Consider the following 57,431-nt stretch of genomic DNA (forward strand, 5'->3'; position numbering starts at 1 on the left):
GTTGTTCCTCAAAGGGACGCGGCGTCACAAGGATTGGCGTGAACCGAACACGGCGCTAGCCTTTTCGGAAAGACCGATTGGAGGGCGTTCAATGTCACTTTTCACTTCGACTGCGGCATGGGTCACTGATGAACACCGCATGTTCGCGGATATGGCGGGTCGGTTCATGGATGACGAACTGTCGCCCAATATCGAAACCTGGGTTGAAAACGGCGTTGTGGATCGCGATTTCTGGCGAAAGGCCGGCGAAACCGGGCTGATGGCGGGTGCGATCCCTGAAGAATATGGCGGCGTCGGCGGCGGCATGGGCTTTGACGCCATCACGGCCTACGAACAGGGCGCGCGGGGTGATGCGGGTTGGGGCTATGGCATTCAGTCGATCGTGACCCACTATCTCACCGCTTATGGCAGCGAAGATCAGAAGAAGAAGTGGTTGCCCAAACTGGCGTCGGGTGAATTGGTCGGCGCGCTGGCAATGACCGAACCCAGTACCGGTTCGGACGTACAGGCGGTGCGGACGACGGCCGAGAAGGACGGCAACTCCTACCGGTTGAACGGGTCTAAAATCTTCATCACGAACGGACAGACTGCGGATCTGATCATCGTGGCCGCCAAGACCGACAAGACCGCTGGTGCACGCGGCGTTTCGTTGATCGTGGTGGAAACTGACGGGTGTGAAGGTTTTCGCCGGGGGCGGAATCTTAAGAAACTGGGCATGAAAGGCAATGACACTGCCGAGCTGTTTTTCGAAGATGTCAAAGTGCCGATGACAAACCTGTTGGGCCCCGAGGAAGGGCAGGGTTTCTATCAGCTGATGAAACAGCTGCCGTGGGAACGGTTGAATATCGCGATCATGGCGCTGGGCGCGATCGATTTCGCCATCGGCGAAACCGTGAAATACGTGCAGGAACGCAAAGCCTTCGGGAAGCGGGTGATGGATTTTCAGAATACCCGGTTCAAACTGGCGGAATGCAAGACCAAGGCCGAGGTTCTGCGCAGTTTCATCAATGATTGTATCGGGAAACTGGAAACAGGCGAGTTGGACGCGGCAACTGCTTCGATGGCCAAATACTGGGGATCCGAGGTGCAAAACGAGATCATGCATGAATGCCTGCAATTGTTCGGCGGCTACGGGTTCATGATGGAATACCCGATTGCGCGTCTTTACGCGGATGCCAGGGTGCAGATGATCTATGGCGGCACCAACGAGGTCATGAAAGAGCTGATCGCGCGATCGCTCGACGTCTGAGCCCACCACGCGGGCTCTCCCGCCCGTCGTCTTCATTCCTCACGGAATGACTCCTCCGGTTGGGCCCGGCAGGCCCGGGCAAAGCCCGTTCCTGCCGGGCCTGTTTCGTTGCCGCAGCACGGGTCAAAAGGCCGCTTGCAAAGGGAGGGGCATCGGTATGATGATCCGCCGACAAGACTCAGAGGCCCGACGTGAACGATCCCGAACATGCACTTTGGCAGACCACTTGCACCGAGACAGTCCCCGCACCGCCCCTGACCGCTGACGCAGCGGTTGATCTGGCTGTCTTCGGAGGTGGCTACACCGGTTGTTCAGCGGCTTTGACCGCAGCCCGCGCCGGCGCGTCGGTCTGCCTGCTCGAGGCGCAGGAAATCGGGTTTGGCGGTTCGGGGCGCAATGTCGGTCTGGTCAATGCGGGGCTGTGGCTGCCGCCGGACGACATCCGTGCGCATATCGGTACTGAACCGGGGAACCGTTTGATCGACTTGCTGGCCAAGGCGCCGTCGGATGTGTTTGCCTTGATCGATGAATATGGCATTGCGTGTGAGCCCGTGCGCAACGGAACCCTGCATTGCGCTCATTCCGCGTCGGGTTTGAAGGACCTGCATACGCGTCATGCGCAGTTGAGCGAAGCCGGAGCGCCGGTTGAGCTGTTGTCGGCGGACCAGGCGGGTGAACGCACCGGCAGCCAGGCCTTTCAAGGTGCCTTGTTCGATCCACGGGCAGGAACCATTCAGCCTTTGGCCTATGCGGTGGGTTTGGCGCGCGCGGCGTCACAGGCCGGGGCGCGGATACACACGCAAAGCCCCGTGCAGACCATGACATATGAGGGCGGGCACTGGGTTCTGGTGACACCGGGCGGGACGGTTCGGGCAAGATCGGTCATTCAGGCGACGAATGCCTATCATCTTGCGCTGCCGGATACCGCGCCTGCCTATGTGCCGGTCTACTATTTCCAGTATGCCACGGCCCCGCTGACCGACAATTTGCGCGCCAGTATCCTGCCAAGGAAAGAAGGGTGCTGGGATACCGGGCTGATCATGACGTCATTCCGGCTGGATCAGGCGGGTCGGATGATCATTGGCGGCATGGGGGATCTGGGACATGCCGGCCGGGTTGCACATTCCGGTTGGGTCCGGCGCAAGCTGGCCGAGCTCTATCCGCAATTGGCCGACCAGCCGTTGGAACACGGGTGGCACGGGCGGATCGCAATGACATCGGATCATATTCCAAAGATCACGCAGATCGGCCCCAACGCTTTGGCCGCACACGGGTATTCCGGTCGCGGCATCGGCCCGGGCACTGTGTTCGGCCGCATGATGGCCGAAAGCCTTCTGGCCGATGATCCCTCGCTTCTGCCGGTTCCCGCCGTGTCGGAACACCGCGAAAACTGGACGCGCGTGCGCCGCGCCTTTTTTGAATCCGGCGCGGCGCTGACGCATCTTGTAAAGGCGCGGTTCTAAGCTCAGACAGACCGGGTGATACCGCCGTCCACCCGGATATTCTGTCCGGTGATGTAACCGCCGCCCTCCGAGGCGAGCAGAGCGACGACCGAGGCGATCTCGTCGTAGCTGCGCCCATAACGACCCATCGGAATGCGGCTGCGGAATTCTTCTTTCTCGGGCAGGCTGTCAATGAAGCCCGGAAGAATGTTGTTCATGCGGATATTCGCGGCGGCAAATTTGTCCGAGTACAGCTTGGTGAAGGCGGCCAGCCCGGCGCGGAACACGCCCGAGGTCGGGAAAACCGGATCCGGCTCGAACGCGGCAAAGGTCGAGATGTTGATGATCGAGCCTCCCCCCTGCGCCTGCATGATCGGGGTCACAAGCCGGGTTGGGCGCACCGCGTTCAGGAAATAGACATCCATGCCGGTGTGCCAATCCTCATCCGTCAGCTCGAGGATCGGGGCGCGGGGACCGTGACCGGCAGAATTGACCAGAACGTCAATACGCCCCCAATGGGCCATGGCGGCATCGACAAGTTTCTGCAAATCCTCGGTGGACTGGTTCGAGCCGGTAATGCCGACGCCGCCCAGCTCCTTTGCCAAAGCTTCCCCTTTGCCCGAGGAGGACAGAATGCCGACCTTGAACCCGTCCGCCGCCAGCCTCCGGGCGGAATCCGCCCCCATGCCGCTGCCGCCCGCCGTGATAAGTGCTACTTTTTCCATTTGACATCTCCGTTTTCAATTGATCCCAAGATGGCCGTCGGACAGTGGTTTGACCAATCAGTTCTGCTGCCTCTATTCTGTAGAAAATCTACAGGATAACAGCATGACCGCCCTTCCACCCCTAAACGCCTTGCGCGCTTTCGAGGCTTCTGGCCGTCACTTGAACTTTCGACTGGCCGCCGAGGAACTCGGCGTTACACAAGGTGCCGTCGCGCAGCAGGTGCGCGGGCTTGAAGCACGATTGGACGAGGTTCTGTTCGATCGCCTGCCGCGTGGGTTGCGACTGACCGAATCCGGGCGGCGGTTTCACGCGCCGCTGCGGCGTGCTTTCAGATTGATCGAAGAGGCCGTCGAAGACCTGTCTCCGGACCGGCGGATCACATTGTCGGTCACGCCCAGCTTTGCCTCGAAATGGTTGGTGCCGCGTTTGTCGGGCTTCACGGACCTGTATCCGGACATCTCGGTTCAGGTGGATGCGCGCGAGCGTCTGGCGGATTTCAGTTCGGATGGCGTCGATCTGGCTGTCAGGCAGGGTCGAGCGCCGTTTGCGGCGGAACTGGAAGCGGTGCCTTTGTTCTCGACCGAATTCATCCCGGTATGCAGCCCTGCCATGGCGAGGGAAGTCAGCACCCCTTCTGACTTGATGAAGCAGGTATTGCTGAACGATACCCACGGATTGTGGCCCTTGTTCCTTGAACGGGTGGGCGTAAGTGGAAAGCCCAGAATGATGAGCTTCAGCCAGACCAGCCTTGCGATCGATGCCGCAGTTTCGGGGCAGGGGATAGCACTGGCCAATGCGCCTCTTGTCGTGCCCGAGGTGGCCTCGGGCCGTCTTGTTCAGCCGCTTGCGGATGTCCTGCTTGCAGATCTGGGGTTTTACGTGGTTGCGCCCCGCAAGCCGCGCCAGCCGCAACTGGTCAGGATCATGCGCGACTGGCTGTTGTCTCAGGTCTGAAGAGACGCGGCGATCGCCTCGATCCGGGCCCGCAACCAGCGATGTGCCGGGTCATTGGCCGACCTCTGGTGCCAGACCATGTAGATCGACACCGACGCGCATTCGAACGGCAGTGGCGCGCAATCCAGCATGGCCAGCGGGCCCTGTTTCATCAGCGCCGTGTCGGTCGAGATCAGGTCGCTGCCCAGTATGAAGGCCGGGATGGCGTTGAAATGAGGCAGGGTCACCACCGCTGGCCTGATCTGGCTTTGATCGACGCCACGCATGACGGCGCGGGCATTGCGGCCATCGGCAAAGCGAACCTCGACATGATCGCAGTTGCAATAGGCGTCCCAACTGTCCGGGGGCGTGCGCTGTGTGGCGTCATAGAACAGCATCAGCGGGCTGGTCATCAGACGTTTTTGAAAGATATCCGGCCCGTCCGGCGGCAACGGGGTCAGCATCAACTGGCATCTGTCACTGCGCAGCAGCTCGGGGTCGGGCACGCCTGAAGGAATGAATTCCAGCCGCAGGCCTGCGCCTTCGGCACGTGTTTCTCGAAACAGCCGCGGAAAGATCAACTCGCGCGGCATGTCATTGGTGGCGATGCGGATCCTGATCTGTTCAGACTGCGGGTCGAACGGCCGCCCTTCGGTCAGCGCCCGCATTCCGTCCAGCACCTTTTGCGCGGGCTCCTTCAGGGACAAGGCGCGCTCGGTCGGGGTCAGGCCCTGACCGGAACGGACAAACAACGGGTCGCCCAGCACCAGCCGGAGCTTGGCCAGCGTGTGGCTGATGGCCGATTGCGTGACGCCCAGCCGATCCGCAGCTTTCGAAACCGAGCTTTCCTCGAGAATGGTCAGAAAGGTGCGCAGAACCCTGCCGTCGAGATCGGTGAAATCGATTTTCTTCATACCACTTATGATTATGCATGAATGGTTTCGCTGTCCATGACGGGGTAGGGGATGGATGGCAACAGGAGGCGCATAATGGGAATCCGCTTTTTCTCGGACAAGAACCGGCCCGTTCACATGGGGCGATACCCGTTGGAGCGTTTGACCCGACAAGATACCATGCCGGATTTGTCGCGCGTGCCCGCCATGGGCGAACTGAGCTTCCACCGGCCGGAACGGCCCGACAGCATCGTCAACGCCATGGGCGAGTTTCAGGCGATGCTGGACGCGATCCGCGACGGGTTGGTGAACCCGATTGCATCCGAGATCCCCTCAGATCCGCAGGAGCGCGCAAACCATCTGAAGGCATTTGGGTATTTCAACGACGCATCGATGATGGGCTGTGGGCCGTTGCCGTCGGATGCACTGCTGGACGAACCACGCCGCAACCCCGATATCGACCGGCTTGCCCACGCGCTGCGCACGCGCCAGACCAAAACGCTGGCCTCTGGGATCGATCTCATCATGGCCGATCTGAAAGACAGTATGGAGGCCGCGCCCAAGCCGATTAACGACCACCGTCACGCCATCGTCTTTCTTTACGAACATAACCGCGACCCTGACCCTTCCGAACCCGGTGCGGAGTGGATCATCGACGCGCAGGATCATCGTTCCTGCCTGCTGGCAACCGAGAATGCCGTGGTCGTCGCCAACTATATCCGACTACTGGGTTTTGACGCCCGCGCGCACAGCGTGATGTCGTCCGAAGTCGATCTGGGCAAGCTGGCCGTGGCCGCCGGTCTGGCCTCGGTCGAGGGCGGCAAGCTGGTTGCGCCGTGGCTGGGCACCCGGTTTGGCCTTGCAGCCGTGACGACCGAGATGCCCGTCGCGCATGACCGGCCGCTCAGGCCCATGGCGCAACAGCCGTGGTTTCGGACCCAAGGCCCGGCATGGTGGCTGGGCACGGGATTTGCCAAGAACACCCTCAACCGTGACCCATATGCCAAACGACGCTATGTGGACGGGGCCCATCCGTTCGAAAAACTCAAACGGGTCGAGGCTCCGACAACCTATATCGACGAAGAGAATGTTGCCCGCGTTCCCAAGCGCGCCGACATGTTCGCCCGCGCCCAGTTCGGCGACATGGGCAAGTCATTGCAGGACGCCGCGAAAGGCGGGTACTACGTGCGCAAAGCCGCGCCCAGCTTTGCCCAGCGTCGCGCGCTGGGTGCATTCGTTCTGTTGCAGGACGGTGAAAGCGCTGACCTGCGCAAGTCAACCGATGCCCGACGCAATGCGGCAAACATCAAGGCGGCGACCTATTTCCTTGGGGTCGATGCAGTGGGCCTCAGCCGCTGCCCGGAATGGGCGTGGTATTCTCATGACGCCACCGGCGAAGAAATCGTGCCGCCTCATGATCAGGCCATCAGCATGATCATCGATCAGGGCTATGAAACGATGGAAGGTGCCAGTGGTGACGACTGGATCAGTGTCGCCCAATCCATGCGCGCCTATCTGCGCTTTTCGCTGCTGGGAGGCGTGATCGCCCAGCAGATCCGCAACCTCGGTTACAAGGCCAAGGCGCATACGGTGATGGATGGCGAGGTGCTGCAACCGCCGCTTTTGTTGCTGTCCGGTCTGGGCGAGGTCAGCCGGATCGGAGAAGTTATCCTGAACCCCTATCTGGGCCCGCGCCTGAAATCAGGCGTGGTGACGACCGACATGCCGATGGCGCATGACAAACCCATCGATTTCGGCCTGCAAACCTTTTGTGGATCCTGCAACAAATGCGCCCGCGAATGTCCCTCGGGCGCGATCACCGCCGGACCGAAGCTGATGTTCAACGGTTATGAAATCTGGAAATCCGACAGTCAGAAATGCGCCACTTACCGTGTGACGACCCCGGGCGGTGCGATGTGCGGGCGCTGCATGAAGACCTGCCCGTGGAACCTCGAAGGCATCTTCGCCGAGCGCCCCTTCCGGTGGGCTGCGATGAACATCCCCGCCGCCGCGCCCGCGCTGGCCAGGCTGGACGATGCGATCGGCAATGGCGGGCTGAACGACATCAAGAAATGGTGGTGGGATATCGAGTTGCAGCCCGACGGCGCCTATCGCCCCACGACGCACCCGTTGAACCGGCGCGATCTGCAAAAGGATCTGGACCTGAAATATGAAGATCAGACCCTGGCCGTCTATCCCGCTTATCTGGCTCCGCACCCCTGGCCCTATCCCTTTGCAATGGACCGAGAAGCCGGGATTGCAGCCTATGAGGCCATGGTGACGGCCGACGAGTACAAGGCCCGCAAGGCAAGCGGGGACATGTCGATCATCCATCGCTATCAGATCGCCGGTGATGCACCTGTGATGCGGGTCGCCGTGACCAAGGTTGAAAAGATGACGACGGATGTCACGAAATACGAATTTGCATCGCTGGACGGTGCGCCCCTGCCGGGATGGACAGCGGGCGCACATCTGGACGTCCTGGTCGCGCCGGAATTTCTGCGGCAATATTCCATGTCGGGCGACCCGTCGGATCGTACGAAATATCAGATCGGCGTGCTGCGCGAGGATGACGGGCGTGGCGGGTCAGCGCTGTTGCATCGCATCTTCACCGAGGGCCGAAAGGTTTTCGTGTCCAAACCGATCAACCACTTTGAATTGGATGAAACGGCAACCAGAACATTCCTCATGGGCGGCGGCATCGGAATCACCCCGATGATCGCATTTGCCCATCGCCTGCATGCGCTGGGCCGCAAGTTCGAATTGCACTATTCGGCCAGCACACGGGGCGGGGCGGGGTATCTGGATGATCTGGCCGCCATGCCCTGGGCGGATCGCGTTCATTACCATTTCTCGGATGAAGGCACCCGCGCCGACCTGAATGTGATTCTGTCCGGCTACCGGGATGGATGGCATGTCTATACCTGCGGGCCGGATCGTTACATGAACGGCGTGATTCAGGCGGCCGAGCAGCAGGGCTTTCCCGAAGTGGCACGTCATCTGGAATATTTCTCGGTTCCTGAAACGCCTGAATATGAAAACCACGCGTTTGAACTCAAGCTTGCGCGTTCGGGCCGGACACTGCCCGTGCCCGCAGACAAGGACGCGGCGCAAGTTCTGAACGAAGCCGGTTTTCATGTGGATGTGAAATGCGCAGACGGCATCTGCGGCGTCTGTAAATGCGGTGTCATTTCGGGCGAGGTCGAGCATCGGGATTTCGTTTTGTCCCGCAAACAGCGCGAAGGCGCCATGATCCTGTGCCAAAGCCGCGCGGCGGAACCTGATGGGGTGATCGAAATCGATCTCTGAACCCTGTCCAAAAGCGACATTTGGAAGTTGAATTTTGGTCGCTCGGCCCATGGACGCCGGACGAGGTGTGAATTAACGTCGCCGCGAACCCAGATATTCCTGATCAACAGGTACGAGGTAGCTTCATGGATTATCACAGCCCCGCCAGCTTTGCCGAAGCTTCGGCTCTGGCCGCGAACGCGACGGGCATCACACGTTTTCTGGCGGGCGGTACGGATGTACTGGTGCAACTGCGCTCGGAACTGGTTACGCCCGACACGCTGATCGACATCAAGAAGATCGACGGCGTGCGTGACATCACCCGCAACGACGACGGCAGCTGGACGATCGGCGTGGCCGTCACGGGCGCCGAGATGAGCGAGCACCCCGACCTTGGCCGCGACTGGCCCGGTGTCGTCGAGGCGATGGACCTGATCGGTTCAACTCAGGTTCAGGGCCGCGCGACGCTGGCGGGCAACCTGTGCAATGGCTCTCCTGCGGCTGATTCCGTGCCCGCCATGGTGGCGGCTGGCGTGACCGTCACCGTAACCGGCCCCGATGGCACGCGTGACGTTGCGGTTGAGGACATCCCGACCGGGCCCGGCAAGACCTCGCTGGCGAAAGGCGAACTGATCTCGGCCATCAACATTCCGGCCCGAGGCAAGAATGGGGGCGACGCCTATCTGCGGTTCATCCCCCGTACCGAAATGGACATTGCGGTCGTGGGCGTTGGCGTGAACCTCCGTCTGGATGGTGACGTCATCACCGAGGCGCGCGTGTCGCTGGGTGCCGTGGCACCGACCGTTCTGTTGGTTGAAGACTGTGCCAACGCGATTATCGGCAGCACTTTGGAAGATGCCGCCCTTGACGCATTGGCCGCGGCCGCGTCGGCCGCCTGCAATCCGATCGACGACAAACGAGGCACGATCGCATTCCGCACCGAAGTCGCCGGCGTTCTGGCCAAGCGTGCCGCGAAGATCGCCTATGCCCGCGCGAAGGGAGAAAACGCATGAGCAAGCTCCACGTATCCACCACCGTAAACGGGGACGCAGTTGAATACCTCTGTGACCCGCGCGAAACCCTGCTGGACTGTCTGCGCGACAAGCTGAACCTGACCGGCTCCAAAGAGGGCTGCGGCACCGGTGATTGCGGCGCGTGTTCGGTCACCGTCGATGGCCGCCTTGTGTGCTCGTGCCTGATGCTGGGTGTCGAGGCCGAAGGAAAGCAGATCGAGACCGTCGAAGGGATTGCGGATGGTGACGTCCTGCACCCGTTGCAGAAGAAGATGATCGAATACGCCGCGCTTCAATGCGGCATCTGTACCCCGGGCATTCTGGTGGCGGCGAAGTCCCTGTTGGAGAAGAACCCCAATCCGACCGAGGAAGAAACGCGTTATTGGCTGGCGGGCAACCTGTGCCGCTGCACCGGCTATGACAAGATCATTCGCGCCGTGATGGACACGGCGGCTGAGATGCGGGAGGCGTCATAATGGCTCTGGACGATCGCAAAACTGATTTCACTTTCGTTGGCACCCGCCCCGATCGCCCTGACGGACTGGACAAGGTGACAGGCCGGGCCAAGTTCGGTGCGGATATCTCGGCCCCCGGCATGTTGCATGGCGCGATTCTGCGCTCACCCCACGCCCATGCCCGGATCGTCAGGATTGATACCTCGAAAGCCGAGGCATCGAAGGACGTCAAAGCCGTCGTGACCCGTGCCGATTTCGCCGATGTCCCGTTCAAGCCCGGGCTTGAAGGCGAATTCTGGAACGTGCTGGAAAACGTCATGGCGGGGGAAAAGGCGCTCTATGACGGGCACGCGGTTGCTGCGGTCGCGGCCACATCTGCCTTGGCGGCACGGGATGCGCTGAAACTCATCGAAGTCGAATACGAGGTGCTGCCGCACGTCACCGATGTGGACAAAGCGATGGCCCCGGACGCGCCGGTGATCCGGGAAGGTGCTGCGGATTATTCGGTGCCGGAAGGGATGCACCCGAACGTCGTGCGTTATCACGAAAGCGGGCACGGCGATGTCGAGGCTGGGTTTGCCGAGGCCGATCTGGTCATCGAAGACAGCTTTGTGACCGAGGCGACCCATCAGGGCTATATCGAACCGCACGCCTGTCTGGGCATGCTGGGCAATGACGGCAAGGGTGAGCTGTGGTGCACAACTCAGGGCCACTGGATCGCGCAGAAAACCTGTGCGGCGTTGCTGGGGATCGAAACCTCGCAACTGCGCGTGACTGCGTCTGAAATTGGCGGTGGTTTCGGCGGTAAGACCACGGTGTTCATCGAACCCGTTGCTCTGGCGCTAAGCCGCAAGGCAAACCGACCGGTCAAGATCGTGATGACCAGGTCCGAGGTTTTCCGGGCCACCGGGCCGACCTCTTCGGCGTCGATGGACGTGAAGATCGGCATGAAGAAAGACGGCACGATCACGGCGGCGCAGGGTGTCTTCCGCCTGCAAGGCGGGGCCTTCCCCGGCGCCCCGGGCGACATGACGGCCATGTGCGCCTTTGCGCCCTACAACCTGACCAACGTCAAGCAGATCGGTTACGACGTGATGTCGAACCGTCCGAAACAGGCCGCCTACCGCGCGCCGGGTGCACCCATGGGCGCCTTCGCCGTAGAATCCGTCATTGATGAGCTCTGCAACAAGCTGGGCCTCGATCCTATTGATGTGCGTCTGAAAAATGCCGCGCATGAAGGCACGAAGGCCAGCTATGGCCCGACCTACGAACGCATCGGTCTGGTCGAAACCCTTGAGGCTGCCAAAGCGCATCCCCATTACTCGGCACCGCTGAAGCCGGGGCAGGGGCGCGGGGTTTCCTGCGGTTTCTGGTTCAACCACGGGGGCGAGACCAGCGTTTCGCTGGCACTGTCCGAGGATGGTTCGGCGCAGTTGATGGTCGGAACACCCGACATCGGCGGGTCGCGCGCATCCATGGCTCTGATGGCGGCCGAGGTTCTGGGCATTCCGTATGAAAACATCCGCGTGACCATCGCCGACACGGCGACGCTGGGTTACAACGACGTGAGCCATGGTTCGCGCGTGACCTACGCGTCGGGCCTCGCGACGATCAAGGCCGCAAGACACGCGGTCGAGAAACTGTGCGAACGTGCGGCGGCCAAGTGGGGCATCCCGGTCGATGCGGTGAAATGGGAAGACGGCTGCGCGGTACCCTCGGGGCCCAATGCAGGGGATTTCGACCCGCTGCCTCTGGCCGATATCACGGCGGATATGGGATCGACCGGAGGCCCGATTTCGGGCCATTTCGAAGCCACCCCCGAAGGCGCGGGCGTATCCTTTGGCACCCACATCGTCGATGCCGAGGTCGATCCGGAAACCGGCAAGACATCGATCACCCGCTACACGGTCATTCAGGATGCCGGCAAGGCGATCCACCCGACCTATGTGGAAGGGCAGTATCAGGGTGGCGCCGCGCAGGGCATCGGCTGGGCACTGAACGAGGAATACATCTATGGCGAAGATGGCCGGTTGCAGAACTCGATCTTTCTTGACTACCGGATTCCCGTTGCCAGTGACCTGCCGATGATTGACACGGTGATCGTCGAAGTGCCCAACCCGGGCCACCCGTTCGGGGTGCGCGGCGTGGGCGAGACGGGCATCGTGCCGCCCCTGGCCGCCATCGCCAATGCGGTGTCCAATGCGGCGGGTGTTCGGATGAAGCAACTGCCGATGTCTCCGCCGCGCATTCTGGCGGCCCTGAAGGAAAATGGTTGAGGTCCACCTCTGGTCCGGCCTCCGGTCACTGACCGGGGGCCAGCAAGTGGTTGAGGTCGAGGCCAAAACCACCGGAGAGCTTTTGCGGGCTCTGGTCCGGGCCCACCCGCAGTTGCAGGCCCCCATTGACGCGGGGGTCTCCATCGCGATCGACGGGCGTGTCATTGCCACAGGGCTTACCGAGCCGATTCCCGAAGGCAGCGAAGTCTATCTGATGCAACGTCTCAGGGGCGGTTAGGCGTCAGGTGACCAGGGCTCGCGCCCGACCATCCGGTCAGCTTCTGCCGTGATGTCGTTCATGTGCTGCTCCAGGCTCAGGCGCAGGGTCTCGATTTCCTCTTCGCTGGCCTTGCGGGGCACCGTTTCAGTCCATTCCCGGCACAGAAACACGCCTTCATTTCGCCAGGGGCGGGGCATCAGAAGGTGATCCCAGGTTCCCGCTTCGCGACCATGTTTCGTGGAGAAGGTGATACCGAATACGCGCTTGCCCGAGGTGCGCGCCCATACCAGCGGAACCGTCGACAGAACCCGTTCCGGCCCGCGCGGTCCGTCTGCCGCGATCCCAATAGAGATACCCTGCTTCATCTTGCCCAGAACTTGACGTGACAAGGCGACGTGGCGTGTCTTGCTGGCCATGGCGATCGTGTCCATGCCAAACAGCTTTTGTACCCGGCCCACCATGCTGCCCGCCCGGGCAGAGGAGGTGATCGAACAGATGCGCCCCTTGTCCAGCGGGAAGAAATAGGGCGACTGCGCCAGCCGTTGATGCCACAGCACAACGATGACCGGCTCACCTTGTTCGGCCAGCTGATCCAGTTCTTCGTATCCGATGCGCTGCCAGCGTGTGTTTCGGTTGACCAATCGAATGTAAGTGGCAATCCGGCGGGCCACCCAGTTCAGCACGGCTTCGCTGTCTGCGATCTTCTTGCGGAGGTTCACACGGGGTTCCTTTTGCTGACCGGACCTTGTCTTAGCGCACTGCACATTTTGCGCAACTTGTTTGTCGGCTCAGATAGTGGTGTGGAATTCGAAAAAGCCTCTTGAGTCCGCCGCGCGGCTGTCATATCTGGGGCTCACCACAGGGGTATAGCTCAGTTGGTAGAGCGACGGTCTCCAAAACCGTAGGTCGCGGGTTCGAACCCTGCTGCCCCTGCCATCCGCATCAAAACACCAATCGGCAATCGTGCCTGGCGCGTTTCCAGCGCGTGCGTCTTTCGACTATGGCCGGGGCGAACCGGCAATCAGGACGCGTGCAGGTATTGTGAGCCGCAGTGCAACCAAACCCTATACGCCATCAAAAAATTCCGGCCCAGAGTGTGAACAGCGTCACTGACTGACATCGGGAAGTCTGGTTATCTGAGGATGTCAAAGAGTTGGCGTTCAGGTTCTGCACAGAACGCAGGTTTTCAGTTTCTCCCTTGTGACTGGGGCGCGCTTGTGGTCGAGCGCGCCCTTTCCGTTTCTGGTCAGCAACGCATACTGACGATATCAGAACGTGTAGAGATTCTGCCCAAAGCCGGTAATTGAGCAGAACCCGCAAAATCGGGCTTTGCACCAGAGAAAGGCGTGTGGCGGCCGGTCAGTCAGGCCAGCAGCGCCAGATCCCCGATATTTGTCTTGTGCCGGGTCGGCATCGTTTTTTCCGAATGGCCGTCGATCGTCAGGGCGAGGTCCTCATAAAACCCGCCGCTGTCGAACCACCAGCGATGCGACTTCATCATCTTGCGCTGTCCTTTGGGGACGTCTCGTTGATATTGGTGGTCACAGAAAATATCCCAATGACCTTTCGAGGTCAGCTTCGGCATCCCGACACGACCGGCGCGACGCCGACCGCCGTGAACAATCCCGCCGGCCAGGGCCAGCACCTTGTCTTTCCGGCTGTAGTAATTGGTGAATCGCTTGCACCGTTTTTTCAGGACCAGATCGCCCCATGCGCCCTTTTCCAGCCATTCTGAATCGATGTCCGCTGACGCGAACATGACCTGATCCGCCGACCATATCTTGTTGCCGGGCCCGGCCGAATCCCCGAAGTCAGAGAATGCGCGCAGTACCACCAACGCTCCCATGGAATGAGCGATCAGATGCACCTTGGGGCGCGGCGACATTCCCAACAGCGGCAAGATTCCGTCCCCCACTAGATGCGGTGCCACCGCCTTGGCATCGGAGCGGTCCGAGTCATAGGTGTGCACCGATCCGTCGCTGGGCCAGTCAAAGGCAACGACCGCGCCCTGATACCCGTTGCCCCTGAGATTGGTTTCTATTTTTCCCAGCCGGTCCAGCATGTCCTTCTGGCTGGTGTTGAACCCGTGAACATAGATCAGGACGGCCGAATCCCCGCCTTCCTGTCGCACGAGATCCAGCCATTTGGCTCTTTTGACAATACTTCCCTTACGAATTTTTCCACCGGGGCTTTGCTGGGTGATGTGAACATATCTGGTCTTTGCCGCCGGCTTTAACGTGAACTTTTTCTTCGGGGCGTTATAGGTGCGGCGTGAAAAAAACAGTGCCATTATTCAAACTCCATTCTAATCAATTCGTAAAATGTGCCATGAGCCGCTGTTTTCACAAAGCGTAATCTCCCGGCCCTTCTGATGCCAAAACGGGGATGTGCGATGAAGCCGGTATGCGCCAAGGTTGCATACAGGGGCATCCTGACGTCCAATGCCTGTTTCCTCTGCCGGTTTAATGCCCTAGTGTCCGCTGCAAACGAACACACGCACGAGGCCCCATGTCGCGTTTTGATGGATATTTCCTGCGGCAATTGCTGATTCTGTTTGGCTTTTTCACCCTGGTGCTTGTCGGTGTGTTCTGGATCACCCGGTCTGTCAGCCTGTTTGACAGGGTCATTAGCGGCGGGCAGTCGGCAATGGTCTTTCTGGAATTCACCGCGCTGACTTTGCCGACCCTGATCCGCACGGTCATGCCCATGGCCGTGTTTGCCGCCGCCGTCTATGCCACAAATCGCCTGAGCCGCGAAAGTGAACTGACGGTTATGCTGGCCACCGGATCCAGCCCTTGGCGGCTTGCCCGGGCTGTGCTGCTGTTCGGTGTGATTGCCGGGGTGATGATGGCGATCATCAGCGTGTTCCTGCGCCCGGCCTCGGTGGAACAGCTGGAAATCCGGCAAGCCGAAGTGGCCGGAGATGTGACGGCTCAACTGCTGAACGAAGGCGAGTTTCTGCACCCCGCCGAAGGTGTCACGGTTTACATAGGCAGCATTGATCTGGACGGCACACTCCACGAAGTTTTCGTGTCTGACCGCCGCGATCCTGAAAACGCGGTCAGCTATTCAAGCGTAACCGCCTATCTGGTCAATAATGATGCGGGCATCCACCTTGTGATGGTTGATGGGGTTGCATTGCGCCTGAACAAGGAAGGCAAGGTGTTGTCATCGACCCTGTTCCAGGACGCGTCCTACGACATCTCGGAGCTGACGAATACAAATCCGATGGCCCGGCGCAGCCTCGAAGCTATTCCAACGGCGGACCTGATCCGCAACCGGGATGAGGTTTCAGCCACGGAAGGGTTCAGCCAAGGCAAGCTGATCGAAGAGCTGCACCAGCGGTTCTCGTGGATCGCGATTTGCATCGCCGTGGCGCTGGCCGGGTATTCAACCCTGATGCTGGGCAGCTTTTCCCGGTTTGGATTGTGGCCGCAGATATTGGGTGCCTTCACCATTCTTGTGCTGCTTGAAGGTGTGCGCGGGTTTGTTTCCCCGGTGGTGATCGATGACCCGGAGCTTTGGTTTCTGCTGTACCTTCCCGCAATCATAGGGGTGCTGATCTCGGGCCTCTTCCTGCTTGTTGCTGGTCGGCCGCTGATGCGAAAACGGCAGCGCGCGTCCCAGATCATGCCGACGCCGGCCTGAGTTCTAGCCGCGAAGATCCACCAAACAGCTGTGAATGTCGTCAAATTCCTCGCGATCACCGCGGGTGACCAGATACATGGGCAGCGGCAAGCTGATACTGTCCTCGACCCGCTCCAGAGCACCCGAGGCCAGATGTTCGGAAATGACGTAATCGGGGAAATAGCCGTTTCCGCCTCGGTGCAGAACATATCGCAGCGCCATCATGCAATTGCCAAGAAACACTGTCTGACCCGACGCCCGTCGCGCAGCCGATCTGACATGGTCCTGATAGACCTCGCCCAGTTCAAGGTTGACGAAGATCATGTCATCGTCCGTGCCGTCAGTCTTTGGCGTCCGGACCAGGGACAAAAGCTCGGGTTCAAGCGCGTACCACGTGACACGCCGGTCCGCCGGCTTTTCATGTGTGATTGCCGCGTCCAGCACATGGGTTGCCACCGCTTCGACCATGTTCAGGTCGTGGTCATAGTTCAGCGTCAACAGCAACTTGCCAAAGCGCTGTTCAAACCGAACCGCCAGGTCCACCAGCAACGGATCCCAGATGCTGAGTTGGCCGCCCAACCGCAGCGCCGGGCGGTTCTGTGCCTGTACCGGCAGGTCGCGCGATGCAAAGCCCCAAAGGGACAACATCTGTTCCGCATAGGGTTTGAACTGCTGGCCGAACTCGGTCAGCGCCGTTCCGCCGGCACCGCGCGTGAACAGCGCCCTGCCGGTTTCCTCCTCGATCAGGCGAATACGCGCGCTGACAGCGGTCTGCGTCACATTCAACTTGCGGGCGGCGGCATGAAAGCCACCGGCTTCGGCCACGCAGAGAAAGGTTTCCAGAGCTTTGAATTGCATGTCGAAAGTATTTTTTGATCATTGTGATAAAATCAATTCATTTTTTTGGAGCTTGGTTTCGAACTACGCTTCCGTTCAGGACATATGCCAAAGGATCAGCCATGCTGGACAAAAGCCACAAACCCACCTGGACCAGTTTCGAAACAGCCACCAAGGCCGACTGGGACGCCGTGATGGAGTATGAAGAGGCGTATAATGCGGCCCTGCCAGATCGCATCCTCGATGCCATCCGCTCGTTGGACGAAGAATGGACGCCCTATCCGGTGAACCGCTACCAGCACAGCCTGCAAGCCGCGACACGTGCTTACGAGGACGGTGCGGATGAAGAACTGGTGGTGGCGGCGCTGATCCACGATACCGGCGATATCCTGTCCCCCTACAATCACGGAGAGCTGTCAGCGGCGATGATGAAGCCTTACGTCAGCGAAAAGACGTATTGGATTCTCAAGCATCATTGCGTGTTTCAGGGATATTACTACAACCACCATCTGGGCGGCGACCGCAACGCGCGCGACAAATATCGCGACAGTCCTTATTGGGAAGATTGTCGCTATTTCTGCCATGAATACGATCAGAAGGCATTCGACCCGAATTATCCGACCAAGCCGCTGGAGTTCTTCGAACCCATGTTGCGCCGCGTCCTGAACAGGGGCGAAGGCCATATGGAGCTGAACGAAACCGCCGATGACGGCAAAACCGGCTAGGAACCGGATCAGGCGGGCCAGCCCGGCCCGCCTGCCTGTTTAGCAGCTCGCCATCAGGCGATAGACGATCTGCGCCGCGGTGAAATCCCAGGCGGCATTGCCGTCGGGGGCCAGTTCGACCACGTCGAAGCCGACGCAGCGGCGGCCCTTCAGGGCGTGTTCGACGAGGCGAAGCGCCTGATAGTATCCCAGCCCGCCCGGAACGGGCGTGCCGGTCGCGGGCATCTGCGCCGGGTCCAGCCCATCAACGTCAAAGCTGACATAGACCAGTTCGGGGAAATCCTCGGGCAGGTCGACGGCATGGATGTTGCCGGTGACCAACTCTTCGGCATCCACGTGGAAGACGCGGTTCCTCAGGCGGCTTTTTGCTTCCTCGGTGGAAAAGGCGCGCACGCCGAACTGGGCCAGTGGGATACCTTCCTCGGCCAGCAGATGCATCACCGAGGCGTGCGAGTGTTTTTCGCCCTGATAGGCGTTGCGCAGATCGGCATGGGCGTCGATCTGCACGATGCCGAGGGGCTGGCCTAGCGCGCGAGTCACACCCATGACCGCGCCATAGCTGAGCGAGTGTTCACCACCCAGCGTGACCGGCACCTTGCCGGCGCGGATGGCGGCCTCGGTGCGCTGGGCGAGGCGCTCCATAACGTCCGGCAGCGGGCCGTCGCAATCCAGCGGGGGCTCGGTAAAGATGCCTTCGACGCAGGGTTCGGCGTGGCCGGTGATGCGTTCGAGTTCGTTGCTGGCCTCGATGATCGCTTCGGGGCCTTTGGCGGTGCCGGACCCGTAGGATACGGTGCGTTCCAGCGGCACCGGGATCACGCGGAATCGCGCGTCTTCGCTGCGTTCGGTCTCGGTCAGTTCGCTGTCGAGGAAAATGCTCATGAAAGCCTCTCTTTGAAGTCGTCGTAGCCGAATTGCCTGATGATTTTCAGGTCGTCTGTTTCGCTGTTCCACAGGGCGATGGTGGGCAGGGGCACGCCGTTGAACGTGTTGGTCTTGACCATCGAGTAATGCGCCTGATCGAGGAAGGCAAAGCGCTGCCCGATTTTTAGCGGCTCGGCCCAAGTGTAGTCGCCGATCACGTCGCCCGCCAGGCACGAGGGGCCGCCCAGGCGATAGGTGTGGCCGGTTTCGGCCTCGTCCATCAGGGCGGGGCGATAGGGGGCCTCGATCACGTCGGGCATGTGGCAGGTGGCCGAGATATCGGTGATCGCCAGATCCATGCCGTTGTGCGGCAGGTCGAGGATTTCGCCTACCAGGATGCCCGCATCCAGCGCCACCGCCTCGCCGGGTTCCAGATAGACCTCGCCGCCGTATTGGGCGCGAATGGCCTTGATGAAGTCCACCAGCCCGTCGCGGTCATAGTCGCTGCGGGTGATGTGGTGGCCGCCGCCGAAATTGAGCCATTTCAGGCCGTTCAGGAAGGGGGCGAGTTTCGGTTCGACAGCGGCCCAGGTGCGCGCCAGAGGCTCGAACCCCTGTTCGCAGAGCGTGTGCATGTGGAGGCCATCCACGCCCTCCAGCACCTTGGCGTCCAGCTGGCTGACCGGGGTGCCGAGGCGTGAACACGGTGCGCAGGGGTCGTATTTCGCGACCTCGCCTTCTGAATGCTCGGGGTTGATGCGCAGCCCGACCTGCCGCCCCGCGGCTTGTGCCTTGGCAAGAAAGCGGTCTTTCTGCCCGGGGCTGTTGAAGATGATGTGATCCGACAGCGCAAGGATTTCGTCGATGTCGGCGTCCTTGTAGCCCGCGCAGTAGGTCGCGACCTCGCCGCCATATTCCTCGCGGCCCAGCCGGGCCTCGTAGATGCCGCTTGCGCAAGTGCCGCCGAGATACTGTCGCACTAGAGGGGCCAGAGCGAACATCGAGAAGGCCTTGAGCGCCGACAGGACATGCGCGCCAGAGCGCTCACCGATATCGGCCAGAACCGCCAGATTTCGCTCCACCGCCTTTTCGTCGACGACGAAGCAGGGTGACGGCACGCGTGTCAGGTCGAAGTGGCGGAAGGCGCCGGCGTCTCCGGCCTGTGTGGTCATCATGTCGGACATTTCGGGCGTCTCCGATTGTGAAAAGCCCCGGGGGGGCCTGCCCCCCGGACCCCCCGGGATATTTTCAGCCAGATGAAGCAGGGCGGTCGCGCGGACCGCCCCGAGGGATCAGAAGTCGACGGGCCCGTCGAGTTCGTGGACCTGCCAGGGAAGGCCGTGGGTGTTCAGCATGTCCATGAAATCGTCCGGGTCGAGCTGTTCCATGTTCCACACGCCCGGTTCGCGCCAGTTGCCTTTCAGCACCTGTGCCGCGCCGATCATGGCGGGGACTCCGGTGGTGTAGCTGACGGCCTGGCTGCCGACCTCGGCATAGCATTCCTCGTGGTCGCAGATGTTGTAGATGTAGTAGGTCTTCTCGCCCGAGCCGTCCTTGGCCTGACCCGTGGCGATGTCGCCGATGCAGGCCTTGCCCTTGGTCTCCGCCCCCAGATCGCCGGGATCGGGCAGCAGGGTTTTCAGGAACTGGATCGGGATGATTTCCTTGCCGTCATGCATCACCGGGTCGATGCGGGTCATGCCGACGTTTTCCAGCACTTTGGCATGGGTGATGTAGGCATCGCCGAATGTCATCCAGAAGCGGGCGCGCTCGATCTCGGGGAAATGGGTGCTGAGCGATTCCAGTTCCTCGTGATACATCAGGTACATGTTCTTGGGGCCGATGGCGGGGAAGTCGAACTCGACCTTGTGGGTCATGGCGGGAGAGTGCTTCCATTCGCCGTTCTCCCAGTGGCGCACTTCGGCCAGGACTTCGCGCAGGTTGATTTCCGGGTTGAAATTGGTGGCGAATTCCTGATCGTTCTGGCCGCCATTGGCGTCCAGAACGTCGATCTGGCGGATCGTGTCCAGCTTGTGTTTCTTGAGCCACTTGGCAAAGACGGATGTAACACCCGGATCGAAGCCCGAGCCGAGGATCGCGGTCAGGCCGGCCTGTTTGAACCTGTCCTGATAGGCCCATTGCCAGTGATATTCGAACTTGGCCTCGTCCTCGGGCTCGTAGTTTGCAGTGTCGAGATAGTGGCACCCGGCCTCGAGGCAGGCGTCCATCAGCACCAGGTCCTGATAGGGCAGGGCCAGGTTCACCAGGATTTCCGCGCCTGTTTCCTTGATCAGCTTGACCGTGTCTTCGACCTTGTAGGCGTCAAGCTCGGCGGTGGCGATGTCAACGCCCACGCGCTCTTTCACCGATTTGGCGATGGCGTCGCATTTCGACTTGGTCCGGCTGGCTAGTGTGATTTCGGTGAAGATGTCCGAATTCATCGCCATCTTGTGCACGGCGGCGTGGGATACGCCGCCCGCGCCGACAACCAGTGTTTTGCCACTAAGTGAACCCATGGGGGTAGTCTCCTCTCACAGGGGGTTATTCGTAATAGGTGTAGCCGTTGATCGAGTCGCGATAGGCGCTCATCAGGGTTTTGCGGTCCTTGGCTTTCAGAGTACCGGTCGAGATCGCCTCGTCCACCATTTTGCGGAAGGCGGCGACGCAGTCGGTGGGGTCGAATTCGACATAGGACAGCACCTGGCTGATCGTGTCGCCCTCTTGTTCGTGCAGCAGGTCGAACCCTCCGTCAGCGCGCAGGTCGATGGTGACGACGTTGGTGTCGCCGAACAGGTTATGCAGATCGCCCAGCGTTTCCTGATAAGCGCCGACGAAAAAGACGCCCATGAAGTATTCATCCTGTTCCGGCAGGGAATGCACCGGCAAGCTGGGCGAGACGCCATCAGCCAGGATGAACCGGTCGATCTTGCCGTCGCTGTCGCAGGTGATGTCGGACAGAACCGCGCGGCGGTCGGGTGTCTGGTTCAGGCCCTGCAAGGGCACGATCGGATGCAGCTGGTCGATCGCCCAGACGTCGGGCAGGGACTGAAACAGCGAAAAATTGCAGTGGTAGATATCGGCCACTTTCTCGAGCTGGTCGTCCACGTCGGTTTCCAGATCGTCACTGGCCGCCAGTGACTTGAGGCGGGCCATCAGCGACAGATAGATCCGTTCGGCGCGGGCCATCTGGCGCAGGTCTACATACCCACGGCGGAACAGGGCGCGCAATTCGTTGCGGTAGAAATTGGCGTCGTTCCAGCATTCCTGAAGACGGTCTTTGCTGAGATAGCCGTGCACCGCGGCAAGGTCCGAAACCATGTGATGATCGTCGGCTTCAACCTCGGGGCCGTTGGGCGCATCGTACAATGTGCTTTCCAACACGTTGAACACCAGCATCGACGATGTCGCCACCACAGCGCGACCGCTTTCGGTGACCAGCGTCGGGTGGTCGATTTCGGCCTCATCCATCGCGTAGGCCACGGTTTCCACCACGTTGGCGCAATATTCCTCGACCGTGTAGTTGATCGAGTTTTCAGCCGCCTTCTTTTCACCGGTGTAATCCACGCCCATGCCACCGCCGAGGTCCAGATGGGTCAGTGGCACGCCTTCGCGGGTCAGTTCGGTGTAATAACGGCATGCCTCGCCCACCGCGCGGCGTACGTCGTTGACGTCCTGTACCTGCGATCCCAGATGCGAGTGCTGCAACTTCAGGCAATGCAGAAGGCCCGCATCGCGCAGCTTGTCCACAGTGGCCACCAGTTGATCGGTGTTCATGCCAAAGGCGGACCGGTCACCCGAGCTTTCTTCCCATTTGCCGCTGATCTGGTTGGTCAGTTTCACCCGCACACCAATCAGCGGTTCGATCCCCAGTTCCTTGTAGACCTCGATCACCGTGTCGGCCTCTTTCGGGCTTTCCAGAACGATCACCGTGTTGAAGCCGATTTTGCGGGAAAGCGTGGCCAGTTGGATAAACTCGGCGTCCTTGACGCCGTTGCAGACGATCAACGCCTCGCTGGCCAGACGATGCGCCAGCGCGATCACCAGTTCGGGTTTGGACCCGGCCTCGAGCCCATAGTTGTATTTCTTGCCGAATTCGACGATCCGGTCGACGACCTGGGCCTGCTGGTTCACCTTGATCGGGAACACACCGCGATAGCTGCCCCTGTAACCGACGCGGGCGATAGCATCCCTGAAGCTTTCGTTCAGATGCGCGATCTCGTGTTCCAGATAGGAAGAGACGCGCAGAACCATCGGGGCCTTGATGCCGCGGTCGTCCAGATCGCTGAGAATACCGGGCAGGCTGATCGCGCCAACCTCGGGAGCCAAGGGATTGCGCAGACCGATTTCGCCCTGCTCCGTCACCTCGATGAGGCCTTTGCCCCATTTCTCAACTCCGTAGATGGAATGCGGTGCGTCGGGCGTCTGTTTCAATCAAGTCGGTCCTTAACGTAGGGGTGCCAGTTTCGCGCCCGCAAATACGGCAGCTGTTTGATTCTTCCAAGCCTAAACTATGTGACGGAAAAATCCGAGTTTCATGCCGGTGGGGTGATCCGGACCAGATGATTGTCCCACTGGCACTTCGCGCGGGTCCGGATCTCGGGGTGCGCAGTGGCCAAGGCGCCGAACACACCGGTTCCGGTGGTGAAAACCAAGCCGTTCGGGCCCGATCCAAGCCCGCAGACATCCTCAAGCTCGAACGCATCGCTGAATGTGCCACTGGCCACGTCGAACCGATGCAGCGCATTGCTGCGTGGACAGGTGATGGCAACGGTTGCGCCATCCGCCGAAAACGCGATGCTGCCCGCATAGCCTTGCAGCGTTCTTTGATCCTGCTCAGGCGCTGACAGAAGGTGCGGGGTTTCCCCTTGACGGTGCAGGCCCAGCAAGGGCGGATGTTCGGCCTTGCTGCCCTGCCACTGCATCGCAAAGCCCACCAGCCCGTCGCGACGGACCGCCAGATGGCGGATCGAGTTCTTGTGAAGCGCGGGCGTCAGCGACACCTGCTCCTGAACCAGGCCCGACAGGGAAAGGTAGGTCAGGTTGGGCTTCATCGTCGGCAGGTTCAGCTTCGTGCGCCCGGTTTCGGGATGGGTTTCGATCCCGCCATTGGCAATCACAAGCGTTTTCCCACCTGGCATCAACCGCATGTCATGCGGCCCGACGCCGCCGGAGGGGAATTCACCCAAGCGCGCAAAGGTTTCGGCGTCCCAGACGCCTATGATACCTTCTCCGGCTTCGAAATCGTTTTCGGTGGCAAAGAAAATCGCGCCATCGGCTGAAAAAGTACCGTGACCATAAAAATGCCGGCCTTCCGGCGCCGTCAGCCGCGCGATCGGTGATCCCGTCACGCAATCAATCACCACGGCAAAGGTGCCCGGACGGCGCGCAAAGGCCACGGCCTGTGGTTTGACCGGATGTGCCGCCGCCGCATGACCGCGCGCGGGCAGGGGCACGGAAAACAGCAGCGTTCCCTGTGCATCCAGCCCGGCCAGTCGATACGAACCATCCGGAAACAGCCCTGCGGCCAGAAACTCCGGCCTTCCCACCGAGGCCCATCCATGGATCGGAGGCAGAGAGGTTGCAGCAAGCCCTGCAAGAAAACGGCGGCGCGATGTCATGGGTCAGTCCCCGTCCAGAGAATTGAAGCCTGCGCTGATGCCCAGGGTCGGGCCAAGTTCAGTCGACGCAATGGCGCGAATATCGTGGATGGACTGTTGCAGGGCCTCGATACGGAACCGGGCCTGCGGATCCGAAACGCCCGCCAGCGCCGGGTCGTCAATGGCCTGGGCATTCTCGATGGCGCGCGCAAAGGCAGCATCCAGATCCGCGGCGATATCGGGATGATCAAAGGCCAACCGCGATGCAAGATCACGAAGGGCCACCAGTGAAAGTTCGACATGGCGCAAGGATCGCTTCGACCGCCACGCTTCGGCGCGGTTCGGGCGCGGGCGGTCGAACGTGCCCAACGGGCGACCAAGCCGAGTGTCGGCCGTGAATTCAAGACCCGTGGACAAAGCCTTGAACAGTTCCTGCATCGCTTCGTCCTGCGTTCGGTAGCGGCCGTTTTCACCGGGCCGGGTCAGGCCGGGGGCATAGCTTTGCCAGTCATCGGCCATCGCCCGCGCGTTGGCATCAATATCCGCCGCGATCGCCTGAATCAGCGCGCAGCGGTAATCTGCATTGCCCTGCTCTGCAAAGGCGGGATCGAACAACATCCGTTCGAGCGCAAAGAACCCGCGCCCGGCTATGGATGTCTCGGCATAGGCTTCCGGGTCTTGCACGGCGTCATCCTCGGTTGCGATATGCTGGGACAGGGCTTTGGTGGTGAACCCTTTCGTGTCGGGCCAGAACGCCATGGCAAACGCACGATCATCAACCTCGGTCGGACCGAACCGCAGGTGACTGGCGGAAATCCAGCTGTCGAAGGCCGCATCATAAGCCGCGCGCAACGCAGGTGAGGTCGGATCGCAATCCACCCGCGAAGCACTGACCAGAGCCCCGGTCGTTTCCGGCAGCTTGTCGAACCTGGGCAAGATATGTGTCTCGGCAACGTCCATCAGGATCGGTGCGCGGTCCTGCGCCTGTGCGGCAAGCGGCATCATCAACGCGGCAACAAAGGTAAGAATACGCATGGGTCAGAGGCTCTCCAGAAAACGGATCAGGGCGTGGCGGTCAGTTTTCGGCATCGACACAACCGCATCGCGCGCGGTCTGGGCTTCGCCGCCGTGCCACAGGATCGCCTCGAGCAGATTGCGTGCCCGCCCGTCATGCAGAAACTGCGTGTGGCCCGAGACGCGTTCGGTTAGACCAATGCCCCACAAAGGCGGCGTCCGCCATTCGCGCCCCGTTGCGCGGGCCTCGGGGCGGTGATCCGCCAGACCTTCGCCCATGTCATGCAGCAGCAGGTCGGTATAGGGCCAGATCAGCTGAAAGCTTTGCTCGGGCCGATCTTCCAGCCGGTGGGTGACATGGGCCGGAGTATGACAGGATGCGCAGCCGATCGTGTGAAACACCTCTTTGCCGCGCAACACCTCGGGGTCGTCGACATCACGGCGGCCGGGCACGCCCAGATTGCGGCTGTAGAAATCCACCAGGTCCATGCCCTGCTGATCGATCTCGAACGCGCGGGTATCGGTGTCGCCATGCGGGGCCTCGACGCAGTTCACCTGCAAGTCCGTGCAGTCCCCCTGAGGTGCAGGGTACAGCGGGCTTGAAATACCGATATCCCCGGCAAAGGCTGCGGCGGATTGCTCCATGACCGTCGGCATGCCTGCCTTGTGCCCGAACCGGCCCATCATCGGGGCGCCGTATTCAACAGACCAGACGACGTTCGGACGGCCCGAGATGCCATCCCCGTCCACGTCATCGGGATCAGCCCGGGCCAGCAGGTCTTCGACCGGGATCGCCTCCAGCAGGCCAAGCCCGATCATCTGCGGTGCGACCCGCGGGCTCAGCATCGCATCCGGGTGCAGCGGGCCATAGCCCAGGTCAGCGGCCCTGTAAGACGGGCGGCGCAGTGACGCGGTCTCGCCGTCAGAAAGTTCAACGAGGACTTCTTCGTAAGAGATATCCAGCCGATATTCCGCCGGATGTCCCGCAAGTGCGAAATCCTGCATCTGCCCGCCATAGTTGGGTTCGGGCCGGGTGGCGATGTAGTCTTCGATCCCACCATACCCGTCTTCCGGCGCACCGGGGATCGAGACCCGGAGGAACATCGAGACCGCGTTGTCATCAGGTCCGTTGGGTGTGTGCCCCCGCCCATCCTTGATGTGGCAACGCTGGCAGGATCGTGCGTTGTACAGCGGCCCCAACCCGTCAGAGGCCAACGTGGATGATGGTGACGAAACCCAGATTTTCTTGAACAACCCGTTGCCGACCTTGAAATCCAGCTCCTGTTCGAAGCTCAGATTGCCCGAGGGTTGCGAGAACGCATCCGCGTCGTTGCGGACCCGGACAGTCGCCGCCCCGGCAGAGAGTTCTTCGAACGGCTGCGACACGCCATAATCCTGCGGGGGCGCAGTCGCGGCGGCAATGCGGGCGTGTTCCTCGTCGGTGCGGGGGGTGAATTTCAGATGCAGGTCCCGCAGCTCGGCTGACAGGGAAGGGGTGGCCGCCAGGGCGACCACCGACAAGGCAAGAAGGCTATTCGCCTTCGTCCATTTTCGATGCGTTGAGTTGCGCATAATTGGCTTCGCCGATCCTTTCATACAGGTCGAGCTGCGTTTCGAGGAAGTCGATATGTCCCTCTTCATCGGACATCAACTGTTCGAACAGCGACATGGAGACAAAGTCGCCGGCCTCCCGACAATATTCGCGCGCTTCCTTGTAAAGTGCCCTGGCGTCGATCTCGGCCGCCAGGTCGCATTCCAGCGTTTCCTTCGGCGTCTGACCGATCCGCAACGGGTCCAGTTTCTGAAGGTTGGGGTGACCTTCCAAAAAGATGATCCGTTCGATCAGCTTGTCCGCGTGGCCCATCTCTTCGATGCTTTCCTCGCGGCTTTTCTTGGCCATATGGCCAAGGCCCCAGTCTTCTTGCAGGCGGTAATGCAGCCAGTATTGACTGACGGCAGTCAGCTCATGCCGCAGAGACTTGTTCAGATATTCGATGACCTTCGGATCGCCCTTCATCAGCCTTCTCCTGTGTTGCTCCGGCACGCAAAGTGCGGAGTTGCATGGGGACTTCCAGATTATCGCTGGCCCGCATTGTGTCTAGGAACAACGGCATGCACCCGCCACAATCCGCCGATTTGCCAAGTGCATGGTAGATTTTGCCGGGGGTGATGATGGTCCGCGGATCCGCCGTGCGCATCCAGTCGATGGCGGCACGGATGTCGTGATCGGATATGTTGGTGCAGTGGCAGACAATCATTGGTCTTGGCTCGTTTCGCCGCCTTTACAGACGATCAGTAAGGTTTGCAGGGGCCGGAAAGAAACCCTCTCCGGCCCGCTTGAAGATTAATGGAAGACGGCGTCCGGGTTATCCAGGCTGTCTGACCCTTCAAACGCAACCCCGTCCAGCTCCAGTGCGGTTACGATGCGCTCGATCGTTTTGGTCTGATCGATCAGGCCGTTGACGCCGCCCATGATCAGGGCCTCGCCGCCTTCGTTGCCGCGCTCAAGCATCTGGTCATAGGCAAATCCCGCCTCGGCCGTTGTCTTGATCTTGCCCAGGGCCTGCATGGTGGTGGCCAGTTTCGCTTTCATCTCGGTATCCAGCGCCGGATCCGTGGCGATGACCAGATCGGCCAGAGATGCGCCCGAAACCGGGGTGCCATCTATGCGGGTATAGCTGCCCAGATAGACGTTCTGGATGCCCAACCCGTCATAGTAATGGCTGTTGTGGGTGTTGTCAGAAAAGCAGTCATGTTCTTCTTCGGGATCGTTCAGCATCAGGCCAAGGCGCATCCGTTCGCCGGCTTGCTCGCCATACGAGAGAGAGCCCATGCCGGTCAGGATCGCGCTGATGCCTGCTGCTTCGTTCTCCATAAGGGCTGCGCGCGCCGCTCCACCGTCTTTCCACTGATCCGCCATCCAGGCCAGATCGCTGACCAGCAGTTCGGTCGCAGCGCTCAGGTATTGCGCGCGACGGTCGCAATGGCCGCCGGTACAGTCCTCGCCCTGCGCATAATCGGTCGCTGGGCGGTTGCCGGCGCCGGCGCCATGGCCGTTCATGTCCTGACCCCACAGAAGGAACTCGATGGCGTGATAGCCGGTTGCCACATTCGCCTCGATACCATCGGCTTCGTGCAAGGTGTCGCTCAGCAGTTCGGGGGTGATTTCGCTGGCATCAATGGTCTCGCCCGACAGTTGGAAGCTGGGGTTGGCGATGACGTTCAGCACGGCAAATTCGTTTTCGTCCGTCGCACCGCCATAGGCCGCGTCGACATAGTCGATCAGACCTTCGTCCAAGGGCCAGGCGTTCACCTTGCCTTCCCAGTCATCCACGATGGCATTGCCGAAGCGATAGACTTCCGTCTGCTGATAAGGGACACGCGCAGCAACCCAGGCCGCGCGCGCCGCGTTCAACGTTGCGTCCGAGGGATCGGCGATCAGTGCGTTGACCGCATCCTGCAATTTCCTGGCTGAAATCAGGCTGTCCTCAAATTTGGCTTCCGCAATATCGGCATAGGTGTTCAGTACATCTGCCTTGGTGGGGGCATCACCCGAGATTGCGGCGGTTGCCATGCAAAATGTCAGGGCGCTGGCAGTGGTGAATAACTTGGTCATAGGAGTTCGGTGCTTTCCTGTCAGAACTGTCGGATCGCGCGGGGATGCCCCGCGGGTTTCGCGAAGAAATAACTGAGTGGTTTAGTCAGCAATGTCAACCTGAGTTTTATTGTCGGATATAGCAAATGATGGTTGAAGCCCACGCTCCTCCCCATATCTGGCGGGCTCCGATCCGAGGGTTAACATTGCGTGGCGGGTGATTCGCGCTAAAATCACGTATGTGATTCTGTTTAAGGCGGTTGTTGGTTAATGAAGTGCTCTGTTCTGGCGTTGTCTCTTTTTCCGGCAGCTCTTGCCGCTCAGGCGACGCAGATCACGCCCACCCATCAACATGGGTCCGGTCAATTGGAAATCGTGTTTACGGACACGGAATTTACGCTGTCCCTTAAGGTTCCAAGCATTGACATAATCGGGTTCGAGACCCCGGTGGCAAGTGATGACGAGCGTACGCGCGTCGCCATCGCGATTTCCGAACTGTCCAAACCACTGGATCTGTTTGTCGTCCCGCCCGACGCCGTGTGCTTTAACGCATCTGCAAACGTGATCCTGACGCATGATATTCCGGGGCAGCAGGACAACGCGGGCGAGGGGGGCGCGTCATCCGTGCCGGGCGAACACTCGGAATTCCAGGCTGACTACGTTGTTCAATGTCAGGATATGGATGCGCTGACCACGATGGAATTTGCGTATTTCCAGCGGTTCAGCGGGACAGAGAAGCTGAACGTTCGCGTCGGATCAGGCGCGGCGACCAGCACCCATGAAATCACGCGCGCCGCGCCCAGTCTCGATATGACGCAATTCCGTTAGAGATGGTGCTTGAACGCCCGTTTGACGTTTTGAAGCGCGCAACCGAAGCAGTTGAGCCAAGATTGCCTCGTCCATGCCTGGGGCTGCGCAGAAGACGAACACGCTGAATTGAAGGCGGACAAACTGCTCCTCAGTGCGATCCTTGAATGCAGCAATGAGCGAAACCCAAAAATTATTTTTTTCACAAGTGGTTATGACCTTTGAGGTTGCCGGACTTCGCTGAATCAAAAGTCTCAATTGAGGCAAAGATTAACGAATAAGGGCACAAGAATCGCATGTATGACAAGTTCTCGCAAAACTTATGCCAATATCCAAATCTATTGGTACATCATCCTGCCGATCTGTTGACTAGTCCGGTTTTAATGAGGGGGTATCTCGGCAGGGTTAGGGGGGTGCCCGTTCAGGCCCGTCATGGGCCGACAAAGCGCGGCATCCCCTGCCGTATCGTTTTCGACAAGTCCACTACCCGATACTGTCAGTCGATCTTGTTGCGTTGCGCGTGCGGGGTGACGCCAAAGCTTGACCGGTAGACGCGCGAAAAATGGCCCGGGTTTTCAAAGCCGCAGGCCACGGCAACCTCGGTGACGGATGCTTCGGTCTGAAGCAACAGTTTCTGGGCGCGCTCCAGCCGCATTTCCATGAAGTATTTCTTGGGCGACGTGTTGAGGTATTTTCCAAACAGCCGCTCAAGCTGTCGGGTTGAAATGCCAAGCTCTTCTGCAATGAACGAGGGGGAAACCGGGGTTTCGATACTGTCCTGCATGATGTTGATCGCCTTGGCGAGGTGCGCATTGCGCATTCCGTTGCGTGATTGCAGGGAAACCCGTTGTTTGGCCGTGGCATTGCGTACCGCGTTGTAGACCATCTGATCCGCCACATCGATGGCCAGTTCTTCACCGTGATCGCGTTCGATCAGGTGCAGCATCAGATCCGCCGTTGCCGTTCCGCCAGATGCGGTAATGTGCTTTTCATCGGCCACGAACACGCTGCGTACCAGGTTGACCTCGGGAAAGGCTTCCATGAACGCGTCGTGATATTCCCAGTGGATTGCCGCTTGCATTCCGTCGAGAAAGCCAGCCTCGGCCAGCACCCATGCCCCCGAGCACAGGGCGCCGATTTTCGTGCCGCGCGCGCGTTCGCGGCGTAGGGTTGCAAGCAGGGGGCGGGTGACGTGGTCACGCATGTGAATGCCCGACAGAACAAACAGCTGATCACATTTGGCCAGACCCTGAAGGCCGGAATGCACCAGCGTGATGGATCCGTTCGAGCACACGGCCTGCTCGCCATGTTCGGACACAAAGGACCAGCGGTACAGTTCTTCGCCGCTCACAAGATTGGCGATCCGCAAGGGTTCGACCGCGCATGAAAACGCAAGGTGCGAGAACTCCTCGACAAGGATGAAAGTGATGTGCCGCGTCTGAGGCATGAGCAGTACCGTTTGCAAGCTGGGACAAAGTCCAGAACATGAGTCTATTTCGCAGGCTCCTATGCTGCACGAATTTTTATTGTATACAAGTTGTATTTTTATGGAATACAAAACCGTGACCGCACGCGATTCGACCGCGTTCGCCGAACAGAAGGATGAGGCCAAAGCATGAAAGACGAAGCCAAGTCTCGAAAAAGCGCGCTGAGAGAGCACCTGAGAGTGTCCATCCTTACGCTGCGCCTGCGCCCGGGCGCGGATCTGGACGAGGCGCATTTGTCAGAGGAATTCGGCTTGTCGCGCACGCCGCTGCGCGAGGTGTTTCGACAGTTGGCTGGCGAAGGCTATCTGGATCTGCGGACAAACCGCAGCGCCCGGGTTTCCGAGATGTCCTACACCACCTTGCGCGACTTCTTCCTTGCCGCGCCCATGGTATACGGAGCGATCCTGCGTTTGGCGGCTTTGAATGCGTCGAACGCCCAGATCAATGATTTGAAAGAGGCCCAGCAGGCGTTCAAGGCGGCCCTTCGGTCCGGGTCCGGCGAGGACCGAGCCTTGGCCAACAACCGCTTTCATGACGTGACCGGTGAAATGTCCGGCAATGTCTACCTGCTGCCGTCGTTCAACCGGCTGCTGATCGATCACGCCCGGATCGGCATGACGTTTTATCGGCCACAGACCGGTGAAATGTCGGAAAACCTGTCGCTGGCCAGCCAACAGCATGATGCGATCATCGCAGCCATCGAGGCGCGCGATGAGGCGACGGCGGCCAGGCTGGCGGAAGATCACTGGAACCTGTCACGCGATCAGATTGAGATGTTCGTGATGCCTGACGCGCTGGATGTCCCGATGGGAATCCCGCCCCTTTCGAAACCTGCATGAGGACGGAATGAACCCGATTTTCAAGTTTGAGGGGATCTATACCCCTGTGGTCACGCCTTATCACGACGATGGCAGCGTGAATTGGGACGCCTTGTCCGACGTGATCGAATACCTGATCGAGAATGGCGTGCATGGCCTGATCTCGGGTGGTTCGACCGGCGAGAACTATGCCCAGACCGTCCACGAACGTATCGAACTGGCCCGGTTCACGCATGAGCAGTTGAAGGGCCGATTGCCATTGGTGGTTGGCACAGGCGCGATGCTGACGCCGGATTCGATTGCCCTTGCCGCCGGCGCGCGCGAAATCGGCGCCGATGCGATCCTGCTGGCCAGCCCGCCGTATTCGGTGCCGACTGATCGGGAAAACGCGCTGAATGCGCTGGCCATCGACAAGGCCGCTGATCTGCCTGTTATGCTGTACAACTACCCGCACCGCACCGGTACGATGATGGGCGAAGAGTTCCTTGACCGTGTGGGCCGCAGCCGCAACTTCTGCGGCATCAAGGAAAGCTCGGGCGATATCAACCGGGTGCACTTGCTGGCCCGCGACTATCCGCATATCCAGCTTGGCTGCGGCATGGATGATCAGGCGCTCGAATTCTTCGCCTGGGGTGCTCCGTTCTGGGTGTGCGGCGGGTCGAACTTCCTGCCTGCCGAACACGTGGCTCTGTATCAGGCCTGCGTGGTCGAAGGGAATTTCACCAAAGGCCGCCGGATCATGTCCGCGATGATGCCGCTGATGCGGGTGCTGGAACAGGGTGGCAAGTTCATCCAGACCATCAAGCATGGCGTCACCATGAACGGAATTGATGCCGGCGCTATGCGGCCTCCGCTGAAGGGCCTGAACAAGGACGACAAACGCGCACTGGAACAGGTCACGCGCGTGCTGAAAAAGACAATCGCCGACATCGTGGCGGAAGGGTAAGAGACATGGATCTGCTGACACAGGACGAATACAAATCCATCGCCGCAGGCCTGACCCTGCCGACCGGGGCGTTCATCGACGGTGCCTTCCGCCCGGCGATCTCGGGCGAGACGTTTGCAACCGTAAACCCGGCCACCGGCGACAAGCTTGCTGATATCGCGTCCTGCGGCGCAGCAGATGTGGATTTTGCGGTCGAAAAGGCGCGTGAGGCCTTCGACGATGGCCGCTGGTCGAAACTGCACCCGTCCGAGCGCAAGGACGTGCTGATCCGGTTGGCCAAGCTGATGACCCGCAATGCCCGCGAACTGGCGGTGATGGAAAGCCTCGACAGTGGCAAGACCATCTATGACTGCGAAACCGTGGACGTGCCCGAGACCATCCATTGTCTGAAATGGCATGCCGAAGCGATCGACAAGATCTACGATCAGGTCTCACCTGCCAGCGACGACCATATCGCCATGGTCGTGCGTGAGCCGATCGGCGTCGTGGGGCTGGTACTGCCGTGGAACTTCCCCCTGCTGATGCTGGCGTGGAAGATCGGGCCTGCCTTGGCGGCGGGATGTTCAGTGGTTGTGAAACCTGCGGCTGAAACCTCGCTGACCGCGCTGCGTATGGCCGAACTGGCGATGGAGGCTGGCCTTCCCCGCGGCGTGCTGAACATCGTACCGGGTGGCGGTGCCGACGTGGGCGAACCCATCGGGCGGCACATGGATATCGACATGGTGTCCTTCACCGGCTCGACCGTCACCGGCAAGCGGTTCCTGACCTATTCGGCGGAAAGCAATGCCAAGGAAGTGGTGCTTGAGATGGGCGGCAAGAACCCCGCCATCGTGATGGACGACGCCGAAAACCTCGACCGGGTGGCGGCGCATGTGGTGAATGGTGCGTTCTGGAACATGGGCGAGAACTGCTCGGCCTCGTCGCGCCTGATCGTGCACAAAGACGTGAAAGCCGAACTGCTGGACCGCATCGCGCATCACGCCAAACAGTGGAACATCGGCGACCCGCTGGATCCTGAAACCCGCATGGGCGCGCTGGTCAGCGAAGGGCATTACAACAAGGTCTGCGGATATCTCGATCAGGCTGAAAAGGTGGTGATCGGCGGCAAGGCCGATAAAGGCTTTGTCGAGGCCACCGTCGTTGAAGTGCCCGGCAACGACTCGACATTGGCGCGCGAGGAGATCTTTGGCCCGGTCCTGTCGGTGATCGAAGTGTCGGGCTTTGATGAGGCCATCAAGATCGCCAATGACACCGACTATGGATTGTGTGCCTCGATCTTCACCGCCAACGCCAAACGGGCCATTCGCGGCGCGCGGGCGATCCGGGCGGGCACCGTGACCGTCAACAGCTTTGGCGAAGGCGACATCACCACGCCGTTTGGCGGGTTCAAGCAATCGGGCTTTGGCGGGCGCGACAACTCGATCCATGCGCATGATCAGTACACCCAGCTGAAAACCATCTGGATCGATCTTTCAGACGATGCCGACGAGGCTGTGGATTGACACGATACGAGGCCAAAAGACTGCCGCGGCAGACCGGTCCGGCAGGGTGGAATGCCATCCTGCCGCCCCAGGACCCTCTGCCGGTGCTCGAACAGGACCTGACCGCCGACATCACCATTGTCGGCGGTGGGTTTGCAGGGCTAACGGCGGCGCGGCGGTTGCATCAGCTGGACTCCTCGCTGAAGATCGGCCTGCTGGAAGCGGGCCGATTTGCCGATGGCTCGGCGGGGCGGAACTCGGGGTTCATGATCGACCTGCCGCATGATCTGGCCTCGGACAATTACGCAGGCGATGGGTTGGATGCGGACCGCGCCGCCATTGCCCTGAACCGCAAGGCCATCGCCTTCGCGACCGAGATCGCCGCCGATTGCGACCTTCCGCAAGAGGTGTTCGACCCTTGCGGCAAATACAATGCAGCCGCCACACGGGCAGGAGACGCCCATAACCGCGCCTTTGCCGGGCATCTGACCAAACTGGGTGAGCCGCATACTCTCTACGACCAAAAGCAGATGCAAGAGATCACGGGCAGCCCGCATTATGTTTCGGGGCTGTTTGCGCCGGGGACGGTGATGATCCAGCCGGCGGCCTATGTACGGGCGTTGTCGGGTCAACTGGCAAGCCAGATTGACGTATTCGAGAACTCGCCAGTCGTCAGCTTTGAAAAGCAGGGCACAGGCTGGGTGGTCAACACCGCCAAGGCCAAAGTCAGCACCGGGCGGATCATCCTGGCCAACAATGGCCATCTGGAAAGCTTCGGGTTCTATCAACGGCAATTGATGCATATCTGCCTCTACGCCTCGATCACGGCCCCGCTGACCGAGGCGCAGATCAAGACACTGGGCGGGCAACCGCGCTGGTCGGTGACACCGGCGGATCCGATGGGCACCTCGGTCCGGCGCATTTCGGGCAGCTACGGGGATCGCATTCTGATCCGCACCGGGTCCAGCTTTCACCCGACGATCGAAACCAGCCGGATGCGGTTGCGCAATGCCGGCTGGGTGCATGACCGCAAGTTCCGGGAACGCTTTCCGCATCTGTCGGATGTGCGGATGGAGCATCGCTGGGCCGGGATGCTGTGCCTCAGCCGCAACGGATCCGCAGCGTTCGGCGAATTGGAGGATGGCGTGTTCTCGGCCTGCTGCCAGAACGGCCTGGGCATCGCCCGAGGCACCCTGCAAGGCATGGGCATCGCAGAGCTGGCGCTGCAAGGCGGATCAGAGATCGCGGATCACTTTCTGGCGCAGCCGGATCTTCCGCGTTTGCCGCCCGAGCCTTTCGCCTCGCTTGGGGCGAACAGCTATCTGATCTGGAAAGAATGGCGGTCCGGCAAGGAATGACGTGTGGGCGTCAGGGCAAGCTCAGCTTGGCCATGCGCCCACCGTCCACCGTATAGACCTGCCCGGTGATGAAACTCGCATCCCCGGACGCCAGAAACGCGACGAGCGCGGCAACTTCTTCAGACCGCCCTGTTCGGGCCACCGGGTGGATCTTGGCGATGTCGCGACGGAATGCGGACGGGTCGGGCATCGACTCGATGAAATCCTCGTTCAATTCGGTATCGATCCAACCGGGCGCTACGGCGTTGCAGCGGATACCTTCGCCCCCGTGATCCACGGCTACGGCGCGGGTCAGGCCGTGCAACCCTGCCTTTGATGCGCAATAGGCGGCGTGACCGGGATTGCTGCCTAGGCCTTCGATGGATCCGGTGTTGACGATTGCGCCCTTTGTGTCGCGCAGATGCGGCAGCGCGGCTTTGATCATCAGGAACGGGGCGGTCAGGTTCACCGTCAGGTTGAGATGCCAGTCCTCAAGGCTCATTCCCTCGACCGAGGCTTCCTGCATCATGCCGGCGTTGTTGACCAGCACGTCCAGACGCCCGGCTTTCGCGATCACTTCGCCGACCACCTGTGCCGGGCTGTCGGGAAGGGTGAAATCTGCAGCGATGCCGTGAAATTCGGTGTCCTCACCACGTTGGGCGGTAAAGACCCGTGCGCCTTCGTCGTGCAAACGCCGGGCAATTGCCTTGCCGATGCCGCTGCGCCCGCCAGTGATCAGTGCCACCTTTCCGTCGAACCGTTTCATGATACCGGTTTTCCTCCGTTGACCTCGACGAGCGTGCCGCAAACATAACGCGACGCGTCCGAGACAAGGAACATGATGACATCGGCGATGTCATCGGGCTCGGCGATCCGGCCCAGCGGCACGGTCCGGCCCAGTTCGGCCACGGCTGTATCGGGGTCAAAGCCGCGCTTTTCAAAGCCTGATCGCAGCATCGGGGTATTCACCTCGTTCGGGCAAACGGCGTTGATGCGGATACCCTGATGGGCGTGATCCATGCCCATGCACTGGGTCAGGGACGCGATGGCCGCCTTGGTCATGCAATAGACCGCATGATTGGGGCCGGGGCGCAGCCCCCAGCAAGACGCGGTGTTGACGATGGCCCCGCCGCCGGCGTCCGCCATGATCGGAATTGCCGCACGGCAAATGCGGAACGGGGCTTCGACATTGACACCCAATGACAAAGACCAATCCGCATCAGTCGTATCCGTGACCGACCCGCGCGTGATGACGCCCGCATTGTTGATCACGATGTCAAGCCCGCCCAATGCGGACGCGGCTGCGCCGGGCAGCTGGTCTGCATATTCGGGAACAAGCAGATCACCGGGCAGATATGCCTCGGCCTCGATGGCATCGACAGCCCGGTCGGCGACTGCGACCCGCGCCCCGGCATTGCGCAGGCGTTGAACGATTGACGCCCCGATGCCGCCAGCCGCGCCAGTGACCAGAGCCGATTTTCCTTTCAGGTTCATAACGTCATCCATTTTTCAGAATGATGCGACAGGTGTGCCGAGCAGGCTTTCATCAGGAACCACGCCCAGCCCCGGCCCGGTTGGCAGCGCGATATGCCCGCCCTCGATCCGGATGCCGTTTTCAGGATCGTAGTTGCCTTCGATATATGGCGCAGCCAGCCAGACGCCTTCCAGCAGGTCGGGCCGAACGGTTGCACCGATATGGGTACATGCAGCGGCGATGATATCCCCGCCCCAGCTGTCATCGCAGGTATGGGGCAGGTTGCTCGCCTCGCAGATGTCGCGGAAGGCGCGCATCGGATGCAGGCCGCCGATGCGGGTGACCTTCATGCCGAACCCGTCGACCAGACCGGTGCCCGCAGCCGAGATCACGGTGTTCAGGCTGGTGCTGTTTTCATCCATATAGATGCCATGCGTGACCTGAGGCCGGATCTTCCTGAGATCTTCGATTGTGTTGCAAGGCTGTTCCATGATGAAGGGGATTTCGGGGCACTCGCGGCTGACCCGCAGGGCGTCTCGTGTGGTCCAGCCCCGGTTGCCGTCAACGGCCAGACGCATACCCGATCCTTTGACCACGTCCCAAACCTTTCGAATGGTTTCGATGTCGACCTCGACCGGGCGGCCTCCGACCTTGATTTGCAGACGCGGGTAGCCTTCGGCCATTTTCTCGGCAGCCAGTTTCGCGATGTCGTCGGGTGCACCGACGCCCGTGGCAAAATAGGACGGCACCTTGTCCGAAACCGCTCCGCCCAGTAAATCGGAAACCGGAACGCCCAAATGTTTGCCAAGCAGGTCGTGCACCGCAATGTCGATGGCGGCCTTGGCATAACCATGACCGTTCAACAGCCCATCCATCCGGCGATGCAAGGCCAGAGGCAGGACCTCTGTTCCGATCAGGCCCGGGGCCATTTCGACCAGAGCGGCGCGCGCCCCGGCGGCGTGCGCCTCGGCATAGGTCGGGCCAACCGGGCAGGTCTCGCCCCAGCCGATCAGACCGTTGTCCGACACGATTTTGACCAGCGTGGTGTCCAGCGCCCAGACCCGAGCGTTGGCCATGGTATAGGGCCCGTTTTTGACTGGCAGGTCGTGGCTGTAGATATGCAGTTCGGCGATCTTCATCTTGGTTTACGTGTCTTGACCGGAAAAAAGGGCCCACCCGGATGACGGGTGGGCAAGTACGGGGAGTGTGTGTCAGTATGTTTGGTTCAACTCGTCCGCCGCCGGGATTTCCCTTTCGCGACGCGCGATATAGTCCAGAAGGGCCTCGTTCTTGGCCTCGTCCAGCTTTGGTTCTTCATATTCGGCCAATAGTTTCCGCGCATGTTTCAGGGCGCGTTCGGTGATCTCAACTTCGCCTTCGGCGACCCATTGTTCGATCGAGTTGTTGTCGAACAGCTCCGGCATGAAGAACGCGGTCTGAAAGTTGTCCTGCGTGTGCGGATGACCCAGATAATGCCCGCCGGGCCCCACATCCGGAACCGCTGCCAGGGCCTGATCGAAATCGTGCCACTTTGGACCTTCCGCCATCCGGTAAGCCATCGCGCATTGTTCGGCGTCGACGATGAACTTGGCGACCGAACAATGCATGCCCGCCTCGTTCCAGCCTGCCGAATGCCAGACATAGTTGGCCCCGGCGTGAATGACCGCGCTGAGCGTCGTGGCGGATTCGTACCCGGCCTGTGCATCAAAGGTCTTGGCCCCACCCAGAGTGTTCGAAGTGCGCCACGGTACGTCGTAAAAGCGCGCCATCTGGCCGATCATGAAGTTCATCAGGCTGATCTCGGGCGTGCCGGCCATCGGCGCGCCGGATTTCATCGATACGGTCGACAGGTAATGTCCCCAGATCGCCGGGCAGCCCTTGCGGATCACCTGCGTATAGGCCAGCGCCGACAATGCCTCGGCGGTCAGCTGCGCCACGGTCGCGGGCACCGATGCCGGGGTGTTCGCGCCACCCAGAACAAAGGGCGAGCACAGAACCGGCTGATTGCGGCGGCAGAAGGCCCGCATCGCACCCAGCATGGTTTCGTCCCACACCAGTGGGCTGTTGCCGTTGCAGTTGCCGGTGGTGACCGGATGATCGTCAATGAAACCTTCGCCGAACAGGATATCGCACATATCCATCACATCCTCGGCATTCCTGGGCGAGGTGGTCATGCCCATGAAGGTCTTGTCCGAGTACTTCATCGACGAATAGGTGATGCGCAGGTGTCGCTGGCTGATCGGGTGGTCGTAGGGCTCGACAATGTGATGGGCCGAGCTGTGCAGCGCCGGCATCATGTGCGACAGCTTGTGGAACATCGCCAGATCATCCAGCGTCGGGTTGCGGCGTACATCGTCCAGATCGCGCAGGAATGGCGCGCCGGTCATCGGCACGAAAATCGCGTGCTTGCCCCCCAGCGCCAGGTTCTTTTTCGGATCGCGCGCGTGATAGGTGAACTGCGCCGGAATGGTCGAGATCAGCTCGCGCACCATATTGCGGTCCAGATAGACCAGTTCGCCGTCAACCTTGGCACCGGCTTTTTTCCAGTCTTCCAGCGCGATGGGGTCGCGGAACTGAACGCCGACATTTTCCAGAATGTCCATCGCCGCATTGTCGATACGCTCAACCTGGGTTGCGTCCATGACCTCGCACAGCGGGATGCCTCGGGTCAGGCCCGGCAGCATGTCAAAATTCGGAGCGGTGCGTTTGGCGCGGCGGGCAGAACGTCCGCCGGAACGCGTGGCAGTGCGAGTGGTCAAGGGGCAATCCTCCAATTTTGAAACAAACTGACGGATTCGCGGCGCAACCGCCTCTCTGATTGCGATATGTGCTTGCAATAAGCGACACGGGTCATTCCAAATAATTTTGTCCCTGCGTAACGAAAAGACGCCGGGTCATTGTCACCTGTGTGACCTACTTCACAGCCAGGCAAGTGCATACATCTGCAACAGATAAACGCAGGGTTGTTTCAAAAGGCACTCACTCATGCACCACAAAACAGAGATGCTGATCGTCGGCGCCGGGTTTGCCGGGCTGACGATGGCGCTTGAGGCACGCAAGCGCGGCATCAAGGATATCGCGATTTTGGAAAAGGCCGATGATATCGGGGGGACATGGCGCGAAAATACCTATCCCGGTGTCGCCTGTGATGTGCCGTCGCATCTGTATTCCATGGCGACCCATCTCAACCCGCATTGGAGCCGCGCCTATGCCGGTGGCGCGGAAATTCAAGCTTATCTGCAAAATGTCGCGCGTCAGGAAGGGTTGTATGACCTGTGCCATTTCGGGCAGGAGCTGAAATCGGCCAGGTGGGATGGAACGCGATGGCAAGTTGAAACGATGGATGGCCAGTACTGGTCGGCGCGGTTTCTGGTCTCGGCCATTGGTGCACTTCATTATCCCAGCATCCCGGATATCCCCGGCGCCGACAGTTTTTCGGGGCCCAGTTTCCACTCGGCCGAATGGAATCACGATGTCGATCTGACCGGCAAGCGCGTGGCGGTCGTTGGAACCGGCGCATCCGCCGTTCAGTTTGTACCCGAGATCGCCAAGATTGCAGACCACGTCACGATCTTTCAGCGCAGTGCGCCTTACGTGATGCCGCGCCCGGACGGTCCGATTGCGCCCTGGGTGCGCAGCCTTTACGCTTGGCTTCCCATTTTGCCCCGCATTCGGCGCAAGCTGATATTCATGATCTTCGAATTTCGCCACCGCGTGTTTCGTGGTGAGGAACGCGCGGTGAATTTTGCCTTGAACATGTGGCGAAAGGCATTGGAGCGCGCCATCACCGATCCGGCCGAACGGCGGATTCTGACCCCCGACTACCGGATCGGCTGCAAACGTATCCTGAGTTCGAACGATTGGTACCCGACCCTGGCCCGCGACAATGTCAGCGTTGTTCCGAAGGGCGTCGCTCGAATCGAAGGTGACACGGTCATCGCGGCGGATGGCACCCGGACCAAGGCGGATGTTTTGATCTGGGGCACCGGGTTTCACGTAACCGACGTTGTCGAGCGTCTCGACATTACCGGTACGGACGGGCTGACGCTGCGCTCTGCCTGGTCGGATGGCATGTGCGCGCATCTGGGTACCGCAGTTGCGGGTTTTCCAAATTTCTTCCTGCTTCTGGGGCCGCATACCGGGCTGGGGCACAACTCGGTCGTGCTGATGATCGAGGCCCAGGTTGGCCATATCGGCCGGGTCCTGAGCGAGATGCAGCGCGAAGGGTTGTCCGCAATCACTCCTGACGCCGCAAAACAGGCGGCGTTCACGCGGGAAATGCACAGCCGCCACGCGGACGGCGTCTGGCAGGCCGGGGGTTGTACATCCTGGTATATGGATGCGGAAGGCCGAAACACGACCTTGTGGCCCGGCACCGTTGCCGAGTTTCAGAAACGCATGGCACAATCAGGGTTGGAGCAATACAGACCCGCCGCCCTTGGCAATGGAGAAAACTGAATGACAACCGTTCTGATCGTAATCGCCGTTTTTGTCGCCTTCCTGTTTGTCATGAACCTGTGGACACGGAAGATTACCCGCCGCGGTCTTGAAACCGTGCCGCAGCTGGGTCAGATCACACCCGTTCATGGCGGCAGCATCCACTATGTGGAAAAGGGAAACCCCGAGGCGCAGACAATCGTCATGATCCACGGCCTGGCTGGGCAGTTGCAGCACTTTACCTATGCGCTGGTGGATCTTCTGGCCGACGATTACCACGTTATCGCGCTGGACCGGCCGGGATGCGGGTATTCAACGCGCGATACGGCCGAGCTGGCGCAATTGCCCCACCAGGCAGGCATGATTGCCGAGTTTCTGGACAAAAAAGGCGTGGACCGCGCCGTTCTGGTCGGCCATTCACTGGGGGGCGCGGTTTCACTGGCGATGGCACTGGACCACCCGGCCCGGGTCGCCGGTCTGGCGCTGCTGGCGCCGCTGACGCATAAACTGCCCGAAACCCCGGCGATCTTCAAACCGCTTGAGATCCGCTCCGAATGGATGCGCAGCCTGATCGGCAACACGCTCGCCGTTCCCCTTGCGTCCAAAACCGCGCCGCACACGTTAAGTGCCGCGTTTGACCCGGAAACCCCGCCTGATGACTTTCTGGACCGGGCAGGTGGCGCGCTTGGCCTGCGACCTTCCGCCTTTGTCACGGCCTCTCAGGACGTCGCCGGCGTCGATGCCAGTATCAACGCGCAGGTCGCGCGCTATCCGAATCTGACCGTCCCAGGGGGCATCTTGTATGGCCGCCAGGACGCGATACTGTCGCCGCCGCTGCACGGGCCGACAATGACCGAATTCGGGCTGAGTTACGAAGAGCTGGACGGGTTCGGCCACATGATTCCGATCACAGAGCCCGAAATCTGCGCCGCCTTCATCCGCAGGATGACCGAAGCGGCCACATCCCCCCTGACTTCCTTGCAGGACAAGCCATCAGAGCAGGCGTGAAAGAAATCTTGAGGTTGGTTGATTTCCCTCTTGACCCTCCCGGGCCCCTCGCTTAAATCGCCTCTCACTCAAGGCGGAGTAGCTCAGTTGGTTAGAGCAGCGGAATCATAATCCGCGTGTCGGGGGTTCAAGTCCCTCCTCCGCTACCAAATCTCTCAAGTCCAACATCTGATTTCAGAAGCAATTCATGTTCTGTCTTTAGGTTGCCCTGCCATCATTACCACCACTTGGCTTTTCAAAACCAATTGGAAGGAAAAATGATTCAAAATGGATCACTTAAGGAATCCAGTAGCGTAGTGCTCGGTGTGGATTATCAAGCTGCTGGTTTGACGGTAGCGCTGGACAACGCGATTTTCCTCGACAACTGCAAGCTACAAGACGTACACCTCCAAGCTTTAGAGGCCTCGGACGGTATAGAAAAAGCGTTGTACAGATCCACGGACGTGCTCCTCGACCAGATCTGATCTCTCGATCTGGCAATCTATTGGACAATGACAACTGGTGAACGTCCACAACTGGTGAAGAACGGATAGAAGAAAGAGCCGGGACAGAGCCAAGGATAACTCGCGGCGATCTATGAATGAGCACAAGTTTTGTCGGCCCATTATCCATGCGGCAAGACTTTGTGAAGATTACCATTGCTGAGATTGACCCAGCCGCTGCGAAATTTCACTTTGTCGGCGTTTTCCCTTTTCACCCAGCGGAACTGAACGTCCGAACTGCGCCGTCTGCGACTTGCTGCGCGAGGATGGAAGAAAATGTCGCAAAGGCAGCTAGTGGCTCATCCCGCCTTGCACACAGCACTTCGGATGGGTGGGACGCCAACATAGCTTCTGTTTCCACAACGATGGTGATTGGCCTTCAGTCTTCGCAAGAGCAAGAAGACCCAGTGTTATTAGCGCAGGAAAATCCGAGGGGAAAAGAACCGTTCACGCGAGTGTCAACCGCTCTCTTCCTCGGATCCTCTTACTTGTAGTCTTCAGTATCGTAGCAAGGTAACGGTTTCGTGGGCTCTTTGCCCCAACTAGTCACTCTCGTATTCGAGAAGATCTTCATAAGAGTAAACCGATGAGATTTCCCCTTCCAAACCCGGAACGAAACTAGGGTCTTTTGGCAAACACCCGATATCGCAGATTTGTCTCACTTCCATTCGCTCCGTATCGACGTACCACAAACGTCCACCCGGAGTTGACACAAAGCCGTCGATGCCCTCGTCTTCATCGGCCTCAATGTCTGCAACGCTTGGAACTTCCGAACTATATTCCGGGTCGAACCTCCCGTGCGTGTGGTAAGATAAAACAAGCACCAAACCATTTTCTGCTTGATTCCAAACGCAGCTTTTGTTGTCGCCACGTTGAGCAGGAGTAGCAACAAGTTTCCCGGCTGGGTCATATGCAAGGTAGCCGCAATACTCTGTGTCATTGTTGAAAGAAATACCCTGTAGGCTAGACAGTGTCGCTTTCGCTACGCTGATTTCTTCCTGTGATTGGGCCAGGGTGGCCGCGGGTGGCCAGAGTATCAAGACAACTAAAGTATAGCGAAGGGGGCGTGCGGCTTCACACTTGCCTACTGCGAGACCAAGTTGACGAGCCGTAAAAAGAAGGCAAAGTCCTGACAACGCAATAATGCTAAACTCAATCATGTTTTGCTCCTTATTATGAACTTATTAAAGCAGCGCTAACGCTGTAGGGATAGCCTGAAGAAAGGTGCCGACTGCGACCAAGGCAATCCATCCATCGCTGTTGCAAACTCCTGGACGTCCTTTTGTGCCTTCCCTGTGTTTTCCAGTCCGCCTTATCGTTCGACACTAATCTATCTGCGTTGTCTTCGGTCGCTTGGGCCGCTGCGTGTACAGCGAATAAGCCGCTCTACCTGCCGCTATCAACGTTACCGTGGAACCAAACAACGTTAACAACTGCGACCTGTTTCAACCATGAATCTCAAGCCGTTCCGCTCCGTTAGTCTTTTCGAAAGAACCGGTGCAGCAGCATAGGCAAACAACACCCAACACAACCAATTGCTCGCAACCTGTGCGTTTCAGGGACAGCCGAACAAAAAACCGCGATGAAGGCGAATGCGAGCAGACAAACAAACGCGGCCACCCAAAAAACATCAAGTAAATCCTGCATCTAAGTTGCTCCAATTCTTTGCAAACGGAAGTACTATTCCAATGATCCGGTCTGTCGTGCTGCGCAAAGTGTTTGCAAGATTGATCCGATCGGCCAGCAGCGGCGTACACCTGTCACCCCGAACACTTGCCCCGCGCTTGCTCCTATCCCTCAGCAGCGCGGGTTTTTTCTTGCCTGCGGCGCTACGACACTGGGCCGGTTCAGACCACAACGCTACGTCCGTTTTACTACCACCCTTCGGGGGGCCCGCGTTGCTCTTGTCCCCTCTAGCTTGCTTGCAGCGCGGGTCTATTTCAGGCGTGATGTGAACTTGAAATATTGAATTGATTAGACAGCCAGCCTGTCGCTTAGGCCCTCTCCATTAATCACCAAGGTCTCTCTCGCCCAAAATATCTGGGTCTGGTATACCTCCGGCGTGACCCAGATTTTCTCGATTTCGGTTAAGCAGTCTCCAAATCTCTTGGCCGGTGTTCGGTTCAAAGCGAAAGACCCCAGTTTTGAATAGCAGAATTACGCAGTTCATCCTTTGGCAAACCACCAGCACACAAGGAAATCACATCAAACTCACGGTCGCCAAATACCCGAAGTCAAATCACTCGTCATTGCCTGTGCTGGACCTAGTAAGCAGGCGTTCTCGGATGGTGCGCCAAGAGTCTGGAACAAGAAACGCAGTTCCGTTGGGAGTTAAATTGTAAATCCGGTACATTAACGCCCTGGGATTCCCTACTGATTTGCGAGCGACTAAATCGAATGCAGCTGGTTCATTGAGCGCTACGCCCTCGTCACCAACGTGAGGCACAGTCAAGAAGTTGTGCGCAATTTCGTGGGAAACTAAGGTGCCGAACGAATTGTCCATTGGAGGGTCCACATTCAGAGTAACACCCGCGATGCTCCCGTTCGGTCCAGATTGGGCACTTCCGCCAAGCGGCATTTCTCCGGGTTGCTGAGTGCGTATTGTCAGGACATGCTCGGCCCGATCCGGCCTGCCAGCAGCAGACTGCTCCTGGTTGAATTCGGCCAGGCGCTGCGCAACGGGAGTCCGATCAGGCCACGCGAAATCAATTGGTATCGGCTCAATTCGGTAGCGCAGCCCGGCTTCCTGATCCCCATCCAGAGGCGCCAAACCTGATCGAATAGGAAAAATTCGAGACAAGTCCTCCAGAGCCTGAAATAGAATTTCCCATTTCTCTGCAGGAAAGGGAAAGATCTCAACGACAACAAGAATTCGCAGATCCTTCGTCGGATGAAACTGTGGTTGCCCAAGAGACTTTTCGCCGACAAGAGTATCGTTGCGATAAAGCCGTGCAGTAAAACGATACCGTCCAGGCTTTGAGATTTCCCGACCGCGGATATAGAAGTTGATATTGTCGTCTTCGGAGAAACTCTTGGTATCATTTGAGAATACGCCATCACCAATATCACCTGGAATAACTGTTGTCCCAGATGGGCCGGAAATCTCAAGTTCGGCATAATCAATCCGGGCTGGATTGAAGGGCAACGAATGGATTGGAAGGGAATTCAGATCAAATCCGAGGACTTTAGACGAATAGTCAGAATCCGCGTCATCCAAAAGTTCTGATGCCATAACAACTACGGGTGGGCGGCGACCAACAAATATTCTTGCAAGAGTATCTTTACCCGCGACAAGCTCGTAACCGGGGATGCCTTGAGTCACCTCAGAACCGAAATCTGACATATCCGCCGGAACTTGCGGCAATGGGGGCCCGCTCTCTTCACACGCCTTAAGAGCCCCCCTTTTTCGCTGAAGCAGTGACAGCGACTGCTTTCTAAATCGAAAAAGCGCAGACTTTTGTATTGGGTCAACAGTGTTTTGAATCTGAATATCGAGAAGTTCAATACTTTGCTCAAGCGTCTCAATTTCATCCCGAATACTTTGACAATGCGCAGACATGCGGCCACCTGAGGAGGTTAGTATTGAGTAGAACTTGTTCAGAAAATTACTCTAGCACGAAAACCAAAAAAGAGACGAATCTTGTTGGTCGTGAAATGTACTTGCAGGTATAATTCGTTTGTTTGGCAAGCTTAACGCAATGAAAAATAGCCAAAACGAAAACTTCCCGAAAGACAGGCCTTTGTAGCAGGCACAACGCGTGGAGCGTGACAGGGGTATTTTCTGTACGATCCGGATCCAAGGAGCAGGCATTAGAGGCAGGCTTTTGCTGCGGTTTCAAACTGTTTGCGGTTTTTCGAGCCAGAGAAACGAAAATCCGTTTAACTCCAGATTTGAATTTACTTCAAACACCTAAAAAATGATTGTTGAATCCTCCACTACGCCGCTTGAGCAGCTTGGTGGCTTCTGCTGCTGCGAATTCAAACTCCTTCCCGACCGGCTTGCCAGATGCGTTGAGTTCGCGACGTTCTCGATTGCAGGCGCGGATGAACCCATCGATGCAGGTTGGCTTTGACAACTCTTTTCCTCGTTCCCCTGGCAGGGCGCGCCCGATCTTGTCGATGCAAACCTTCCCATTGTTTTTGCAGGAGCCACTCTCTTCGGTCGTCGAGCAACGGATAGCCGCCATCGTCAGGATCTGTTTGTCCAAGGTCTGATTTGAAACTGCGCGTTTCAGCCGTTCGATTTCATTCTGAAGCGGCTCCGGTTCCTTCTATTGATCAACACCCATTCCACCGTTCTTGTTACTTCAGGGGTGGTGGGGCTGTTAAGCGCCGACTATCTGCCTGATTGCATCAAGACGGGACATGCCATGCCCCAGATTCCTCAATACTCCCATGGACCAGATCAGTTGGGTAGGCTCAGTCAACTACGACAGACTCTTGCAAACCACGGTCTTTTAGAAAATTTTTGATTGGAACAGGTTTGCCCAAAAAGTGGCCGGTCGGCGTTTGTGCAGCGTCTCTAAGAAATAAGATGTCTTTTCCAAGCAACGCGTTGTGCGTTACGAATAGACATGAACGGGAACCGCAGACTTTCCGCAGTACTCTCGGCCGATGTAGTAAACTACTCGGGCCAGATAAAGGCGGATGAGAACAGGACTCTCAGCGAACTCCGTGTCCTGCGTCGAGAGTTGTTCGATCCATTGGTTAGCGATCATCGCGGCAATATCGTAAAGAGAATGGGCGATGGATGGCTGGTCGAGTTCAGCGCGGTCTCGGACGCAGTGCGGTGCGCCCTCGATCTTCAAAGCCAAGTGTCAGCCCAGTCCTCGCTTAAACTGCGCGTGGGCGTTCATCTGGGAGATGTCGTATTTGACGAAGATGACATCTTCGGCGATGGGATCAATATAGCCTCGCGGCTACAAGAGGCTTCCGACGAAGAGGCTGTGTTGATTTCCGATGTCGTCCATCGCAGCCTTGATGAGAGGCTCGCCGAGCAATTTCACCGCGCTGGCGAACGGCAGTTCAAGAATGCCCTGTCACCTGTCGAAGTATTCCAATGGTCGCCACCCGGTTCCGCACCACCGCGAGTGACTCCAGCCAGTCACTCGAAGTCATTGCTGATCGGCGTTCTACCCTTTGACAATCTTTCTTCTGACCCCGATCAGGAATTCTTTGCCGATGGCATTACCGAAGAGATAATTACCACTCTGTCAAAACTCCCGAACTTACTGGTCGTCGCGCGCAACTCTACGTTCGTCTACAAGGGGCGTTCGGTAGACGTGAAACAAGTTGGACTGGAGCAGGGCGTCGATCTTGTTCTCGAGGGAAGTGTCCGCCAAAGCAGTAGCCGTGTGCGAATTACCGCGCAGCTCATCGATGCGAAGTCCGGAATGCACATTTGGGCAGACCGGTTTGATCGCCTGATAGAAGACGTATTCGAGGTTCAGGATGAAATTGCCCTGAGAATTGCGACTGAACTTCAAGTCGAATTACTGGCGGGCGAGATGGCCCGTTTCAGAGGTTCGGGGACGAAAAATCTGGATGCATGGACTGCTCAGCTGCAAGCTGTGGAAGCCTCGCGCAGAATAACTAAGGAAGCACAGGCTGACGCTCGTCGGTTTGCTCGACAGGCAATTTCCCTGGATCCTGGCTACTCCGCGCCATATTGCACTTTGGGGTTCATTTGTACTGTCGAAGCAAGGCACGGTTTTGTAGCAGACCGAAATGCGGCGCTGGCAGAGGCCCGCGACTGCGCACGACGTGCTCTGGAGATAGACAGCTACAACCCAGAGGCTCACGCAATTGCGGGTTTCGCGGATGCAATCGACGGTAAACTGGAATCTGCTATCGGGAAGTTCAACAAGGCACTGCAGCTAAATCCAAACCACGCTGATGTGGCTGCAAGGCTGTCGATTACATTGGCATTCAATGGGCAGGCAAAAGAAGCGATCCGCGTGGCGCGGCAAGCCATTACTCTCAACCCTCACTATCCCGGCTGGTATGCTGGCGTTCTGGGTTTGGCACTTCGGCTCGACGGTCAATACGAGGAAGCCAAGAAGGCATTCACCGAATATGGTCAAAGAGTTGAAGGCTTTGGGCATCTCGACCTCGTTATCGTACATATGGAAACGGGTAACGTTGAGGCCGCTCGCGATGAGGCGCGGAATGTGATGAAATACCGCCCTCAGTTTTCCATATCGGACTGGGCAAAAACTCAGCTTTTCTCTGATGCAGAACGATTGGAGAAAGACTGCGCGTCTTTGCGTTTGGCCGGCTTGCCCGAATAAGTGCCGCGCGGATTTCCGGTAAAGCGATTTTTCCTGGAAAGTGACACCCAACGCATCGGCTATGGGTTCGAAGCTAAAGCCCGACAAATATGACCGATCTTCCGCTCTGGGGAAAACCTGCATTCCAGTGTTTTACGCAATTGCCTGCTTTATGCGCTTTGCGATGGCAGCTAACAAAATAACAGGGCAGATAAACTGCTGCACGACGACTTCTTCGCCGAACAAAGTTTGACAAATGATAACCTATGGAATGCGTTCAGAATTATACGCATAAGCATGCTCATCGGTTCCGCTCGTAGATCAGGCTTCAAGCTAGGACCTCCCTAGCTGAAAATGCTGTCGCCTTGCTCATCAATGACCTGTTTCGCCTTTGCTATACTAAAGCTTTCGGCCTGATCCCGAGTGTCGAAGACATCCGCCCTGATCACCGTATGTGTCTTTCGATCTCCGTCGATGGTCTTTTCGATACGGGCCATCAGGCGAAATTTGCTGCCCTCGGCCATCAGGTCGGGGAATATCTCGAACCCTTTGTAAGTAACCGGATCCGGCTTGGACTTCTCAACGCCGCCGAAGAGTTTTGAGAAGAGGGACATCGGGTGGCTCCTTTCAGCGTTGTTCAGGGCAGAGACTAGCGCCGCTCAAGGCCGGAGTGAAGGGCGTTGCGCGGTCAGGTCACAGGATCCAGGGTTCGGAAGCGCGCACCGTTCAGAGTCACAATGCCCCCAAAAAAAGCGGCGAAGGATCCGCCCTTGAAAAAGCAACGGCAAACACCGCGCTTGCGTTTCAACAAACCAGCCTACATGTCAGTTTCCCCGATTTACCGATTTGACCTCTCTGAGATGGCATCCGAGCATTAGGAGGCTTGGCCATAGCAAATAGGTCTGAATCTCAACGTTTTCTCCAAAAGTATGGAGGACAATGGTAAGCAGTAGTCCCAGCGGAAGCTTGCCACGTTCACACTTTATTGCGTCCAGCGTGACGACCCAGAAATGAACTGACAAAGGCACAAGGAACGCTGTAAATCCCGTCAGCCCTTTGACGAATAACAGCCCATACCAAGTGTGGTGACTGCCGATCGGCATGTATTCAACAAGATGCGCTCCGGGTCTGACTGTGCCATGCCCGAAAACCATTGCATCCGATTGCCACCGTTCATAGGCAATGCGCTGCAGAGTTTCGCGCACGCGGGTACTGAGCCTCCCCAACTGAACGGGTCCACCGTTATGTTTAGGAAACGGAGGACTGAGAATGGCAAACAAGCGACCGAAGCGTGCTTCTTCTGGGCGAAGTCATCGACCGTTGCAGGTGCCTTTCCGTTGCTCAAGTGGTCTTTCTTCCACCGTTCAAAAAGGCTGGTGAGTGTAGGGCCTTCGATTGCCACTTTTGGCGAGGCTGTGGGTTCCCACTCAGGGAAGCGCGTAGCCTGAGGGTCTGGGGTGAAATCGCCTTCCGCTCTCTTCAACTGCTGGCTAGCCGCCTGCGTCCAAGACCGGTGAACTTCACGTAGCAATCGCGCACGCGTCGGTTCGTCTATAGCAATACCTTCTTCCGCCAGTATCTCGTCAGCGACCACACCGTACCATTTTTCCATACCGCCTTCGACAGCTTCCGCCTGTTGGCTCAGGCGCAAAACCTGTTCCCATATCGCAGGTTCACCCGGTTCATTTTCTAGCATTTCCATCAGGTGGAAATACACGCGACCAGACAGAGCAACGATCTTTTTTTAAGGGAGAGGTTCAGGCTTTGCCCTAAAGGACGCCCATCGCTTTTGAATTTTCCTGTATTCAGCCGCAAATCTCTCTTTGGCCTCTGATGGGTCTCTGGTGCGTAGTGACTTTGACACCTCGGCACGGCCAACGATTCCTTTCAGGTCCGCCGGAACGCGCACCCTCACGTAGTAGATTCCGCTTTTTTTGTCTTTGACTGGTGTAGGCATGGCAAGGGTCACTGTGTAGGGCTCCTGTGTAGGAGTCTGCAAGTGCAAGCCGTTGGTTTGGCGTAAGTTTTTGATGAATATGAGGAAATCATGGTGCTGCTGGAGAGAATTGAACTCTCGACCTCTCCCTTACCAAGGGAGTGCTCTACCTCTGAGCTACAGCAGCGCTGTGGGCGGGTGATTAGACTCAAACGAAACGCGGCGCAAGGGTGTCTGGACGGTTTTTTTCACCTCCTGTAGAGAAAGATCATGACGAATAAAAATTCACCCAAAAAACAAGGCAAATCCGGGGATGCGCGCGAAGAGCGGCTGAAAGCGGCGCTGAAGGCCAATATGGCCCGGCGCAAGGCGCAGGCCAAGGCGCGGGCGACCTCTGGGGACAAGGCCGACAAAGACAAGGGATAAGAGCAGATGGATTCGATTCTGGTGACGGGCAACGGCCCGCTGAATGGTCAGATACCGATTGCGGGGGCCAAAAACGCGTGTCTGACGCTGATGCCTGCAACCTTGCTGAGCGAAGAACCGCTGACGCTGACCAACGCACCACGTCTCAGCGACATCAAGACCATGACCGCTTTGCTGCAATCGCTGGGGGCCGAGGTGTCGTCGCTGCAAGATGGTCAGGTGATCGCGATGTCGAGCCACAGTCTGACCAGCCAAACGGCGGATTATGACATCGTGCGCAAGATGCGTGCCTCGAATCTGGTGCTGGGTCCCTTGCTGGCGCGGTTCGGGCAGGCGGTTGTTTCTCTGCCCGGTGGCTGCGCGATTGGTGCCCGTCCAATGGACTTGCATGTGGAAGGGCTCGAGGCGCTGGGCGCCGAGATCGAGCTGAAGGACGGCTATCTGCACGCCAAGGCTCCGGGCGGCCTGAAAGGGGCGGTGCACGAGATGCGCTTTGCCTCGGTCGGAGCCACCGAAAACATCGTCATGGCGGCGACGCTGGCAAAGGGCACCACGGTGCTCAAGAACGCCGCGCGCGAGCCCGAGATCGTCGATCTGGTCGAATGCCTGCGCAAGATGGGTGCGCAGATTTCGGGCGAGGGCAGCTCAACCATAGAAATTCAGGGTGTCGACCGGCTGCACGGTGCCACCCATCAGGTTGTCACCGACCGGATCGAACTGGGCACCTATATGCTGGCCCCGGCGATTTGCGGCGGCGAGGTCGAACTGCTGGGCGGGCGCATGGCGCTGGTTGAATCCTTCGCGGCCAAGCTTGACGCGGCGGGGGTCAGTGTCACCGAAACCCAAAACGGCTTGAAAGTGGCGCGCAAGAACGGCCGTGTGCAGGCTGTGGATGTGGTGACCGAACCCTTCCCGGGCTTCCCGACCGACCTTCAGGCGCAGATGATGGCGCTGATGTGCACGGCCGAAGGCACCTCGGTTCTGGAAGAGCGTATTTTCGAAAACCGTTTCATGCATGCCCCGGAACTTGTGCGCATGGGTGCGAATATCGAGGTGCACGGCGGCACCGCCACCGTCACGGGTGTCGAAACCCTGAAAGGCGCCCCAGTGATGGCGACGGATCTGCGGGCTTCGGTGTCGCTGATCCTTGCCGGATTGGCGGCAGAAGGTGAGACAACGGTAAGCCGGGTCTATCATTTGGACCGCGGATATGAACATGTAGTGCGCAAGCTGGAAGGCGTGGGCGCAAAAATCGAACGGATCAAGGGCGAATGACGGACGCAAGTTTTGAAGACGGGCGCGAAGCCCCGCTGAATCTGGGGGCTGAGGATGCAGAAGATCTGAAGGTGATCTCGACCCTCGTGCAGGATGCGGTTTTTCCCGTGACCGAGATGAAATGGCAACCGTCGCACCGCCGCTTTGGCCTGTTGCTGAACCGCTTTCGCTGGGAAGACAAGGATGCCGCCGCCCGCCGTGACCGCCCGTTTGAACGGGTGCAGTCGGTGCTGGTCTTCGATTCCGTTCTGTCCGTGGCCAGCCAGGGCATTGATCGCAGTGAGAAGGACATGGTCATGTCACTGCTGTCCGTCGAATTCGAACCCGGCGAGGATGGCGCGGGCCAGGTCTTGCTGACCCTGGCGGGAGACGGCGCGATCCGCCTGAAGGTCGAGGCGTTGGATGCCGCGCTCAGGGACGTCACGCGCCCATATCGGGCCCCATCCGGCCGGGCGCCGCAGCACCCCGAATAGATGCAGAACAAGCGCGGCATTTCTCAGGCGTTTTCAAATGTGCCCGAGGGTATTGCCCTGCGTCCGGCGACGGTGTTCGATGTGTTCGACATCAGCCGAGTGCTGATCCGGTCGATCACGCAGCTTTGTGTGGCCGATCACAACAACGATCCCGACCATCTGGAACAATGGACCGCCAACAAGGACCCGGCGACCATCCGGGGCTGGTTCAAGCCGGGATCACAGATCTGGCTGGCCCAGCGTGAAGGGCAGGTGGCCGCAGTTGGTGGGTTGTTCGAAACCGGCAAGATCACCTTGCTCTATGTTGACCCGGATCACGTCGGCAGTGGGGTGGGGGCCGCGTTGCTAAAGCGGCTGGAACGGCAGCTGGCCGCGTGCGGCTGTACCGAGGTGCATCTGGACGGCACGAAGACCGCACGGGAATTCTATCTGCGCCACGGCTGGCAGGTCACCGGGCAATGCAGTGACCGTCAGGACCTGTCCTGCTTTGCCATGCGCAAATCGCTGCACCCCCAGGGCTGAGGGTTGAGGCCGCGCCCCGTGGGCGATATGTCCCGTGGCGCAACGCCCGGAGTGCCAGACCATGCCCGTTTTCCTTGACGCCACATCGCCCGATTTCGAAGCCGCCTTCCAAACCCTGCTGTCTGCCAAGCGCGAGGACAGCCCGGATGTGGACGCGGTTGTGGCGCAGATCATCGACGATGTCCGCAACCGGGGCGACGCGGCGGTTATTGAACTGACCGCGAAATTCGACCGGCTGGAGCTGACACCCGAAACGCTGGCCTTCAGCGCGCAGGAGATCGCAGACGCGGTGGCGCAAGTCGGGGCCGAAGACCGGGCGGCGCTGGAACTGGCCGCCGCCCGCATCCGGGCCTATCACGAACGTCAGATGCCCAGCGACCAAAGCTGGACGGATGAGGCCGGGGCCACACTGGGCTGGCGCTGGTCAGCCGTTTCAGCCGCCGGGTTGTATGTGCCCGGCGGGCTGGCTTCATACCCGTCTTCGGTTCTGATGAACGCCATCCCGGCCAAGGTGGCGGGGGTCGAACGGCTGGCCATCGTTGTGCCCACGCCGGACGGGCAGGTGAATCCACTGGTTCTGCTGGCCGCGCAACTGTCGGGCGTGGACGAGGTCTATCGCATCGGCGGCGCGCAGGCCGTGGCGGCGCTGGCCTATGGCACCGACACTATCGCGCCGGTCGACAAGATCACGGGCCCGGGCAACGCCTTTGTCGCGGCGGCCAAACGCCGTGTCTTTGGCAAGGTCGGCATCGACATGATTGCGGGCCCCTCGGAAATCCTGGTCATCGCTGACAAGGACAACGATCCCGACTGGATCGCGCTGGACCTGCTCAGCCAGGCCGAACACGACGAAAGCGCGCAGTCGATCCTGATCACGGATGATGCCGCTTTTGGCCAAAGCGTCGCGAAGGCGGTCGAAAAACGCCTCGAAACCCTGCAGCGCCGCGCCATCGCCGGGGCCAGCTGGCGCGACTTCGGCGCCATCATCACCGTCCGTGATCTGGATCAGGCTGCAATCCTGTCGAACCGTATCGCCCCAGAACATCTGGAGCTTTGCGTCGCAGACCCGGTGGCGCTGAGCGAAAAAACCATCCACGCCGGGGCCATCTTTCTGGGCCAGTACACGCCCGAAGCCATCGGCGACTATGTCGGTGGACCCAACCACGTGCTTCCAACGGCCCGGTCCGCGCGGTTCTCGTCCGGGCTCAGCGTGATGGATTTTCTCAAACGCACCACGCTCAGCCAGATGACCCCCGAGGCCCTGCGCGCCATCGGGCCCGCCGCTGAACAGCTGGCGCAATCGGAAAGCCTCGAGGCGCACGGCCTGTCAGTCACGGCGCGTCTGAACCGCCTGAATGGCTGAAATGACGCAAAGACCGGACACATATGGCGCTTCTCTGCGTTGCCGACTGGATTCCGTTGATATAGGTCTGTGCTGACAAAAGGATTGTAGCCGTAAAGATGACCCGCATTTCGCATATCGAACTGGATGACCGAAACCTGCCGCCGCCGACCCCTGAGATCGAGCAGGAACGCAAGGTTGCCATCTATGATCTGCTGGAAGACAACAGCTTTTCGCTGCCCAATCGGGATGACCGCGTCATTCCTGATGGGCCTTATCACGTGCAGCTTTCGATCCGCGACAAACGGCTGGTCTTTGATATCGTGACGGAAGAGGATGAAAAAGCCGCCGAATTTCACCTGTCGCTCGGCCCGTTCCGACAGGTGGTCAAGGATTACTTCCAGATCTGCGAAAGCTATTTCGACGCGGTCAAATCGCTGCCTCCCAGCCAGATCGAGACCATAGACATGGCCCGCCGCGGCATCCACAACGAAGGCAGCCGCGTGCTGCAGGAACGGCTGGAGGGAAAGGCAGAAGTGGATACCGATACGGCCCGGCGCCTGTTCACGCTGATCTGCGTGCTGCATTTCGGGGGCTGACGGGTGAAGCCTCTGCCGCAGTCGGTCCTGTTCTGTTGCGACCACAACTCGGTTCGATCTCCGATGGCCGAGGGGCTGATGAAGAAGTTTTACGGCACGGGCACCTATGTGCAGTCCGCAGGCGTGCACAACGATCTGGAAATCGACGGGTTCTGCATCGCGGCCTGCCACGAGGTGGGTGTGGAACTGTCCCGTCACCGCTCGCGGTCCTTTGACGAGATGCAGGAATGGGGCGACGATCTAAGCTCGTTCGATCTGGTGGTGGCGCTTTCGCCCGCCAGTCAGCGCCGGGCGCTGGAACTGACCCGGGTTTTTCACCTCGATGTCGATTATTGGCCAATAATGGACCCTACCGGGTTGGGCGAGACCCGCGAAGAAAAGCTACATCACTACCGACAGACCCGCGATCAGATCATCAAACATCTGAAAGACCGCTGGGGCGAACCTACGGAGTGACCATGAACCAGACCGTCAAAACCTATTTCGAAGCCTTCAATGCCGGTGACGTGGATGCCATGCTGGCCTGCCTGTCCGATGACGTGGCCCATCACGTGAACGAAGGCCAGATCCGCATCGGCAAGGACAAGTTCGCCGCGTTCTGCGCGCACATGAATCGCTGCTACAAAGAAAACCTGACCGACATCGTCGTGTTCGAAGCCGAAGGCGGCACCCGCGCAGCAGCCGAATTCATCGTCAACGGAACCTATCTGGAAACCGATGACGGCCTGCCGGATGCGCATGGCCAGACGTACCGCCTGCCTGCCGGTTCGTTCTTCGACCTGAAGGATGGCAAGATCACCCGCGTCACCACTTTCTACAACCTGGCGGACTGGACCAAGCAGGTTTCGAATGGCTGAGGTCACCGGCGTCCGCCCCCTGACCGGAGCGGCACTGGAAGCCGCCCTTGATGACGTTGCCCGGCTGCGGATCAAGGTATTTCACGCCTGGCCGTATCTTTACGATGGCGACCTGGAATATGAACGGAAATACCTGCAATCCTACCGCGACAGCGACAAGGCCATCGTGGTGGGCGCATTCGACAACGACCGTCTGATCGGCGCGTCAACCGGCGCCCCTCTGATTGACCACGCCGAAGATTTCGCGGCGGCCTTCGAGGGCACCGGGCTTGACCTGCATGACATCTTCTATTGCGCCGAATCGGTGCTGCTGCCCGACTATCGCGGGCAGGGTGTCGGCCACAGGTTCTTCGACGCCCGCGAAGCCCACGCCCGCAGCCTGGGTTTCACCAAATGCGCGTTCTGCGGCGTGCAACGCCCGGCAGATCATCCGATGCGGCCCGACAATTACCGCCCGCTGGATGCCTTCTGGCGCGCGCGGGGATACACGCCTTTGCCCGGTGCGATCGCACAGTTTTCGTGGAAAGATATTGGCGAAGAAGGCGAATCGAAAAAACCCCTTCAGTTCTGGATCCGGGATCTCTGAACGCCAAACGCAGAAAAAACTCCCGAATCATGGTAGTGTTGGGTTTTCTGTGGGGGAATTGCCATGAAACGCTATGTTATCGAACGCGATCTTCCGGGTGTCGGTTCCATGTCCG

General features: G+C 59.2%; 55 protein-coding genes and 3 tRNA genes (1 of these 58 cut by a window edge). 31 read left to right on the plus strand and 27 right to left on the minus strand.

Translation table 11 applies throughout. The features are described 5' to 3' along the window. The first annotated feature begins 91 nt into the window (after positions 1-91). Both GS620_RS10100 and GS620_RS10105 read left to right on the plus strand, forming a co-directional pair. A complete protein-coding gene (locus GS620_RS10100) occupies positions 92-1,249 on the plus strand; it encodes an acyl-CoA dehydrogenase family protein (RefSeq protein WP_171615609.1) in 1,158 nt (385 codons plus the stop codon). A 191-nt stretch (positions 1,250-1,440) separates the two neighbouring features. Continuing rightward, positions 1,441-2,712 (plus strand): FAD-dependent oxidoreductase, encoded by a 1,272-nt coding sequence (locus GS620_RS10105; protein ID WP_171615611.1) that lies wholly within the window; start codon positions 1,441-1,443, stop codon positions 2,710-2,712. 2 nt (positions 2,713-2,714) lie between these two features. Here GS620_RS10105 and GS620_RS10110 read toward each other — a convergent pair whose 3' ends face one another. Beyond that, positions 2,715-3,416, minus strand: coding sequence for an SDR family oxidoreductase (locus GS620_RS10110; RefSeq protein WP_171118641.1), 702 nt, complete (start codon positions 3,414-3,416; stop codon positions 2,715-2,717). Between the two features lie 103 nt (positions 3,417-3,519). On the opposite strand from GS620_RS10110, the gene GS620_RS10115 reads away from it, so the two are divergent. Continuing rightward, positions 3,520-4,371 carry a LysR substrate-binding domain-containing protein gene (locus GS620_RS10115; protein ID WP_171615613.1) on the plus strand — a complete coding sequence of 284 codons (852 nt, stop codon included), beginning with the start codon at positions 3,520-3,522 and terminating at the stop codon, positions 4,369-4,371. Here the strand turns inward: GS620_RS10115 and GS620_RS10120 are convergent. Then, positions 4,362-5,264, minus strand: coding sequence for a LysR family transcriptional regulator (locus GS620_RS10120; protein WP_171615615.1), 903 nt, complete (start codon positions 5,262-5,264; stop codon positions 4,362-4,364). The genes GS620_RS10115 and GS620_RS10120 overlap by 10 nt on opposite strands. 75 nt (positions 5,265-5,339) lie before the next feature. Between GS620_RS10120 and GS620_RS10125 the strand changes: the two genes are divergently transcribed. The 5 genes from GS620_RS10125 to GS620_RS10145 all read left to right on the plus strand — a co-directional run bounded on the left by GS620_RS10125 (position 5,340) and on the right by GS620_RS10145 (position 12,513). After that, a complete protein-coding gene (locus GS620_RS10125; protein WP_171615617.1) occupies positions 5,340-8,552 on the plus strand; it encodes a reductive dehalogenase in 3,213 nt (1,070 codons plus the stop codon). Between the two features lie 125 nt (positions 8,553-8,677). Next, positions 8,678-9,544: a xanthine dehydrogenase family protein subunit M gene (locus GS620_RS10130; RefSeq protein WP_171615619.1), complete on the plus strand. Its 867-nt coding sequence runs from the start codon at positions 8,678-8,680 to the stop codon at positions 9,542-9,544. Next, a complete protein-coding gene (locus GS620_RS10135; protein ID WP_171615621.1) occupies positions 9,541-10,020 on the plus strand; it encodes a (2Fe-2S)-binding protein in 480 nt (159 codons plus the stop codon). Before GS620_RS10130 ends, GS620_RS10135 begins: the two co-directional genes overlap by 4 nt. Further along, on the plus strand, positions 10,020-12,275 hold the full coding sequence (locus GS620_RS10140) for a xanthine dehydrogenase family protein molybdopterin-binding subunit (protein WP_171206207.1): 2,256 nt from the start codon (positions 10,020-10,022) through the stop codon (positions 12,273-12,275). The genes GS620_RS10135 and GS620_RS10140 overlap by 1 nt, the downstream gene beginning before the upstream one ends. After that, the gene (locus tag GS620_RS10145; protein WP_152458904.1) at positions 12,268-12,513 is read left to right on the plus strand and encodes a MoaD/ThiS family protein; all 246 of its coding nucleotides are present in this window, start codon (positions 12,268-12,270) and stop codon (positions 12,511-12,513) included. The genes GS620_RS10140 and GS620_RS10145 overlap by 8 nt, the downstream gene beginning before the upstream one ends. Here the strand turns inward: GS620_RS10145 and GS620_RS10150 are convergent. Beyond that, complete coding sequence (locus GS620_RS10150; RefSeq protein WP_171168817.1) at positions 12,510-13,214, minus strand: DUF374 domain-containing protein; 705 nt, start codon at positions 13,212-13,214, stop codon at positions 12,510-12,512. The two genes, GS620_RS10145 and GS620_RS10150, sit on opposite strands and share 4 nt — an antisense overlap. Positions 13,215-13,355: 141 nt before the next feature. On the opposite strand from GS620_RS10150, the gene GS620_RS10155 reads away from it, so the two are divergent. Next, positions 13,356-13,431 (plus strand) — tRNA-Trp (locus GS620_RS10155). A gap of 427 nt (positions 13,432-13,858) precedes the next feature. Here GS620_RS10155 and GS620_RS10160 read toward each other — a convergent pair. Beyond that, complete coding sequence (locus GS620_RS10160) at positions 13,859-14,785, minus strand: alpha/beta fold hydrolase (RefSeq protein ID WP_171615623.1); 927 nt, start codon at positions 14,783-14,785, stop codon at positions 13,859-13,861. A gap of 218 nt (positions 14,786-15,003) precedes the next feature. Here GS620_RS10160 and lptF point away from each other — a divergent pair, with 218 nt between their 5' ends. Then, the gene (gene lptF / locus GS620_RS10165) at positions 15,004-16,143 is read left to right on the plus strand and encodes an LPS export ABC transporter permease LptF (protein WP_171615625.1); all 1,140 of its coding nucleotides are present in this window, start codon (positions 15,004-15,006) and stop codon (positions 16,141-16,143) included. A 3-nt stretch (positions 16,144-16,146) separates the two neighbouring features. Here the strand turns inward: lptF and GS620_RS10170 are convergent, their stop codons facing one another. Beyond that, the gene (locus tag GS620_RS10170; protein ID WP_171118584.1) at positions 16,147-16,980 is read right to left on the minus strand and encodes a LysR family transcriptional regulator; all 834 of its coding nucleotides are present in this window, start codon (positions 16,978-16,980) and stop codon (positions 16,147-16,149) included. Positions 16,981-17,081: 101 nt separating this feature from the next. Here GS620_RS10170 and GS620_RS10175 point away from each other — a divergent pair, with 101 nt between their 5' ends. Beyond that, the gene (locus GS620_RS10175) at positions 17,082-17,684 is read left to right on the plus strand and encodes an HD domain-containing protein (protein ID WP_152458899.1); all 603 of its coding nucleotides are present in this window, start codon (positions 17,082-17,084) and stop codon (positions 17,682-17,684) included. Positions 17,685-17,723: 39 nt separating this feature from the next. Here GS620_RS10175 and speB read toward each other — a convergent pair whose 3' ends face one another. From speB to GS620_RS10225, 10 genes are all read right to left on the minus strand, one after another. Continuing rightward, on the minus strand, positions 17,724-18,566 hold the full coding sequence (gene speB / locus GS620_RS10180) for an agmatinase (protein WP_171232820.1): 843 nt from the start codon (positions 18,564-18,566) through the stop codon (positions 17,724-17,726). Beyond that, entirely contained in the window at positions 18,563-19,732 is a 1,170-nt protein-coding gene (nspC, locus tag GS620_RS10185; RefSeq protein WP_171615627.1) for a carboxynorspermidine decarboxylase, read from the minus strand. Before nspC ends, speB begins: the two co-directional genes overlap by 4 nt. Before the next feature lie 108 nt (positions 19,733-19,840). Next, complete coding sequence (locus GS620_RS10190) at positions 19,841-21,064, minus strand: saccharopine dehydrogenase family protein (RefSeq protein ID WP_171329378.1); 1,224 nt, start codon at positions 21,062-21,064, stop codon at positions 19,841-19,843. Between the two features lie 25 nt (positions 21,065-21,089). Continuing rightward, a complete protein-coding gene (gene speA / locus GS620_RS10195; RefSeq protein ID WP_171615629.1) occupies positions 21,090-22,979 on the minus strand; it encodes a biosynthetic arginine decarboxylase in 1,890 nt (629 codons plus the stop codon). Between the two features lie 101 nt (positions 22,980-23,080). Next, entirely contained in the window at positions 23,081-24,166 is a 1,086-nt protein-coding gene (locus GS620_RS10200; protein ID WP_171363858.1) for a DUF1513 domain-containing protein, read from the minus strand. A gap of 3 nt (positions 24,167-24,169) precedes the next feature. Continuing rightward, entirely contained in the window at positions 24,170-25,180 is a 1,011-nt protein-coding gene (locus tag GS620_RS10205) for an imelysin family protein (protein ID WP_171228923.1), read from the minus strand. Between the two features lie 3 nt (positions 25,181-25,183). Next, positions 25,184-26,731: a di-heme oxidoredictase family protein gene (locus GS620_RS10210; RefSeq protein ID WP_171615631.1), complete on the minus strand. Its 1,548-nt coding sequence runs from the start codon at positions 26,729-26,731 to the stop codon at positions 25,184-25,186. Next, the gene (gene bfr, locus GS620_RS10215) at positions 26,691-27,176 is read right to left on the minus strand and encodes a bacterioferritin (RefSeq protein ID WP_170346155.1); all 486 of its coding nucleotides are present in this window, start codon (positions 27,174-27,176) and stop codon (positions 26,691-26,693) included. Before bfr ends, GS620_RS10210 begins: the two co-directional genes overlap by 41 nt. Continuing rightward, entirely contained in the window at positions 27,124-27,417 is a 294-nt protein-coding gene (locus tag GS620_RS10220) for a bacterioferritin-associated ferredoxin (RefSeq protein ID WP_171615642.1), read from the minus strand. The genes bfr and GS620_RS10220 overlap by 53 nt, the downstream gene beginning before the upstream one ends. An 86-nt stretch (positions 27,418-27,503) precedes the next feature. Further along, positions 27,504-28,775 carry an imelysin family protein gene (locus GS620_RS10225; protein WP_171615643.1) on the minus strand — a complete coding sequence of 424 codons (1,272 nt, stop codon included), beginning with the start codon at positions 28,773-28,775 and terminating at the stop codon, positions 27,504-27,506. 249 nt (positions 28,776-29,024) lie between these two features. Between GS620_RS10225 and GS620_RS10230 the strand changes: the two genes are divergently transcribed. Next, positions 29,025-29,582, plus strand: a complete 558-nt coding sequence (locus tag GS620_RS10230; RefSeq protein WP_171206194.1) for a DUF2796 domain-containing protein — start codon at positions 29,025-29,027, stop codon at positions 29,580-29,582. A gap of 475 nt (positions 29,583-30,057) precedes the next feature. Here GS620_RS10230 and GS620_RS10235 read toward each other — a convergent pair whose 3' ends face one another. Continuing rightward, positions 30,058-31,008 carry a GlxA family transcriptional regulator gene (locus tag GS620_RS10235; protein ID WP_171168787.1) on the minus strand — a complete coding sequence of 317 codons (951 nt, stop codon included), beginning with the start codon at positions 31,006-31,008 and terminating at the stop codon, positions 30,058-30,060. A 168-nt stretch (positions 31,009-31,176) separates the two neighbouring features. Here GS620_RS10235 and GS620_RS10240 point away from each other — a divergent pair, with 168 nt between their 5' ends. Genes GS620_RS10240 through GS620_RS10255 form a run of 4 tightly spaced genes read left to right on the plus strand, consistent with a single transcriptional unit; the run spans position 31,177 to position 35,651 of the window. After that, positions 31,177-31,887, plus strand: coding sequence for a GntR family transcriptional regulator (locus tag GS620_RS10240; protein ID WP_171118563.1), 711 nt, complete (start codon positions 31,177-31,179; stop codon positions 31,885-31,887). Positions 31,888-31,894: 7 nt separating this feature from the next. Beyond that, entirely contained in the window at positions 31,895-32,812 is a 918-nt protein-coding gene (locus GS620_RS10245) for a dihydrodipicolinate synthase family protein (RefSeq protein WP_171615644.1), read from the plus strand. 5 nt (positions 32,813-32,817) lie between these two features. Further along, complete coding sequence (locus GS620_RS10250) at positions 32,818-34,314, plus strand: aldehyde dehydrogenase (protein WP_171615645.1); 1,497 nt, start codon at positions 32,818-32,820, stop codon at positions 34,312-34,314. Beyond that, complete coding sequence (locus GS620_RS10255) at positions 34,311-35,651, plus strand: FAD-binding oxidoreductase (protein ID WP_171615646.1); 1,341 nt, start codon at positions 34,311-34,313, stop codon at positions 35,649-35,651. The genes GS620_RS10250 and GS620_RS10255 overlap by 4 nt, the downstream gene beginning before the upstream one ends. 10 nt (positions 35,652-35,661) lie before the next feature. On the opposite strand, the gene GS620_RS10260 is transcribed toward GS620_RS10255, so the two are convergent. The 4 genes from GS620_RS10260 to GS620_RS10275 form a co-directional block, all read right to left on the minus strand. Beyond that, positions 35,662-36,396, minus strand: coding sequence for an SDR family NAD(P)-dependent oxidoreductase (locus GS620_RS10260; RefSeq protein WP_171615647.1), 735 nt, complete (start codon positions 36,394-36,396; stop codon positions 35,662-35,664). Continuing rightward, positions 36,393-37,124 (minus strand): SDR family NAD(P)-dependent oxidoreductase, encoded by a 732-nt coding sequence (locus tag GS620_RS10265; protein ID WP_171169286.1) that lies wholly within the window; start codon positions 37,122-37,124, stop codon positions 36,393-36,395. Before GS620_RS10265 ends, GS620_RS10260 begins: the two co-directional genes overlap by 4 nt. Positions 37,125-37,139: 15 nt before the next feature. Beyond that, complete coding sequence (locus GS620_RS10270; protein WP_171615648.1) at positions 37,140-38,243, minus strand: mandelate racemase/muconate lactonizing enzyme family protein; 1,104 nt, start codon at positions 38,241-38,243, stop codon at positions 37,140-37,142. A 72-nt stretch (positions 38,244-38,315) separates the two neighbouring features. Continuing rightward, the gene (locus GS620_RS10275) at positions 38,316-39,863 is read right to left on the minus strand and encodes a trimethylamine methyltransferase family protein (protein WP_171615649.1); all 1,548 of its coding nucleotides are present in this window, start codon (positions 39,861-39,863) and stop codon (positions 38,316-38,318) included. 226 nt (positions 39,864-40,089) lie between these two features. Here GS620_RS10275 and GS620_RS10280 point away from each other — a divergent pair, with 226 nt between their 5' ends. The 4 genes from GS620_RS10280 (at position 40,090) to GS620_RS10295 (ending at position 43,013) form a co-directional block, all read left to right on the plus strand. Then, the gene (locus GS620_RS10280) at positions 40,090-41,562 is read left to right on the plus strand and encodes an NAD(P)/FAD-dependent oxidoreductase (RefSeq protein WP_171615650.1); all 1,473 of its coding nucleotides are present in this window, start codon (positions 40,090-40,092) and stop codon (positions 41,560-41,562) included. Beyond that, positions 41,563-42,549, plus strand: coding sequence for an alpha/beta fold hydrolase (locus GS620_RS10285; RefSeq protein WP_171615651.1), 987 nt, complete (start codon positions 41,563-41,565; stop codon positions 42,547-42,549). 72 nt (positions 42,550-42,621) lie between these two features. Next, a tRNA-Met gene (locus tag GS620_RS10290) sits at positions 42,622-42,698 on the plus strand. Between the two features lie 108 nt (positions 42,699-42,806). Then, positions 42,807-43,013, plus strand: a complete 207-nt coding sequence (locus GS620_RS10295) for a hypothetical protein (RefSeq protein ID WP_171615653.1) — start codon at positions 42,807-42,809, stop codon at positions 43,011-43,013. 560 nt (positions 43,014-43,573) lie between these two features. Here the strand turns inward: GS620_RS10295 and GS620_RS10300 are convergent. The 3 genes from GS620_RS10300 to GS620_RS10310 all read right to left on the minus strand — a co-directional run bounded on the left by GS620_RS10300 (position 43,574) and on the right by GS620_RS10310 (position 47,239). After that, entirely contained in the window at positions 43,574-44,191 is a 618-nt protein-coding gene (locus GS620_RS10300; protein ID WP_171615655.1) for a DUF4329 domain-containing protein, read from the minus strand. Positions 44,192-45,270: 1,079 nt separating this feature from the next. Then, positions 45,271-46,590, minus strand: a complete 1,320-nt coding sequence (locus GS620_RS10305; RefSeq protein WP_171615657.1) for a hypothetical protein — start codon at positions 46,588-46,590, stop codon at positions 45,271-45,273. A gap of 343 nt (positions 46,591-46,933) precedes the next feature. Further along, the gene (locus tag GS620_RS10310; protein ID WP_171615659.1) at positions 46,934-47,239 is read right to left on the minus strand and encodes a hypothetical protein; all 306 of its coding nucleotides are present in this window, start codon (positions 47,237-47,239) and stop codon (positions 46,934-46,936) included. A 366-nt stretch (positions 47,240-47,605) separates the two neighbouring features. Here GS620_RS10310 and GS620_RS10315 point away from each other — a divergent pair, with 366 nt between their 5' ends. Beyond that, entirely contained in the window at positions 47,606-49,321 is a 1,716-nt protein-coding gene (locus tag GS620_RS10315) for an adenylate/guanylate cyclase domain-containing protein (protein ID WP_253283865.1), read from the plus strand. Positions 49,322-49,644: 323 nt separating this feature from the next. Here GS620_RS10315 and GS620_RS10320 read toward each other — a convergent pair whose 3' ends face one another. The 4 genes from GS620_RS10320 to GS620_RS10330 form a co-directional block, all read right to left on the minus strand. After that, positions 49,645-49,914 (minus strand): HlyU family transcriptional regulator, encoded by a 270-nt coding sequence (locus GS620_RS10320; RefSeq protein WP_171168764.1) that lies wholly within the window; start codon positions 49,912-49,914, stop codon positions 49,645-49,647. A 434-nt stretch (positions 49,915-50,348) separates the two neighbouring features. Beyond that, positions 50,349-51,017: a hypothetical protein gene (locus tag GS620_RS22285; protein ID WP_171615661.1), complete on the minus strand. Its 669-nt coding sequence runs from the start codon at positions 51,015-51,017 to the stop codon at positions 50,349-50,351. Positions 51,018-51,044: 27 nt separating this feature from the next. Beyond that, a complete protein-coding gene (locus tag GS620_RS22290; protein ID WP_371809799.1) occupies positions 51,045-51,257 on the minus strand; it encodes a DUF6538 domain-containing protein in 213 nt (70 codons plus the stop codon). Between the two features lie 91 nt (positions 51,258-51,348). Continuing rightward, a tRNA-Thr gene (locus tag GS620_RS10330) sits at positions 51,349-51,423 on the minus strand. A gap of 83 nt (positions 51,424-51,506) precedes the next feature. Here GS620_RS10330 and GS620_RS10335 point away from each other — a divergent pair. The 10 genes from GS620_RS10335 to GS620_RS10380 all read left to right on the plus strand — a co-directional run. Then, entirely contained in the window at positions 51,507-51,662 is a 156-nt protein-coding gene (locus tag GS620_RS10335; protein ID WP_171118532.1) for a hypothetical protein, read from the plus strand. 6 nt (positions 51,663-51,668) lie between these two features. Beyond that, complete coding sequence (murA, locus tag GS620_RS10340) at positions 51,669-52,937, plus strand: UDP-N-acetylglucosamine 1-carboxyvinyltransferase (protein WP_152458871.1); 1,269 nt, start codon at positions 51,669-51,671, stop codon at positions 52,935-52,937. Continuing rightward, entirely contained in the window at positions 52,934-53,410 is a 477-nt protein-coding gene (locus GS620_RS10345) for a DUF2948 family protein (protein WP_171206176.1), read from the plus strand. The genes murA and GS620_RS10345 overlap by 4 nt, the downstream gene beginning before the upstream one ends. Next, complete coding sequence (locus GS620_RS10350) at positions 53,411-53,932, plus strand: GNAT family N-acetyltransferase (protein WP_171615663.1); 522 nt, start codon at positions 53,411-53,413, stop codon at positions 53,930-53,932. Between the two features lie 61 nt (positions 53,933-53,993). Further along, positions 53,994-55,295 (plus strand): histidinol dehydrogenase, encoded by a 1,302-nt coding sequence (gene hisD / locus GS620_RS10355; RefSeq protein WP_171615665.1) that lies wholly within the window; start codon positions 53,994-53,996, stop codon positions 55,293-55,295. A gap of 98 nt (positions 55,296-55,393) precedes the next feature. Further along, entirely contained in the window at positions 55,394-55,873 is a 480-nt protein-coding gene (locus tag GS620_RS10360) for a UPF0262 family protein (RefSeq protein ID WP_171615667.1), read from the plus strand. 3 nt (positions 55,874-55,876) lie between these two features. Then, the gene (locus GS620_RS10365; RefSeq protein WP_171118521.1) at positions 55,877-56,329 is read left to right on the plus strand and encodes a low molecular weight phosphatase family protein; all 453 of its coding nucleotides are present in this window, start codon (positions 55,877-55,879) and stop codon (positions 56,327-56,329) included. A 2-nt stretch (positions 56,330-56,331) separates the two neighbouring features. After that, positions 56,332-56,730, plus strand: coding sequence for a ketosteroid isomerase-related protein (locus GS620_RS10370; protein WP_152458860.1), 399 nt, complete (start codon positions 56,332-56,334; stop codon positions 56,728-56,730). Next, a complete protein-coding gene (locus tag GS620_RS10375; protein ID WP_171206173.1) occupies positions 56,723-57,316 on the plus strand; it encodes a GNAT family N-acetyltransferase in 594 nt (197 codons plus the stop codon). The genes GS620_RS10370 and GS620_RS10375 overlap by 8 nt, the downstream gene beginning before the upstream one ends. Positions 57,317-57,379: 63 nt before the next feature. Further along, positions 57,380-57,431 carry the 5' end (the start) of a DUF4242 domain-containing protein gene (locus tag GS620_RS10380; protein ID WP_152458857.1) on the plus strand. The gene runs 218 nt beyond the window's last position, so the window shows 52 of its 270 coding nt (coding positions 1-52); its start codon is at positions 57,380-57,382; its stop codon lies beyond the right edge, outside the window.

The sequence above is a fragment of the Ruegeria sp. HKCCD6428 genome, assembly GCF_013110595.1.
GTDB lineage: Bacteria > Pseudomonadota > Alphaproteobacteria > Rhodobacterales > Rhodobacteraceae > Ruegeria.

Coding starts and splice junctions, on each gene's coding strand:
- GS620_RS10130 (WP_171615619.1), top strand. CDS start 8,678: ATGGATTATCACAGCCCCGCCAGCTTTGCCGAAGCTTCGGCTCTGGCC.
- GS620_RS10335 (WP_171118532.1), top strand. CDS start 51,507: ATGACGAATAAAAATTCACCCAAAAAACAAGGCAAATCCGGGGATGCG.
- GS620_RS10270 (WP_171615648.1), bottom strand. CDS start 38,243: ATGAAGATCGCCGAACTGCATATCTACAGCCACGACCTGCCAGTCAAA.
- GS620_RS10120 (WP_171615615.1), bottom strand. CDS start 5,264: ATGAAGAAAATCGATTTCACCGATCTCGACGGCAGGGTTCTGCGCACC.
- GS620_RS10160 (WP_171615623.1), bottom strand. CDS start 14,785: ATGGCACTGTTTTTTTCACGCCGCACCTATAACGCCCCGAAGAAAAAG.
- GS620_RS10370 (WP_152458860.1), top strand. CDS start 56,332: ATGAACCAGACCGTCAAAACCTATTTCGAAGCCTTCAATGCCGGTGAC.
- GS620_RS10265 (WP_171169286.1), bottom strand. CDS start 37,124: ATGAACCTGAAAGGAAAATCGGCTCTGGTCACTGGCGCGGCTGGCGGC.
- GS620_RS10205 (WP_171228923.1), bottom strand. CDS start 25,180: ATGCGTATTCTTACCTTTGTTGCCGCGTTGATGATGCCGCTTGCCGCA.
- GS620_RS10345 (WP_171206176.1), top strand. CDS start 52,934: ATGACGGACGCAAGTTTTGAAGACGGGCGCGAAGCCCCGCTGAATCTG.
- GS620_RS10145 (WP_152458904.1), top strand. CDS start 12,268: ATGGTTGAGGTCCACCTCTGGTCCGGCCTCCGGTCACTGACCGGGGGC.
- GS620_RS10100 (WP_171615609.1), top strand. CDS start 92: ATGTCACTTTTCACTTCGACTGCGGCATGGGTCACTGATGAACACCGC.
- speB (WP_171232820.1), bottom strand. CDS start 18,566: ATGAGCATTTTCCTCGACAGCGAACTGACCGAGACCGAACGCAGCGAA.
- GS620_RS10300 (WP_171615655.1), bottom strand. CDS start 44,191: ATGATTGAGTTTAGCATTATTGCGTTGTCAGGACTTTGCCTTCTTTTT.
- GS620_RS10175 (WP_152458899.1), top strand. CDS start 17,082: ATGCTGGACAAAAGCCACAAACCCACCTGGACCAGTTTCGAAACAGCC.
- lptF (WP_171615625.1), top strand. CDS start 15,004: ATGTCGCGTTTTGATGGATATTTCCTGCGGCAATTGCTGATTCTGTTT.
- GS620_RS10140 (WP_171206207.1), top strand. CDS start 10,020: ATGGCTCTGGACGATCGCAAAACTGATTTCACTTTCGTTGGCACCCGC.
- GS620_RS10295 (WP_171615653.1), top strand. CDS start 42,807: ATGATTCAAAATGGATCACTTAAGGAATCCAGTAGCGTAGTGCTCGGT.
- nspC (WP_171615627.1), bottom strand. CDS start 19,732: ATGTCCGACATGATGACCACACAGGCCGGAGACGCCGGCGCCTTCCGC.
- GS620_RS10250 (WP_171615645.1), top strand. CDS start 32,818: ATGGATCTGCTGACACAGGACGAATACAAATCCATCGCCGCAGGCCTG.
- GS620_RS10375 (WP_171206173.1), top strand. CDS start 56,723: ATGGCTGAGGTCACCGGCGTCCGCCCCCTGACCGGAGCGGCACTGGAA.
- GS620_RS10170 (WP_171118584.1), bottom strand. CDS start 16,980: ATGCAATTCAAAGCTCTGGAAACCTTTCTCTGCGTGGCCGAAGCCGGT.
- GS620_RS10315 (WP_253283865.1), top strand. CDS start 47,606: ATGAACGGGAACCGCAGACTTTCCGCAGTACTCTCGGCCGATGTAGTA.
- GS620_RS10200 (WP_171363858.1), bottom strand. CDS start 24,166: ATGACATCGCGCCGCCGTTTTCTTGCAGGGCTTGCTGCAACCTCTCTG.
- GS620_RS10240 (WP_171118563.1), top strand. CDS start 31,177: ATGAAAGACGAAGCCAAGTCTCGAAAAAGCGCGCTGAGAGAGCACCTG.
- GS620_RS10280 (WP_171615650.1), top strand. CDS start 40,090: ATGCACCACAAAACAGAGATGCTGATCGTCGGCGCCGGGTTTGCCGGG.
- GS620_RS10360 (WP_171615667.1), top strand. CDS start 55,394: ATGACCCGCATTTCGCATATCGAACTGGATGACCGAAACCTGCCGCCG.
- GS620_RS10135 (WP_171615621.1), top strand. CDS start 9,541: ATGAGCAAGCTCCACGTATCCACCACCGTAAACGGGGACGCAGTTGAA.
- GS620_RS22290 (WP_371809799.1), bottom strand. CDS start 51,257: ATGCCTACACCAGTCAAAGACAAAAAAAGCGGAATCTACTACGTGAGG.
- GS620_RS10235 (WP_171168787.1), bottom strand. CDS start 31,008: ATGCCTCAGACGCGGCACATCACTTTCATCCTTGTCGAGGAGTTCTCG.
- GS620_RS10125 (WP_171615617.1), top strand. CDS start 5,340: ATGGGAATCCGCTTTTTCTCGGACAAGAACCGGCCCGTTCACATGGGG.
- GS620_RS10190 (WP_171329378.1), bottom strand. CDS start 21,064: ATGGGTTCACTTAGTGGCAAAACACTGGTTGTCGGCGCGGGCGGCGTA.
- GS620_RS10285 (WP_171615651.1), top strand. CDS start 41,563: ATGACAACCGTTCTGATCGTAATCGCCGTTTTTGTCGCCTTCCTGTTT.
- hisD (WP_171615665.1), top strand. CDS start 53,994: ATGCCCGTTTTCCTTGACGCCACATCGCCCGATTTCGAAGCCGCCTTC.
- GS620_RS10110 (WP_171118641.1), bottom strand. CDS start 3,416: ATGGAAAAAGTAGCACTTATCACGGCGGGCGGCAGCGGCATGGGGGCG.
- GS620_RS10245 (WP_171615644.1), top strand. CDS start 31,895: ATGAACCCGATTTTCAAGTTTGAGGGGATCTATACCCCTGTGGTCACG.
- GS620_RS10260 (WP_171615647.1), bottom strand. CDS start 36,396: ATGAAACGGTTCGACGGAAAGGTGGCACTGATCACTGGCGGGCGCAGC.
- GS620_RS10320 (WP_171168764.1), bottom strand. CDS start 49,914: ATGTCCCTCTTCTCAAAACTCTTCGGCGGCGTTGAGAAGTCCAAGCCG.
- GS620_RS10230 (WP_171206194.1), top strand. CDS start 29,025: ATGAAGTGCTCTGTTCTGGCGTTGTCTCTTTTTCCGGCAGCTCTTGCC.
- GS620_RS10210 (WP_171615631.1), bottom strand. CDS start 26,731: ATGCGCAACTCAACGCATCGAAAATGGACGAAGGCGAATAGCCTTCTT.
- murA (WP_152458871.1), top strand. CDS start 51,669: ATGGATTCGATTCTGGTGACGGGCAACGGCCCGCTGAATGGTCAGATA.
- GS620_RS10115 (WP_171615613.1), top strand. CDS start 3,520: ATGACCGCCCTTCCACCCCTAAACGCCTTGCGCGCTTTCGAGGCTTCT.
- bfr (WP_170346155.1), bottom strand. CDS start 27,176: ATGAAGGGCGATCCGAAGGTCATCGAATATCTGAACAAGTCTCTGCGG.
- GS620_RS10225 (WP_171615643.1), bottom strand. CDS start 28,775: ATGACCAAGTTATTCACCACTGCCAGCGCCCTGACATTTTGCATGGCA.
- GS620_RS10305 (WP_171615657.1), bottom strand. CDS start 46,590: ATGTCTGCGCATTGTCAAAGTATTCGGGATGAAATTGAGACGCTTGAG.
- GS620_RS10350 (WP_171615663.1), top strand. CDS start 53,411: ATGCAGAACAAGCGCGGCATTTCTCAGGCGTTTTCAAATGTGCCCGAG.
- GS620_RS10220 (WP_171615642.1), bottom strand. CDS start 27,417: ATGATTGTCTGCCACTGCACCAACATATCCGATCACGACATCCGTGCC.